General features: G+C 68.4%; 57 protein-coding genes. 26 read left to right on the top strand and 31 right to left on the bottom strand.

Features of this window, described 5'->3' with window-relative positions:
- The first annotated feature begins 26 nt into the window (after positions 1-26).
- Complete coding sequence (locus DMX10_RS21300; protein ID WP_111262941.1) at positions 27-554, top strand: fimbrial protein; 528 nt, start codon at positions 27-29, stop codon at positions 552-554.
- Positions 555-655: 101 nt separating this feature from the next.
- On the opposite strand, the gene DMX10_RS21295 is transcribed toward DMX10_RS21300, so the two are convergent.
- A complete protein-coding gene (locus DMX10_RS21295; RefSeq protein ID WP_111262940.1) occupies positions 656-967 on the bottom strand; it encodes a hypothetical protein in 312 nt (103 codons plus the stop codon).
- An 84-nt stretch (positions 968-1,051) separates the two neighbouring features.
- Between DMX10_RS21295 and soxR the strand changes: the two genes are divergently transcribed.
- The 3 genes from soxR to DMX10_RS21280 all read left to right on the top strand — a co-directional run bounded on the left by soxR (position 1,052) and on the right by DMX10_RS21280 (position 2,966).
- Complete coding sequence (soxR, locus tag DMX10_RS21290; protein ID WP_111262939.1) at positions 1,052-1,525, top strand: redox-sensitive transcriptional activator SoxR; 474 nt, start codon at positions 1,052-1,054, stop codon at positions 1,523-1,525.
- Between the two features lie 141 nt (positions 1,526-1,666).
- Complete coding sequence (aroQ, locus tag DMX10_RS21285) at positions 1,667-2,107, top strand: type II 3-dehydroquinate dehydratase (protein ID WP_111262948.1); 441 nt, start codon at positions 1,667-1,669, stop codon at positions 2,105-2,107.
- 4 nt (positions 2,108-2,111) lie between these two features.
- A complete protein-coding gene (locus DMX10_RS21280; RefSeq protein ID WP_111262938.1) occupies positions 2,112-2,966 on the top strand; it encodes a shikimate dehydrogenase in 855 nt (284 codons plus the stop codon).
- Here DMX10_RS21280 and DMX10_RS21275 read toward each other — a convergent pair whose 3' ends face one another.
- From DMX10_RS21275 to DMX10_RS21255, 5 genes are all read right to left on the bottom strand, one after another.
- Entirely contained in the window at positions 2,967-3,404 is a 438-nt protein-coding gene (locus DMX10_RS21275; protein WP_111262937.1) for a nuclear transport factor 2 family protein, read from the bottom strand.
- A gap of 68 nt (positions 3,405-3,472) precedes the next feature.
- Positions 3,473-4,705: an RNA polymerase sigma factor gene (locus tag DMX10_RS21270; RefSeq protein ID WP_111262936.1), complete on the bottom strand. Its 1,233-nt coding sequence runs from the start codon at positions 4,703-4,705 to the stop codon at positions 3,473-3,475.
- Positions 4,705-5,454, bottom strand: coding sequence for a thioredoxin family protein (locus DMX10_RS21265; protein ID WP_111262935.1), 750 nt, complete (start codon positions 5,452-5,454; stop codon positions 4,705-4,707). The genes DMX10_RS21270 and DMX10_RS21265 overlap by 1 nt, the downstream gene beginning before the upstream one ends.
- A gap of 17 nt (positions 5,455-5,471) precedes the next feature.
- The gene (locus DMX10_RS21260; protein WP_111262934.1) at positions 5,472-5,828 is read right to left on the bottom strand and encodes a YciI family protein; all 357 of its coding nucleotides are present in this window, start codon (positions 5,826-5,828) and stop codon (positions 5,472-5,474) included.
- 189 nt (positions 5,829-6,017) lie between these two features.
- Complete coding sequence (locus DMX10_RS21255; protein WP_111262933.1) at positions 6,018-7,028, bottom strand: AraC family transcriptional regulator; 1,011 nt, start codon at positions 7,026-7,028, stop codon at positions 6,018-6,020.
- 331 nt (positions 7,029-7,359) lie between these two features.
- Here DMX10_RS21255 and antA point away from each other — a divergent pair, with 331 nt between their 5' ends.
- Genes antA through antC form a run of 3 tightly spaced genes read left to right on the top strand, consistent with a single transcriptional unit; the run spans position 7,360 to position 10,277 of the window.
- A complete protein-coding gene (antA, locus tag DMX10_RS21250; RefSeq protein WP_111262932.1) occupies positions 7,360-8,751 on the top strand; it encodes an anthranilate 1,2-dioxygenase large subunit in 1,392 nt (463 codons plus the stop codon).
- The gene (gene antB / locus DMX10_RS21245) at positions 8,748-9,239 is read left to right on the top strand and encodes an anthranilate 1,2-dioxygenase small subunit (protein ID WP_111262931.1); all 492 of its coding nucleotides are present in this window, start codon (positions 8,748-8,750) and stop codon (positions 9,237-9,239) included. The genes antA and antB overlap by 4 nt, the downstream gene beginning before the upstream one ends.
- An 18-nt stretch (positions 9,240-9,257) precedes the next feature.
- Positions 9,258-10,277 carry an anthranilate 1,2-dioxygenase electron transfer component AntC gene (antC, locus tag DMX10_RS21240; RefSeq protein WP_111262930.1) on the top strand — a complete coding sequence of 340 codons (1,020 nt, stop codon included), beginning with the start codon at positions 9,258-9,260 and terminating at the stop codon, positions 10,275-10,277.
- A gap of 150 nt (positions 10,278-10,427) precedes the next feature.
- On the opposite strand, the gene DMX10_RS21235 is transcribed toward antC, so the two are convergent.
- From DMX10_RS21235 to DMX10_RS21225, 3 genes are all read right to left on the bottom strand, one after another.
- Positions 10,428-10,784, bottom strand: coding sequence for a hypothetical protein (locus tag DMX10_RS21235; RefSeq protein WP_111262929.1), 357 nt, complete (start codon positions 10,782-10,784; stop codon positions 10,428-10,430).
- A gap of 68 nt (positions 10,785-10,852) precedes the next feature.
- On the bottom strand, positions 10,853-11,227 hold the full coding sequence (locus DMX10_RS21230; protein WP_236206248.1) for a DUF2388 domain-containing protein: 375 nt from the start codon (positions 11,225-11,227) through the stop codon (positions 10,853-10,855).
- A gap of 84 nt (positions 11,228-11,311) precedes the next feature.
- Positions 11,312-11,890 (bottom strand): cupin domain-containing protein, encoded by a 579-nt coding sequence (locus DMX10_RS21225; protein ID WP_111262928.1) that lies wholly within the window; start codon positions 11,888-11,890, stop codon positions 11,312-11,314.
- Positions 11,891-12,258: 368 nt separating this feature from the next.
- On the opposite strand from DMX10_RS21225, the gene DMX10_RS21220 reads away from it, so the two are divergent.
- The 7 genes from DMX10_RS21220 to DMX10_RS21190 all read left to right on the top strand — a co-directional run bounded on the left by DMX10_RS21220 (position 12,259) and on the right by DMX10_RS21190 (position 18,333).
- Positions 12,259-13,095 (top strand): STAS domain-containing protein, encoded by an 837-nt coding sequence (locus DMX10_RS21220; protein ID WP_111262927.1) that lies wholly within the window; start codon positions 12,259-12,261, stop codon positions 13,093-13,095.
- A gap of 13 nt (positions 13,096-13,108) precedes the next feature.
- Positions 13,109-13,534, top strand: coding sequence for an STAS domain-containing protein (locus tag DMX10_RS21215; RefSeq protein ID WP_111262926.1), 426 nt, complete (start codon positions 13,109-13,111; stop codon positions 13,532-13,534).
- Positions 13,494-13,892 carry an anti-sigma regulatory factor gene (locus tag DMX10_RS21210; RefSeq protein WP_111262925.1) on the top strand — a complete coding sequence of 133 codons (399 nt, stop codon included), beginning with the start codon at positions 13,494-13,496 and terminating at the stop codon, positions 13,890-13,892. The genes DMX10_RS21215 and DMX10_RS21210 overlap by 41 nt, the downstream gene beginning before the upstream one ends.
- Positions 13,883-14,872, top strand: coding sequence for an ATP-binding protein (locus DMX10_RS21205; protein ID WP_236206247.1), 990 nt, complete (start codon positions 13,883-13,885; stop codon positions 14,870-14,872). The genes DMX10_RS21210 and DMX10_RS21205 overlap by 10 nt, the downstream gene beginning before the upstream one ends.
- The gene (locus tag DMX10_RS21200; protein WP_256604841.1) at positions 14,862-16,616 is read left to right on the top strand and encodes an ATP-binding protein; all 1,755 of its coding nucleotides are present in this window, start codon (positions 14,862-14,864) and stop codon (positions 16,614-16,616) included. Before DMX10_RS21205 ends, DMX10_RS21200 begins: the two co-directional genes overlap by 11 nt.
- Positions 16,606-17,721 (top strand): response regulator, encoded by a 1,116-nt coding sequence (locus tag DMX10_RS21195; RefSeq protein WP_111262923.1) that lies wholly within the window; start codon positions 16,606-16,608, stop codon positions 17,719-17,721. Before DMX10_RS21200 ends, DMX10_RS21195 begins: the two co-directional genes overlap by 11 nt.
- Positions 17,722-17,877: 156 nt before the next feature.
- Positions 17,878-18,333: a hypothetical protein gene (locus tag DMX10_RS21190; RefSeq protein ID WP_111262922.1), complete on the top strand. Its 456-nt coding sequence runs from the start codon at positions 17,878-17,880 to the stop codon at positions 18,331-18,333.
- A gap of 32 nt (positions 18,334-18,365) precedes the next feature.
- On the opposite strand, the gene DMX10_RS21185 is transcribed toward DMX10_RS21190, so the two are convergent.
- From DMX10_RS21185 to DMX10_RS21160, 6 genes are all read right to left on the bottom strand, one after another.
- Positions 18,366-19,493, bottom strand: coding sequence for an acyl-CoA dehydrogenase family protein (locus tag DMX10_RS21185; RefSeq protein ID WP_111262921.1), 1,128 nt, complete (start codon positions 19,491-19,493; stop codon positions 18,366-18,368).
- Between the two features lie 11 nt (positions 19,494-19,504).
- Positions 19,505-20,698: an acetyl-CoA C-acyltransferase gene (locus DMX10_RS21180; protein WP_111262920.1), complete on the bottom strand. Its 1,194-nt coding sequence runs from the start codon at positions 20,696-20,698 to the stop codon at positions 19,505-19,507.
- Between the two features lie 10 nt (positions 20,699-20,708).
- Entirely contained in the window at positions 20,709-21,476 is a 768-nt protein-coding gene (locus DMX10_RS21175; protein ID WP_111262919.1) for a 3-hydroxyacyl-CoA dehydrogenase, read from the bottom strand.
- A gap of 16 nt (positions 21,477-21,492) precedes the next feature.
- Positions 21,493-23,133 (bottom strand): AMP-binding protein, encoded by a 1,641-nt coding sequence (locus DMX10_RS21170; RefSeq protein ID WP_111262918.1) that lies wholly within the window; start codon positions 23,131-23,133, stop codon positions 21,493-21,495.
- Positions 23,134-23,251: 118 nt separating this feature from the next.
- The gene (locus tag DMX10_RS21165) at positions 23,252-24,286 is read right to left on the bottom strand and encodes an AraC family transcriptional regulator (RefSeq protein ID WP_111262917.1); all 1,035 of its coding nucleotides are present in this window, start codon (positions 24,284-24,286) and stop codon (positions 23,252-23,254) included.
- Between the two features lie 135 nt (positions 24,287-24,421).
- Entirely contained in the window at positions 24,422-24,778 is a 357-nt protein-coding gene (locus tag DMX10_RS21160; protein ID WP_111262916.1) for a VOC family protein, read from the bottom strand.
- Positions 24,779-24,972: 194 nt separating this feature from the next.
- On the opposite strand from DMX10_RS21160, the gene DMX10_RS21155 reads away from it, so the two are divergent.
- On the top strand, positions 24,973-26,778 hold the full coding sequence (locus DMX10_RS21155) for a monovalent cation:proton antiporter-2 (CPA2) family protein (protein ID WP_111262915.1): 1,806 nt from the start codon (positions 24,973-24,975) through the stop codon (positions 26,776-26,778).
- A gap of 12 nt (positions 26,779-26,790) precedes the next feature.
- Here DMX10_RS21155 and DMX10_RS21150 read toward each other — a convergent pair whose 3' ends face one another.
- Complete coding sequence (locus DMX10_RS21150; RefSeq protein WP_111262914.1) at positions 26,791-27,717, bottom strand: pyridoxal-phosphate dependent enzyme; 927 nt, start codon at positions 27,715-27,717, stop codon at positions 26,791-26,793.
- A 150-nt stretch (positions 27,718-27,867) separates the two neighbouring features.
- On the opposite strand from DMX10_RS21150, the gene DMX10_RS21145 reads away from it, so the two are divergent.
- Together DMX10_RS21145 and DMX10_RS21140 are read left to right on the top strand one after the other, a co-directional pair.
- Positions 27,868-28,185 carry a hypothetical protein gene (locus tag DMX10_RS21145; protein WP_111262913.1) on the top strand — a complete coding sequence of 106 codons (318 nt, stop codon included), beginning with the start codon at positions 27,868-27,870 and terminating at the stop codon, positions 28,183-28,185.
- A 116-nt stretch (positions 28,186-28,301) separates the two neighbouring features.
- Positions 28,302-30,488: a bifunctional diguanylate cyclase/phosphodiesterase gene (locus DMX10_RS21140; RefSeq protein ID WP_111262912.1), complete on the top strand. Its 2,187-nt coding sequence runs from the start codon at positions 28,302-28,304 to the stop codon at positions 30,486-30,488.
- 74 nt (positions 30,489-30,562) lie between these two features.
- Here DMX10_RS21140 and DMX10_RS21135 read toward each other — a convergent pair whose 3' ends face one another.
- The 4 genes from DMX10_RS21135 to DMX10_RS21120 all read right to left on the bottom strand — a co-directional run bounded on the left by DMX10_RS21135 (position 30,563) and on the right by DMX10_RS21120 (position 34,909).
- Positions 30,563-30,766, bottom strand: coding sequence for a hypothetical protein (locus DMX10_RS21135; protein ID WP_111262911.1), 204 nt, complete (start codon positions 30,764-30,766; stop codon positions 30,563-30,565).
- 880 nt (positions 30,767-31,646) lie between these two features.
- The gene (locus DMX10_RS21130; protein ID WP_111262910.1) at positions 31,647-32,855 is read right to left on the bottom strand and encodes an MFS transporter; all 1,209 of its coding nucleotides are present in this window, start codon (positions 32,853-32,855) and stop codon (positions 31,647-31,649) included.
- Positions 32,856-32,969: 114 nt separating this feature from the next.
- Positions 32,970-33,863: a LysR family transcriptional regulator gene (locus DMX10_RS21125; protein WP_111262909.1), complete on the bottom strand. Its 894-nt coding sequence runs from the start codon at positions 33,861-33,863 to the stop codon at positions 32,970-32,972.
- A gap of 179 nt (positions 33,864-34,042) precedes the next feature.
- A complete protein-coding gene (locus DMX10_RS21120; protein WP_111262908.1) occupies positions 34,043-34,909 on the bottom strand; it encodes a sterol desaturase family protein in 867 nt (288 codons plus the stop codon).
- 67 nt (positions 34,910-34,976) lie between these two features.
- Here DMX10_RS21120 and DMX10_RS21115 point away from each other — a divergent pair, with 67 nt between their 5' ends.
- A complete protein-coding gene (locus DMX10_RS21115; protein WP_111262907.1) occupies positions 34,977-35,939 on the top strand; it encodes an AraC family transcriptional regulator ligand-binding domain-containing protein in 963 nt (320 codons plus the stop codon).
- 46 nt (positions 35,940-35,985) lie between these two features.
- On the opposite strand, the gene DMX10_RS21110 is transcribed toward DMX10_RS21115, so the two are convergent.
- Positions 35,986-36,639, bottom strand: coding sequence for a metalloregulator ArsR/SmtB family transcription factor (locus DMX10_RS21110; RefSeq protein ID WP_111262906.1), 654 nt, complete (start codon positions 36,637-36,639; stop codon positions 35,986-35,988).
- Between the two features lie 234 nt (positions 36,640-36,873).
- On the opposite strand from DMX10_RS21110, the gene DMX10_RS21105 reads away from it, so the two are divergent.
- Together DMX10_RS21105 and DMX10_RS21100 are read left to right on the top strand one after the other, a co-directional pair.
- Positions 36,874-37,344, top strand: coding sequence for a hypothetical protein (locus DMX10_RS21105; RefSeq protein WP_111262905.1), 471 nt, complete (start codon positions 36,874-36,876; stop codon positions 37,342-37,344).
- A 110-nt stretch (positions 37,345-37,454) separates the two neighbouring features.
- Positions 37,455-38,084 carry a LysE family translocator gene (locus tag DMX10_RS21100; RefSeq protein ID WP_111262904.1) on the top strand — a complete coding sequence of 210 codons (630 nt, stop codon included), beginning with the start codon at positions 37,455-37,457 and terminating at the stop codon, positions 38,082-38,084.
- 258 nt (positions 38,085-38,342) lie between these two features.
- Here DMX10_RS21100 and DMX10_RS21095 read toward each other — a convergent pair whose 3' ends face one another.
- On the bottom strand, positions 38,343-39,545 hold the full coding sequence (locus DMX10_RS21095) for an NAD(P)/FAD-dependent oxidoreductase (RefSeq protein ID WP_111262903.1): 1,203 nt from the start codon (positions 39,543-39,545) through the stop codon (positions 38,343-38,345).
- A 359-nt stretch (positions 39,546-39,904) separates the two neighbouring features.
- Between DMX10_RS21095 and DMX10_RS21090 the strand changes: the two genes are divergently transcribed.
- Positions 39,905-40,453, top strand: a complete 549-nt coding sequence (locus tag DMX10_RS21090; protein ID WP_111262902.1) for an Rrf2 family transcriptional regulator — start codon at positions 39,905-39,907, stop codon at positions 40,451-40,453.
- Between the two features lie 11 nt (positions 40,454-40,464).
- On the opposite strand, the gene DMX10_RS21085 is transcribed toward DMX10_RS21090, so the two are convergent.
- From DMX10_RS21085 to DMX10_RS21070, 4 genes are all read right to left on the bottom strand, one after another.
- Entirely contained in the window at positions 40,465-42,828 is a 2,364-nt protein-coding gene (locus DMX10_RS21085; RefSeq protein ID WP_111262901.1) for a DNA polymerase II, read from the bottom strand.
- A 71-nt stretch (positions 42,829-42,899) separates the two neighbouring features.
- Positions 42,900-43,211, bottom strand: coding sequence for a DUF2845 domain-containing protein (locus tag DMX10_RS21080; protein ID WP_236206242.1), 312 nt, complete (start codon positions 43,209-43,211; stop codon positions 42,900-42,902).
- 84 nt (positions 43,212-43,295) lie between these two features.
- Positions 43,296-44,453, bottom strand: a complete 1,158-nt coding sequence (locus tag DMX10_RS21075; RefSeq protein ID WP_111262900.1) for a murein transglycosylase A — start codon at positions 44,451-44,453, stop codon at positions 43,296-43,298.
- A gap of 239 nt (positions 44,454-44,692) precedes the next feature.
- On the bottom strand, positions 44,693-46,225 hold the full coding sequence (locus DMX10_RS21070) for a nucleobase:cation symporter-2 family protein (protein WP_111262899.1): 1,533 nt from the start codon (positions 46,223-46,225) through the stop codon (positions 44,693-44,695).
- Positions 46,226-46,525: 300 nt separating this feature from the next.
- Between DMX10_RS21070 and DMX10_RS21065 the strand changes: the two genes are divergently transcribed.
- Entirely contained in the window at positions 46,526-46,792 is a 267-nt protein-coding gene (locus tag DMX10_RS21065; RefSeq protein ID WP_111262898.1) for a hypothetical protein, read from the top strand.
- A 247-nt stretch (positions 46,793-47,039) separates the two neighbouring features.
- The gene (locus DMX10_RS21060; protein WP_111262897.1) at positions 47,040-47,270 is read left to right on the top strand and encodes a hypothetical protein; all 231 of its coding nucleotides are present in this window, start codon (positions 47,040-47,042) and stop codon (positions 47,268-47,270) included.
- A gap of 10 nt (positions 47,271-47,280) precedes the next feature.
- Here the strand turns inward: DMX10_RS21060 and DMX10_RS21055 are convergent, their stop codons facing one another.
- The gene (locus DMX10_RS21055; RefSeq protein WP_111262896.1) at positions 47,281-47,703 is read right to left on the bottom strand and encodes a hypothetical protein; all 423 of its coding nucleotides are present in this window, start codon (positions 47,701-47,703) and stop codon (positions 47,281-47,283) included.
- Between the two features lie 230 nt (positions 47,704-47,933).
- Between DMX10_RS21055 and DMX10_RS21050 the strand changes: the two genes are divergently transcribed.
- Positions 47,934-48,206: a hypothetical protein gene (locus DMX10_RS21050; protein WP_111262895.1), complete on the top strand. Its 273-nt coding sequence runs from the start codon at positions 47,934-47,936 to the stop codon at positions 48,204-48,206.
- Between the two features lie 25 nt (positions 48,207-48,231).
- Here the strand turns inward: DMX10_RS21050 and metC are convergent, their stop codons facing one another.
- Entirely contained in the window at positions 48,232-49,413 is a 1,182-nt protein-coding gene (gene metC, locus DMX10_RS21045; protein ID WP_111262894.1) for a cystathionine beta-lyase, read from the bottom strand.
- Positions 49,414-50,008: 595 nt separating this feature from the next.
- On the opposite strand from metC, the gene DMX10_RS21040 reads away from it, so the two are divergent.
- Positions 50,009-50,200: a hypothetical protein gene (locus tag DMX10_RS21040; protein ID WP_111262893.1), complete on the top strand. Its 192-nt coding sequence runs from the start codon at positions 50,009-50,011 to the stop codon at positions 50,198-50,200.
- A 24-nt stretch (positions 50,201-50,224) separates the two neighbouring features.
- On the opposite strand, the gene DMX10_RS21035 is transcribed toward DMX10_RS21040, so the two are convergent.
- Complete coding sequence (locus DMX10_RS21035; RefSeq protein WP_111262892.1) at positions 50,225-51,169, bottom strand: p-hydroxyphenylacetate 3-hydroxylase reductase component; 945 nt, start codon at positions 51,167-51,169, stop codon at positions 50,225-50,227.
- Between the two features lie 67 nt (positions 51,170-51,236).
- On the bottom strand, positions 51,237-52,409 hold the full coding sequence (locus DMX10_RS21030; protein WP_111262891.1) for a p-hydroxyphenylacetate 3-hydroxylase oxygenase component: 1,173 nt from the start codon (positions 52,407-52,409) through the stop codon (positions 51,237-51,239).
- 279 nt (positions 52,410-52,688) lie between these two features.
- On the opposite strand from DMX10_RS21030, the gene DMX10_RS21025 reads away from it, so the two are divergent.
- A complete protein-coding gene (locus DMX10_RS21025) occupies positions 52,689-53,897 on the top strand; it encodes an MFS transporter (RefSeq protein WP_111262890.1) in 1,209 nt (402 codons plus the stop codon).
- Between the two features lie 9 nt (positions 53,898-53,906).
- On the opposite strand, the gene DMX10_RS32820 is transcribed toward DMX10_RS21025, so the two are convergent.
- A partial coding sequence (locus tag DMX10_RS32820; RefSeq protein ID WP_371921714.1) for an MFS transporter occupies positions 53,907-54,558 on the bottom strand: 652 nt, incomplete at its 5' end.

Below are 54,558 nucleotides of genomic sequence, written 5' to 3'. Positions count from 1 at the left end.
AGCCAGGCGCCATCAAGGAGAGATAAATGAAGAAGTTCCTCACCACCAGCGCGGCCCTGGTCGGTTTTGGCCTGAGCAATCTGGCGCTCGCATTCGACGGCACCATCACCATCAAGGGCGAGGTTTCCAGCAGGACCTGTGATATCTCCACCCCTTCCCTCAACCAGACCGTGCAACTGCCGATCGTCTCCCAGAGCTCCCTCTTGGCAGGCCAGAATGCCGGCCTCACCCCGTTCGTGATCGCACTCTCCAACTGCACCCAGGGTTCCAAGGTGAAGGCGCACTTCGAGATAGGCCCGAACGTCGACCCCGCCACCGGTACCCTGAAGAACGAGCTCAGCGGCGCTGACGCCTCCAACGTCGCGGTGCAGCTGTTCAACAAGGAACAGGAGCCCATCAACCTCGCCACCGGCCAGAACAACCTCGAAGAGCTCAGCGGCGCAGGCGGCAACGCCTTCATTGGCCTTTTCGCGGCATACCACGCGCCGCGCGGCGCAGATGCCCTGCCTGGCCAGGTCAGCACCAGCATCACCTACACCATGAGCTACGAGTAAGCCCCTCGGCTCGCCCGGGACTCCCGGGCGAGTCACTCAGGCGACACCCCGCCACGACCTTTCACGCCACTCCACCTTCCCCACACCTTGCGACCGAGCTCTTACGCTCCTTCCTGCGCTTCGAAGCGCACCGCCTTGGCGCCATAGCGCCAGATCGCCTCGCCCAGCAGACGTGCGCTGCAGGAGTCACCCTCCAATGCGGCCTGCGCCGCATCGGCTGAGACCCACCGGCTGCGCTGGATCAACCAGCGGCCATCGGCGCTGGTTTCCAGGCTGGTGGAAAGCAGCCCCACCTGGGACTTGAGACAGGCCGCCAGGCGCACGCCCAGGTTCTCCACCAGAGCTGGCAGGCAGGCCGGGTCGGCCGAGAAATGAATGGATGAAACGACGCCCTGCAATTGCTCGTTGGTCATGCCGAGACTCCTTCTACCGTTGTGCAATGCTGGCGGCGAGGGTAAAACCTCAACTTAACTTGAGGTCAATAGCGGAGGACGAGCATGCCAAAGGTGACGGCGAGCAACATCGGCAAGGCGCTGACAGTGGGCCAAGTGGCCGAGCGCAGCGGCGTGGCGGTGTCCACCCTGCACTTCTACGAAACCAAGGGGCTGATCACCAGCACCCGCAACGCCGGCAACCAGCGCCGCTACCCGCGCGAGGTGCTGCGCCGGGTGGCGGTGATCAAGGTAGCCCAGCGCCTGGGTATCCCGCTGGCCTCCATCCACGCCGCACTGATGACGCTGCCGGAAGGCCGCACGCCCACTGCCGCCGACTGGCATGCGCTGTCGGCGCGCTGGCAGGCCGAGCTGGACGAACGCATTCGCCGCCTCACCCAGTTGCGCGACCAGCTCGACGGCTGCATCGGTTGCGGCTGCCTGACCATGGAGGTCTGCCCCCTGCGCAACCCGGGTGACGAGCTCTCGGATCTCGGCAGCGGCCCGTTGCTGCTGGAGACCGATGACGCATCCGAGTGACCGATTATCGAACGGAATAACCGTTACCCGATTGCCCGCCCGATAGCCTCCGATTGATTAAAGTAACCAGTTAGTACATTTTTCCATTCCAGCCCCGCCCGCGTTCCCGGCTGGGCTCATGACAATGGAGAAATGCCCCTGATGTCCCCCACCCTGCTGGTCCTCAACGGCCCCAACCTGAACCTGCTCGGCACCCGCGAGCCCGCGACCTACGGTCACGAAACCCTCGCCGACATCGATCGGCTATGCCGCGAGACCGGTGCCGCGCTGGGCCTGGAAATCGAGTGCCGCCAGACCAACCACGAAGGCCAGCTGATCGACTGGATCCACCAGGCACGTGGCCGTTGCGCCGGTATCCTGATCAACCCCGGCGCCTGGACCCACACCTCCGTGGCCATCCGCGACGCCCTGGTCGCCAGCGAGCTGCCGGTGATCGAAGTGCACCTCTCCAACGTCCACAAGCGCGAAGCATTCCGCCAGCACTCTTTCGTCTCCGCCATCGCCGTCGGGGTGATCTGCGGCCTGGGCAGCGACGGCTACCGGGCCGGCGTGCAGCATTTCGGCAAGCTGTTGAAGGGTTGACGCCATGACCGCACACGCAAGCGTACTCGCCGGCCTGATCGGCTCCGGCATCCAGGCCTCGCGCACCCCCGCCCTGCACGAGCATGAAGGCGACGCCCAGGGCCTGCGCTACCTCTATCGGCTGATCGACCTCGACCCGCTCCGGCTCGACGTCAGCGCCCTGCCCCAGTTGCTGGAGGCCGCCGAGCGCACCGGCTTCACTGGGCTCAACATCACCTTTCCCTGCAAGCAGGCGGTCATCCCGCTGCTCGACGAGCTTTCCCCCGAGGCCGAGGGCATCGGGGCGGTGAACACCGTGGTGCTGCGCGACGGCCGTCGTGTCGGCCACAACACCGACTGCCTGGGTTTTGCCGAAGGCTTCCGCCGTGGGCTGGGCGATGTCGAACGCCGCCAGGTGGTGCAGATGGGGGCCGGGGGGGCCGGCGCTGCAGTGGCCCATGCCCTGCTCGCCGAGGGCGTCGGCCAGTTGCAGGTATTCGACGTCGACGCCGAGCGCGCCCAGGCCCTGGCGAGCAGCCTGGAGCGACGCTTCGGCGCCGGCCGCGCCCGCGCCGGTGACGACCTGCCCGGCGCGCTCGCGGATGCGGACGGCCTGGTCAACACCACGCCCATGGGCATGGCCAAGCTGCCGGGCACGCCGGTGCCCGCCGCACTGCTGCGCCCTGCGCTGTGGGTCGCCGAAATCGTCTACTTCCCGCTGGAGACCCAGCTGCTCAGGGACGCCCGGGCCCTCGGCTGTCGCACATTGGATGGCGGCACCATGGCGGTGTTCCAGGCTGTCAAGGCCTTCGAACTGTTCAGTGGCGCCAAGGCCGATGCCCAGCGCATGCTCGACCACTTCCGCAGCCTGGGTGCCTGATCAGGGTTCCAGGTCGAACAGCGCCTGGCCGCTTTCCATGTCGAAGGGCGCGGAAAAGTGGTCATGGACGATGCGCCACTGCCCGCCGATGCGCTGGTAGCCGCAGGTGACGCGCATCCAGCTGCGCTGTTCGACCCCGTCGGCGTTGGTGCCGCCACACAGGCAGAGGAAATGGGCGAAGCCGACATCACCGCCGGCGCGTATCGTCACGTGCTGCGGATCGAAGATCGAAGCGCCCTGGCACATCTCCATGCAATAGGCCCAATGCGCGCCATAGGCCTCACGGCCGACGAACTGCAGCCGCAGGATGGCGTCATAGGCCACCACCTCCTGGGCGTAGAAGCCGAGAATGCGCGCGACGTCCTTGCTGCGTACCGCCTCGGCCCAGTCGCCCAGCAGGGCATGCAGTTGCTCGACGGCCTGTTCGTTGCTGCTCATGGTGCTTCTCCTGTGCTCGTAGCCCGGGCCTCAGCCCCGGTTCCCGTGCCTGCCACGGGTGATTCCCGTCACGGCGCCAACTCCGCCAGGCGCCGTTCGATGAAGCGCCGCTCGGTGTCCTGGCGGGTCAGTCCCAGCGCCACCTGGTAGGCGGCCCGTGCCTCGGCGCGGCGCCCCAGGCGACGGTAGAGATCGGCGCGGGCCGAGTGCGCCAGCTGGTAATCACGCAGCTCCCCGCGTTCGAGAATGGCCTCGATCAGCGCCAGCCCGGCTTCCGGCCCCTGGTGCATGGCCACCGCCACCGCGCGGTTGAGTTCGATCACCGGTGAGCCGATGCCGCGCTGCAGCACGCCGTAGAGCGCGACGATCTGCGCCCAGTCGGTGGCCTCGGGCGTGGCGGCGCTGGCGTGCACGGCGGAAATGGCCGCCTGCAAGGTGTACATGCCGATACGCCGCGAGGCCAGGGCGCGCTCCACCAGGGCGCAACCCTCGTCGATCTGCTGGCGGTTCCACAGCGCACGGTCCTGGTCCTCCAGCAACACCAGCTCGCCATCGGCGCCGGTGCGGGCCTGGCGCCGCGAATCGTGCAGCAGCATCAGCGCCAGCAGCCCCATGACCTCCGAATCCGGCAGCAGCTCCAGCAGCAGGCGCCCCAGGCGGATGGCCTCGGCCGACAGGTCGGCGCGGGTCAGCGAATCCCCGGAGGTGGCCGAGTAACCCTCGTTGAACACCAGGTAGATGACTCGCAGCACGTTATCCAGCCGCTCCGGCAGCTCGGCCATGGCCGGCACCTGGTAGGGAATCCGCGCGTCGCGGATCTTCGCCTTGGCGCGGACGATGCGCTGGGCGATGGTCGAGGGCGTGGCGAGAAAGGCCCGGGCGATCTCCTCGGTCTTCAGGTCGCAGACCTCGCGCAGGGTCAGCGGCACCTGGGCGTCCGCCGGCAGCGCCGGGTGGCAGCAGGTGAAGATCAGGCGCAGGCGGTCGTCTTCCACGTCCTCGATCTCCCCGGGCTCGTCGCGCTCCAGCTCGATGATCAACTGCGCCTGGCGTGCATCGAAACGGGCACGCCGACGCAGCGCGTCGATGGCCTTGAAACGCCCGGCAGACACCAGCCAGGCGCGCGGGTTGGCCGGCACGCCGTCGACCGGCCACTGCTCCACGGCGGCGATGAAGGCGTCGTGCAACGCCTCCTCGGCCAGCTCGAAATCACCCAGCAGGCGGATCAACGTCGCCAGCACCCGGCGTGACTCCTCGCGGTAGACCGCCTCCACCCGCTGGCGGGCCTGCAACGCCGCCATCAGTCGCCCCCGGCCTTGGCTGAGCAGCAGTCATGCCGTGGCCCGGCGCCTTCATAGCGGTCATGGTGGCGCACCCAGTCCATGATCTCGTCCTCGTCACGGCCCTTAGGCAGCAAGTCGAGCACGTTGTAGGTGCCCACCAGCATGTCCAGCCCGCGCGCATAGGTGGAATAGGTGTGGAACACCTCCCCCGACGGCAGGCGGAAGAACACGCTGAGGCCGGGCATTTCCTCCCCGGGGTCGCGGCTGGTGTCGTAGTTGTAGCGCGCGGTGCCGGCGGCGATCGCCTCGGGCGTGGCGGCGACGCCGAAGTCGGCGTTGAAATCACAGCCGTGGGAAGACACCCACTTGAACTGCCAGCCCATGCGCCGCTTGAAGCCCTGGAACTCCTGCCAGGGCGCGCGGGAAACGGCCACCAGGCTGACGTCGTGATGGGCCAGGTGCAGGTTGGCGCCGTCGAAATGATCGGCGAGGAAGGAACAGCCATCGCACCCCTCCTTCCACCCCGGGCCGAACATGAAGTGGTAGACCACCAGGGTGCTGCGGCCGGCGAACAGTTGATCGAGCGTCTCCTGTCCCGTGGGGCCTTCGAAGCGGTAGGCGTCGCTCACCCGCTCCCAGGGCAGCTCGCGGCGCGCGGCGCTGAGCTCGTCACGCAGGCGGGTGAAGGCCTTCTCCTTGCGCAGCAGTTCCTTGCGGGCCACCAGCCACTGCTCGTGGTCGACGACGGGATGCGATTCGATCTTCATCGGGGGTTCCTCCTGGTTCAGAGCCTGGGCAGTTCCTTGATCGGGCGGATCTCGATGCAGCCCAGGCGGGCCGGCGGGATCTTCGCGGCGATCTGGATGGCCTCGTTGAGGTCCTTGGCATCGATCAGGTAGAAGCCGCCCAGTTGCTCGCGGGTCTCGGCGAAGGGGCCGTCGGTGATCGACAGCTTGTCGCCCTGCAGGCGCAACGTGGTGGCGGTCTGAGTGGACTGCAGCGCCTCGGCGGCGATGTACTGGCCGCTGCGTTGCAGGCGCTGCTCGTAGTCCATGCAGTGGCCGACGATGGATTCGAACTGCTCGGCGGGCATGGAATCGAGCACGGCCTCGTCGAAATAGATCAGGCACAGGTACTTCATCGTTCGCTCCTTGTTGATGGGCTTGCATCCCTAGTCGAACGGGGGACGACCGGATCGACAGGCCGGAAGAAAAAAGTCGTCCAAGCATAGACAGGGATGATCCACCCACCCTCGCCCGCGCCTTCGAACGATTGGTGCTAAGCCGCACACGCCCTATAACGCCCCGCCTGCGCGGGCCGGCCGGGCAGGCTATGCGAAGGGTTCGCGACGACGCGACTCGGCCCGCTGCAGCGTGGCGCTCGGCGTCTCGCCGAACAGCTTGCGGTACTCCACCGAGAACCGCCCGAGGTGGCCGAAGCCCCACCCCATGGCGATCACCGAGATGTTGCGGGCGGAGCGGTCTTCCAGGATCTCCTGGCGCACCGCGCCGAGGCGGTGCTTCTTCAGGTAGGCCATGGGCGATGCGCCGTAGTACTTGCGAAAGGCTTCGAACAGCTTGAAACGCGACACACCGGCGGCGCTTTCCACATCCTCCAGGCGCAACGCCTCGCGGGCGTGGCTGTGGATGTAATCGCGTGCTCGCACCAGGTAGTGCGGGACCTTGAGCCCCAGCACCTGGCGCAGCTCCTCGGAGTAGTTGCTCGGCTGGGCCAGGATCAGCCCCTTGAGCAACGCGCTCTCCAGGTCACGGCTGAACAGCGGCTGGCCGTAGAGCCCGCCATGCTCCATCTCGTCGAGGATATGCCGGGCCATGCGCCACCAGGAGGCGGCGGCACCCTCCACCGCATCCATCAGCGGCTCGAAACGCAACGGCTCCTCCACCGGCCGTTGCAGCATGCCCTCCAGCACTTCGCGCATCGCGGCACGGGTGATCACCACCTGCAGCTTGCGGCAGTCGCCGGTGATGCTCAGCTCCTGGCTGCGATTGGGCGCGACGATCACCGCCTGGTCGCGGTCCGAGCGCAGCAGCGCCCCGTCGCAGCGCAACTCCTGCTCACCGCACAGGGGCAGGCTCAGGCTGTAGCTGTTGAAGCCCTCGACATCGGCCACGGCCACCGTCACGTCGGTGCCGTATTCGATGATGCCGAGGGTGGTGGACATCGACCGCAGCACGTTGCCGCTGTGGTGGAAGCGGATCCGGTTGGGGCGGCTGGCATCGAGCTGGTGCGGCCCGCAGATGCCCGCCATCCAGGAGCGGGCACCAGCCAGGTCGAAACGATCGGCACGGAGATCACGGAAATGCGATTCGGGCGGGTTCATCACGGGCACTCTCAAGGCTGTTGTTCCGCGCGCTCTGCCGGCGCGTCGTCGTCCGGGGACGCAAGCACCATGCCACGCATGCCCGGCAAAGCCCACCCGCTCGCTATCCGGACAGCATTCGCCAACTTTGCGGACAGCCACCGGCACGCGCAGCTGCCCGCCACGCCCCGCGCGATCCGGAGGCCGCCCCACGCTGGGTAGCGACTACCCAACGGGTGTTACGCCACCCGGAATAAACGGATCGCCTTCCTCGACAAAGCGGATAGACCGGCCGGCGCGGCGCTCCGTTAAATGAGCCGACCGATTCGCCCGATGTGACAGGTACAGGTGCATGAACAACGACAAGAGCGTCACGCAGTGGAAAGACTTCATCAGCGGCTGCCTGGACTTCCGTCCGGCCGAGGGCGTGTTCCGCATCGCCCGGGAGATGTTCACCGAGCCGCAGCTCTTCGACCTGGAGATGGAACTGATCTTCGAGAAGAACTGGATCTACGCCTGCCACGAGAGCGAGATCGCCAACCCCAACGACTTCATCACCCTGCGCGCCGGCCGCCAGCCGATGATCGTCACCCGTGACGCCAGCGGCCAGTTGCATGCGCTGATCAACGCCTGCCAGCACCGGGGCGCCACCCTCACCCGCGTCGGCCGGGGCAACCAGTCCACCTTCACCTGCCCCTTCCATGCCTGGTGCTACAAGAACGACGGCCGCCTTGTGAAGGTGAAGGCGCCGGGCGAATACCCCGAGGATTTCGACAAGGCCACGCGCGGCCTGAAGAAGGCGCGCATCGCCAGCTACAAGGGTTTCGTCTTCATCAGCCTGGATGTCGGGGCCAGCGATTCCCTGGAGGACTTCCTCGGCGACGCCCGGGTGTTCCTCGACATGATGGTCGCGCAGTCCCCCACCGGGGAGCTGGAGGTGCTGCCGGGCCGTTCCACCTACAGCTACGACGGCAACTGGAAGCTGCAGAACGAGAACGGCCTGGACGGCTATCACGTCAGCACCGTGCACTACAACTACGTGGCCACGGTGCAGCACCGCCAGCAGGTCAACGCCGACCGCGGTGATACCGGCGGCACCCTCGACTACAGCAAGCTGGGCGCTGGCGACGCCGCCACCGACGATGGCTGGTTCTCCTTCGAGAACGGCCACAGCGTGCTGTTCAGCGACATGCCCAACCCGACGGTGCGCCCCGGCTACGCCACGGTGATGCCGCGCCTGGTGGCGGAGTACGGCCAGGCCCGCGCGGAGTGGATGATGCACCGCCTGCGCAACCTGAACCTCTACCCCAGCCTGTTCTTCATGGACCAGATCAGCTCGCAGCTGCGCATCGTGCGCCCGGTAGCCTGGAACCGCACCGAGGTCATCAGCCAGTGCATCGGCGTGAAGGGCGAGTCCGACGCCGACCGCGAAAGCCGCATCCGCCAGTTCGAGGACTTCTTCAACGTCTCGGGCATGGGCACGCCGGACGACCTGGTGGAATTCCGCGAGGCCCAGCGCGGCTTCGAGGCCCGCCTGGAGCGCTGGAGCGACATCTCCCGGGGCCATGATCGCTGGGTCCGCGGCGCCACACCGCACAGCGAGACCCTCGGCATCGCCCCGGTGCTCACCGGCACCGAATTCACCCATGAAGGCCTCTACGTCAACCAGCACGGCAACTGGCAGCGCTTCCTGCTCCAGGGGCTGGAGCGCAAGGCCCTGGCACTCAAGGAGGTGCAGGCATGAGCCCGCAGCTGCAGTACCGCATCGAGCAGTTCCTCTATCGCAAGTGCGAGCTGTGCGACGCCCAGGACTGGGACGCCTACCTCGACCTGTTCAGCGAGGACAGCGAATTCCACCTGCCGCAATGGGACAGCGAGCACAGCTACACCACCGATCCCCGCCGGGGCATGTCGCTGATCTACTACGCCAGCCGCGCGGGGCTGGAAGACCGGGTGTTCCGCATCCGCACCGGCAAGGCGGCCTCCACCATCCCCATGCCGCGCACCCTGCACGGCATCGGCAACCTGCGCATCGCCGAACGCGAGGACGGGCAGCTGGAAGTCAGGGCCAACTGGCACACGCTGTTCCACCGCCTGGGCCGGAGCGAGCAGTTCTTCGGCCACGCCACCTACCACCTGCGGGCCGAGGGCGACAGCTGGAAGATCACCCGCAAGCACGTGGTGCTGCTCAACGACACCATCAATTCGGTGCTGGATTTCTATCACCTCTGAGCCAACGGAAGCCGCAGCATGAACCACAAGGTCGCCATCAGCTTCGCCGACGGCAAAACCCATTTCTTCCCCATCAAGGGCGGCGAACTGCTCCTCGACGCCGCCCTGCGCAACGGCATCAACATCCCGCTGGACTGCCGCGAAGGCGTCTGCGGCACCTGCATGGGCCGCTGCGAATCCGGCCAATACAGCCTCGACTACGTCGACGAGGAAGCGCTCTCGCCCAGCGACCTGCAACAGCGCAAGGTGCTCGCCTGCCAGACCCGCGTGCGCTCCGACGCCGCCTTCTACTTCGATTTCGACTCCACGCTGTGCAGCGCCAGCGGCACCCGCGCGGTGCAGGCCTGGGTCAGCGAGGTGGAGTTGCTTTCCGCCAGCACCGCCCTGCTCCACCTGGAGGCTGGCGGCGACAGCCCGCTGGATTTCCTTCCCGGCCAGTACGCCCGGCTGCAGGTACCGGGCACCGAGGCGCATCGCGCCTATTCGTTCGCCAACCGGCCGAATGCGCAGAACCGCCTGCTGTTCCTCATCCGCCTGCTGCCCGGCGGTGTGATGAGCGACTACCTGAGGGAGCGCTGCCAGGCCGGGGATGAAATCCGCCTCGAGGCGCCGCTGGGCGCCTTCTACCTGCGCCAGGTCGAACGGCCCCTGGTGCTGGTGGCCGGCGGCACCGGGCTCTCCGCCTTCCTCGGCATGCTCGACGAGCTCGCCGAACGCGGCTGCGACCAGCCGGTGCGGCTCTATCACGGTGTGCGCCAGCCGGCCGACCTCTGCGAGCTGGCACGCATCAGGGGCTACGCCGAACGCATCCCGGGCTTCACCTTCATCCCGGTGGTCAGCGACGCCGCGCCGGGCTGGGACGGCAAGCGCGGCTACGTGAGCGAGCACCTGGACCCTGAACACCTGCGCGCGGCCCCGTTCGACATGTACCTGTGCGGCCCGCCGCCCATGATCGAGTCGATGAAGGCCTGGCTCCAGGAAAACGCCCTCGATGGCAACCCGCTGTACCTGGAGAAATTCACCGAAAGCGGCACCTGATTGATCCCGCCATCGGCGGCAGAGCCATCGAGTGGCCCCTCCTTCGCTGGGGGTGACGGTGCAAACGCGAACCTCCACCCCACCCCGTCATCCCCGCACGCGCGCGGGCCCACTAAAAATGAAGCCCCGCATCAGCGGGGCTTCCTTGCTCTACCAGCGGCGCGGGCCACCCCCGTGCCAGTGGCGCGGCGGGCCGTAATAGGGGCCGGGACCGTAGTAGACGGGCTGGGCGACCACCGGCGGGTAGTACACGGGCTGCGCCGGGTAGTAGTACACCGGCGGCGGAGGGGGCGGCGGTGCGTAGACCACCGGGGGTGGCGCCACGTACACGGGCGCGGGTTGTACATACACCGGGGCCGGGCGGGACGCGACGATGGCACCGCCGACGACGGCCCCGACCACCGCCCCGATCACTGCGGGGCCGGCATCATGCCCGTGGGCCGAAGCCTGGCCGGCCAGGGCGGCGGCTCCCAGCAGCAGGGCAACCTGGGGCAAACGACGAAACATGACTCCTCCTGCGCCCGGCTAGGGAATGGACCGGGACGCAAGATCAGACAACGGCGCGAAATCACGGATCACCGCCGCTGGGTAAAGGTTGTGTAAGGACGACGAATGGCAGGCTCAGGGCCCGCCGCAAGCGCCTGCGCCCACGCCATGTCGCCCGTGGCCGAGCCCTCGCGCAGCGACCCGAGCGCCTGCTCCAGGTGCGCCCCCCGGATCGCCCCGGCGGAGGCGACGAAGGCCAGGGCGTCCTCGCGGGCACGCCCCAGCTGCAACTGCTTCTCGTCGCTGCTGAGGTCGGTGGAGGCGATGACGCTGATCATCGGCGAGACCATCGTCATGGAGAACGCGGCCTCGAAGGCATTGGGCGGCTCCTTGCCGGTGGACGGCGGCTCGGCCGCGCAGACGGTCGAGACCAGCAACGCCGGCAGCAGGGTCCTGGGCGACATGGGCTTCCCTCCTCGGCCCCTCTGGCGGGGCGATGGCCGAGCCTGCACCGGCGGCCGCTGTCGCGTAAAGAGCCCGCGCGCCGCTCAGGCCGAGCGCCAGGCACGGGTCAGCGCGCCGTCGCGTCCGGTCAGCGGATCGGCCACCGGCGTCGGCACCTGGGCGATGCGCCGTACCGATGCCAGGTAGCGATCGGTGCCCGCTCGCTGGATGTCATAGGCCTCCTGCCCACGCGGATAGGCCCCCACCACCAGGAAGTCCTCGCTGGCCTCCAGGCAGCAGTGCCCGGTGCCTGCCGGCAACACCAGCACGTCACCGGCGCGCACCCTGACCTCCCGGCCGTTTTCGCCACCGAGCATCAGCCGCGCGCTGCCGGCGGCGACACCCAAGGCTTCATGGGCACTGGCGTGGTAGTGGTGGTAGTCGAACACCCCGTCGCGCCACAGAGGTGCCCAGCGATGGGCGGCGAAGCGCTTCTCGAAGGCTTCGGCACGGTCCACTTGCCCCGGCAGGGCGGCACGATAGAGCAGGACGGGGAAGCGGCTGTTGGGCGTGCGTCCATCGCCCTCGAAGAACAGCAGCTCGGGCTCGGCGTGTCCCACCCGGGCGGCGACGTAGGCGCGCCGTGCAGGCTCGGTGGCGAAGCGGGTCAGGCTGGCTGGCATCTCTCGGTCCTCCGACTCGGTGTATCTGAGCGTTGGAAAAACCGTCGGCGCCGGTGGTTCCCTCGAACCGACCGGGCGGTCACGCCCGAGGGGGGCGTCACGGCACGCGCGCGAGGGTGGCCCGCACCGGTGAGCCGTCCGCAATCGTGGGCTGCAGCACGCTTCATCCATCTTCTTGTCGCACCAAATGGCGCCGCTGCGTTCCTATTGCCGGAGCGGGTTTCCGCTGGCCGCGACGGATGCCCGAAACGCCAGTAGACTCCGCCGCTTCGTGCTCCGTTTACCCGTGCGCCTTGCTAGTGTTGGGCACTTTTTCGTGGTCGAAAACCGAACCGCTCGTCAACGAGCCATCCGACAGGGAGATACCAATGTCCACCGCCGTTCTAGCCGATCTGCTCAAGCAAAACGAAAAGACCATCCTCGACGACTGGATGGCTGCCCAACGCGCCGCCGGTATCCGCAGCGACCTGATCGACGACCGCACCGTGCAGGAGAACTCCCGTGAGCTGCTCCGCGCCCTGCTAGCGGGCATCACCGAAGGCGGCGAGGACTTCACGGCGCCGGCCTGGAAGAACGCCCGCACCCTGCTCGAGCGCCTGTCCGTGGCGCAGAGCCGCCAGGGCTTCACCCCGATCGAGACGGCCACCTTCGTGCTGTCCCTCAAGGAGCCGCTGTTCCAGCTGATCCAGCGTGGCAACGACAACGCCATCGAGCTGGTCTGGTCGGCCAGCCGCCTGATCGACAAACTCGGCCTCTACAGCATGCAGGCCTACGTGGCCGGCCGCGAGACGGTGATCCGCGAGCAGCAGGAAAGCATGCTGGAGCTGTCCACCCCGGTGGTGCAGCTGTGGAAGGGCGTGCTGGCCATCCCGCTGATCGGCTCGCTGGACAGCAACCGCACCCAGATCGTGATGGAGGCGCTGCTGCAGAAGATCGTCGAGACCGAGTCCGACATCGCCATCATCGACATCACCGGCGTCCCCACCGTGGACACCATGGTCGCCCAGCACCTGCTCAAGACCATCACCGCCGCCAAGCTGATGGGCGCCAAGTGCATCATCAGCGGCATCCGCCCGCAGATCGCCGCCACCATCGTGCACCTGGGCGTGGAGCTGGGCGACGTGCTGACCAAGGCATCCCTGGCCGACGCCTTCCAGCTCGCGCTCAAGGAGCTGAACGTCCGCCTGGTCAGCGGCGCACGCTGAGGAGATCGCACAGATGGTGGACAGAATCCCGATCCTGAAGATGGGCAAGTACCTGCTGCTGACCATCCAGGTGGACATGCACGACCAGCTCGCCCTGGACCTCCAGGAAGACCTCACCGAGCAGATCGTGCGGCACAAGGCCAAGGGCGTGCTGATCGACATCTCCTCCCTGGAGATCGTCGACTCCTTCATCGGCCGCATGCTTTCCCACATCGCCAACGTCTCCCGCATCCTCGACGCCAAGGTCATAGTCGTCGGCATGCAGCCTGCCGTGGCCATTACCCTGGTGGAACTGGGGCTCTCGCTGGAGGGCATCGCGACCGCCCTCAACGTCGAGAAAGGCATGCGCTGGCTGGAAAGCACAGTCGCCGACGATGACCTGACCCTGGAGCACGAGCGTGACGAAGACAGAGACGCTTCCGCTGAAGCAGGAGACTGACATCGTCGTCATTCGCCAGCGCGTGCGCAAAGCGGCCGAGGAAGCCAGGCTCGGCCTGGTCTCGCAGACCAAGGTGGTGACGGCGGCCAGCGAGATCGCCCGTAACGCCCTGATCTACGGCGGCGGCGGTGAATGCGTGATCGAGAGCTGCCTGCGCGATGGCCGCGCGGCGGTGCGCCTGTGCATCAGCGACCAGGGGCCCGGCATCGCCGACCTGGAACGCGCCATGGTGGACGGCTACACCTCGGGCGGCGGTCTCGGTCTGGGCCTCAGCGGCGCACGCCGCCTGGTCGACCAGTTCGCGATCGACAGCCAGCCAGGCCAGGGCACCCGGGTGGAGCTGTGGAAATGGAAGTGAACGTCGAACACTGCCACCTGGTGCTGCCCGTCACCGACCTGGCCCATGTGGACGCGGCCAGGCGCAGCATCATCCGCCATGCCAGCCAGCGCAGCGCGGACGAGAACCTGCTCGGCCGCCTCACGGTGGTGGTGCAGGAGATGGGCCGCAACCTGGTGATCCATGGCGGAGGCGGCGAGCTGCTGCTCAGTTGCGACGACCAGCGCCTGGACGTCATCGCGGTGGACCGTGGGCCGGGCATGGGCAACGTCGCCCAGTGCCTGAGCGACCACTACTCCACCACCGGCACCATGGGCGCCGGGCTCGGCGCCATCCAGCGCATGTCCGACGGCTTCGACCTGTTCTCCCAGCCCGGGCAGGGCAGCGTGGTACAGGCGCGCTTCCACCTCGCCCCGCCCCCGCCCGGCAACGGTATGGTGGCGGGCGCCGTGTGCACGCCCTACCCCGGCGAGCAGATCGGCGGGGACGCCTGGGCGATCCGCGGCAACCGCGTGCTGGTCTGCGACGGCCTCGGCCATGGCCACGCCGCCAACGTGGCCAGCCAGAAGGCCCGCCAGGTCTTCCTCGAACACAACCTGCAACTGCCCCTGCAGACGCTGATGGAGCAGCTGCACCGCGCCCTGATGTCGACGCGCGGCGGCGCGGCGGCCATCGCCGAAGTACAGCCGGAACAGCGCCAGGTGCAGTTCTGCGGCATCGGCAACGTCGCCGGCACCCTGCTGACCGACAAGGGCCGCAGCATGGTGTCGAGCAATGGAACGGTCGGATACCGCATCGGTCGTATCCATACATTCAGTTATCCCTGGGACGACAGTTCAATCATGATCCTGGCCTCGGACGGCATCAGCACGAAGATCGACTACAACGCCTATCCAGGACTGCGCGCACGCCACCCTGGCGTGATCGCCGCGCTCATCCACCGTGACCACCGGCGGCTCAACGACGATGCAACCGTGGTGGTGGTCAAGCGTGAGCACTAAGCGCCGCATCACCAGCATCAGCATCCTCGAGGAAGTCGACGTGGTCAGCTGCCGCCAGGGCGCCAAGCAGATCGCCGCCTGGCTCGGCCTCTCGCCACTGGAGCAGATCCGCCTGGCCACCTCGGTCTCGGAGCTCGCCCGCAACGTCTACCAGTACGCCGGCAGCGGCGTCTTCCACTTCGACCTGCGCTGCGACGCGCGCGGCCTGGTCACCGGCATCTGCTTCGATGCCGTTGACCAAGGCAGCGGCATCGCCGAGATCGCGCAGATCCTCGATGGCAGCTACATCTCGCCCACCGGCATGGGTGTCGGCCTGCGCGGCGCACAGCGGCTGATGGACGAGTTCGATATCGACACCGGCTCCCAGGGCACGCGCATCAGCGCCTGCAAGACGGTCTATCCGCCGCGCCCGCTGCCCAGCGAACAGTCGATCCAGCAGATCCGCCGCCAGCTGCAGAGCGAAGGGGCGGCCGACCCCTACGTGGAACTGCAGGTGCGTGGCTCCGAACTGCTGCTCACCAGCGCCGAGCTGCAGAGCAAGCAGAAGGAACTCGAAGCCACCAACCAGGAACTGGAGAACACCAACAAGGGCGTGGTGGCGCTCTACTCGGAGCTGGAGAAGGCGTCCTCCGAACTGAAGGACGCCAGCGAGGCGCGAAGCCGCTTCTTCTCCAACATGACCCACGAGTTCCGCACCCCGATCAACATCATCGAGAACATCTCCAAGCTGCTGCTCAGCGGCGTCGACGGGGCGCTCAACACCGAGCAGAACAAGCAGGTGCGCTTCATCGCCGATGCGGCGTCCGATCTCTCCGGGCTGGTCAACGAACTGCTCGACCTCGCGGAGGCCGAGTCCGGGCGCATGGAAGTGCTTGCCGAACGCTTCGAGCTCAGCGGGTTCCTCGAGCAGTTGCGCCAGTTCACCGGGGCCCTGGCCATGCGCTACCCGCAGCTGGGCTGGACGATCCACGAACCGGCCTTCGACCTGCCCCTGGAGACGGACCGCAACCGCCTGTTCCAGATCATGCGCAACCTGATCACCAACGCCTTCAAGTACACCCGCGAAGGCAGCGTCAGCGTGCGCTGCTTCCAGCCGGACGAGCACACCCTGGAGTTCGTCGTCGAGGACACCGGCGTCGGCATCTCCGTGGAGAACCAGGCGCGCATCTTCGAGGAGTTCGCCCGCATCCGCGCGCCCGGCCTGCAGGTCCACGGCAACGGCCTGGGCCTGCCGCTGGCGTTGCGCCTGGCCAACCTGCTCAAGGGCGATATCAGCCTCAGCAGCGAACCCGGGCGCGGCAGCCGCTTCCATGTCCAGGTGGCGCGCGAGTACAACCAGCGGCAACCGGCGCTGATCAGCCTCGCCGGCACCACCATCCTGGTGATCGACGACAGCGCGGCCGACCGCTACCTGATCAACCACCTGCTGCAACCCTTCGAGCCGGTGATCATCGAGGCGGACTGCGCCAGCGCCAGCATCGACAAGCTGCACGCGGTGCGCCCGGACATCATCATCCTCGACCTCGACCTGCCCGACATCTCCGGCGAGGACCTGCTGGAAAGCATGGACTGGAGCATGCATGCCCGGGTGCTGGTCAACACCGCCAAGCAGATGGCCGACGGAGAACGCGCGCGCCTCGGCAGCCGGTGCCAGGCGATCCTCGACAAGTCCCAACCCAACCATGCCGAAACCCTGCTGCATCACGTGCAGCGCCTGGCGGGGAGATACCACGATGCGAAATAGACGGATCCTGATCATCGACGACATGGATGCCAACCGTTACGTCTTGCGCAAGATCCTCGCCAGCGAACCCGGCTACGAAGTGCTGGAGGCCGCCAATGGCAGCGACGGCCTGACGAGCCTGGAAAGCGGCGTGGACCTGGTGATACTCGACATCAACCTGCCGGACATGAGCGGCTTCGAGCTGATCCAGAAGGCCGAGCAGCGGCTCGGCCACGACAAGCTGCCGGCGATCATCAACATCTCCGCCACCTTCATGAGCGGCAAGGACAAGGCGATGGGGCTGAACACCGGTGCCCGCGCCTACCTCACCCACCCGATCAACCCCGACGAGATGCTGGCGACCATCTCCAGCCTGATGAGATCGGACAGCAAGCTCGAAGACGTCGAGAAGCAGCGCGAGGTGGCCCAGGCGCAAAGCGAGAACCTGCGTGCCGAGAAGATCATGCTCGAACGCTTCATGCGCTCCTTCAGCCATGACCTGCGTTCGCCCCTGGCCGCCGCCGTCATGGTCGCGGGGCTGATGCAGAAGAACCCGGCACGACGCACCGAGGAGATGATCACCCTGCTGGAGGAAAACCTGCGACGCATCGACAAGATGGTCGCCAACATCCTCGACATCTCCCACGTCAGCATGGGCGGCGGCATCCGCCTGATCGGCGAGCAGATGCCCCTGGCCCCCTTGCTGGAGGAAGCCGTGGCCAACCTGCGCCTGCAGGTGGACAACCCGCTCGACCTCCAGGCAGAGGGCACGGACCAGATGGTGTTCTGGGACAAGCTGGCCTTCCTGCGCATCTTCGACAACCTGGTGCTCAATGCCGCCAAACACGGCGAGGCGGGCACCACCATCGAGGTGTCACAGCGCATGGAGAACGATAGGGTCATGTTCTGCGTCAGCAACCGCGGCGCCTTCCCCGAGGAGGTGCTGGTCAACCTCGCCACGCCCTACTTCATCTCCACCCGGAGCGACACCAAGAGCTGGGGCCTGGGCCTGCCCATCGTCAAGGCGCTCTGCGAAAGCTACGGCGGCAGCGTGGCGTTCACCAACCAGGAGGGACGCGCCGAAGTCCACCTGAGTCTGCCGGCCGCCCTGGTGGCCACGCCCTGACGCGCACAGGCCCGTGCCAGGTGGGCCTGCCAGCTTTCACACAGGTGATGGGGACCGCTCCTACTTCCCATCATTCTTGAGCCCTTACAAAACCGCTCGCTAGAGTCCAGACGGCATGCCCCGCCGGGGCAGCACAACCGCCGCGAGGACCTTGCCATGCCTGATGCCCGCCATTTCCCCCGACCGCACTTCGACGTGCTCATGCGCGATGCCCGCGCGCCAGAGCTGCCCGACAGCCACCTTCGGCGCCTGGACCAGGCGCGCCCCCAGGAGATCCCACCCATGGAAGATTCGCTGAAGTTCCCCACGCTCGAGGACTTCCCCGAGGAGATCCTCGACATCCGCCCCGACTCACCGGCGCAGGCCTGCCAAGCCCTGGGCGACTACCGCCTGGTACAGGCCACCCACCTGGTCCAGCGCATCCGCGAAACGCTCGACGAGCATGACCCCGACACCAGCGGCGAACGGGCGCAGTACCAGGAACAACTGCTGTCCGGCCTCGAAGCGCTGCTGCTGGATGCCTACCTGATGTTCAGCCGCGCCCGGCAGGGCGACGAGCCGCCGCGCAAGACGCCACTCGGCAGCGCCGAGACCCGCGCCACCTACCGCTGACCTCCGGGAGGCCGCACGGCCTCCCCCCTTCCCTACAGGCTCCGCGCGATGACCAGGCGCTGCACGTCGCTGGTGCCTTCGTAGATCTGGCACACGCGCACGTCGCGGTAGATGCGCTCCACCGGGAAGTCCTTCAGGTAGCCATAGCCGCCCAGCGCCTGGATCGCCGCCGAGCAGACCTTCTCCGCCATTTCCGAGGCGAACAGCTTGGCCATCGAGGCCTCGGTCAGGCAGGGCAGCCCCGCCTCCCGCAGGGCAGCGGCGTGATGCACCATCTGCCGCGCCACGGCGATCTGCGTCGCCATGTCCGCCAGGCGGAAGGCCACCGCCTGGTGCTCGATGATCGGCTTGCCGAAGGTCCTGCGCTCATGGCTGTAGTCCCGCGCCGCCTCGAAGGCCGCACGGGCCATGCCCACCGATTGCGCGGCAATGCCGATGCGCCCGCCTTCCAGGTTGGCCAGGGCGATGCGGTAGCCCTCGCCCTCCGCGCCCAGGCGCAGCCCGACGGGGATGCGCACCCCGTCGAGCTGGATCTGGCAGGTGTCGGAGGCGTGCTGGCCGAGCTTCTCCTCCACCCGCAGCACCTGGTAGCCCGGGGTGTCGGTGGGCACGATGAACGCGCTGATGCCCTTCTTGCCGGCGGCCGGGTCGGTCACCGCGAAGACGATCACCATCCCCGCGTGGCTGCCCGAGGTGATGAACTGCTTGGCACCGTCCAGCACGTAGTGGTCGCCCTCGCGGCGCGCGCGGGTGCGCAGGTCGCTGGCGTCCGAGCCGGCCTGCGGCTCGGTGAGGGCGAAGGCGCCGATCATCGAGCCTTCCGCCAGCGGCCGCAGGAAGCGGCGCTTCTGCTCCTCGTCGCCGAACTTGAGGATCGGCATGCAGCCCACCGAATTGTGCACGCTCATGATCGTGGAACAGGCACCATCGCCGGCGGCGATCTCCTCCAGGGCCATGGCGTAGGCGAGGTGCCCGGTGGCTGCGCCGCCCCACGCCTCCGGCACCAGCATGCCGAGAAAGCCCAGCTGGGCCATCTCGCGCAATGCCTCGGCCGGGAAGCGGTGCTCGCGGTCCCAGTCGGCGGCGAAGGGTTTCAGCCGCTCCTGGGCGAACTGGCGGGCGACATCGCGTATCTGCAGGTCTTGTTCGGACGGGATCATCGTTCTCTCCTTCAGTCCATGCGCTCGATGGCCACGGCCGTGGCTTCGCCGCCGCCGATGCACACCGAGGCGATGCCGCGCTTCAGGCCGTACTGGCCGAGGGCGCCGAGCAGGGTCACCAGCACCCGCGCACCGGACGCGCCGATGGGATGGCCGAGCGCGCAGGCGCCACCGTGCACATTGAGCCGTTCGTGGGCGATGCCCAGGTCGCGCATGGCCACCATCGGCACCACGGCGAAGGCTTCGTTGATCTCGAACAGATCCACCTGTTCCAGGTTCCAGCCGGTGCGAGCCAGCAGGCGCTGGATCGAGCCCACCGGCGCGGTGGTGAACAGCCCGGGCGCCTGGGCGAAGGAGGCGTGCCCGGCGATGCGCGCCAGGGGCGTCAGGCCGCGTTTCTCCGCCTCCGACAGGCGCATCAGCAGCAGTGCCGCGGCGCCATCGGAAATGGAGCTGGAGTTGGCGGCGGTGACGCTGCCGCCCTCGCGGAATGCCGGCTTCAAGGTGGGAATCTTGTCCAGCCGCGCCTTCGGCGGCTGCTCGTCGCCGACGACCTCGCGCACCTCGCGGCCCGAGCGGGCCTGCACCGCCACCGTCTCGACGCTAAAACGGCCTTCGGCCAGGGCCTTCTGCGCACGGGTCAGGGATTCGATGGCGAAGGCGTCCTGCTGCTCGCGGGTGAAGCCGTAGGCCTGGGCGCAATCCTCGGCGAAGGTGCCCATCAGGCGGCCCTTGTCGTAGGCATCCTCCAGGCCGTCGAGGAACATGTGGTCGAGCACCTTGCCATGGCCCATGCGGTAGCCGGTGCGTGCGCGCTCCAGCAGGTAGGGCGCGTTGGACATGCTCTCCATGCCGCCCGCGACTACCACAGCGGCACTGCCGGCCGCCAGCAGGTCGTGGCCGAGCATCGCCGCCTTCATGCCCGAGCCGCACATCTTGTTCACCGTCGAGCACACCACGCCCTGGGGCAGCCCGGCGCCGAGCGCCGCCTGGCGCGCCGGTGCCTGGCCCTGGCCGGCCTGCAGCACGCAGCCCATCAGCACCTCGTCCACGGCCTCGGCGGCCACGCCGGCACGCGCCAGGGTGGCGGCGATGGCGGCGGCGCCCAGTTCGGCGGCGGTCATCTCGCGCAGGTCGCCGAGGAAGCCGCCCATGGGGGTACGAGCGGCACCGACGATGACGATGGGGTCGATCTTCGCGTTCATGACGTTCTCCTCATTTCGCGGCCATGCGCAGCGCGCCATCCAGGCGGATGACCTCGCCGTTGAGCATGGTGTTGCCGATGATGTGGGCCACCAGCGCGGCGTATTCGCCCGGGCGCCCGAGGCGCGGCGGGAACGGTACGTCGGCGGCCAGGGAATCGCGCACCTCCTGGGGCATGCCGGCCATCATCGGCGTCTCGAAGATGCCGGGGGCGATGCACATCACGCGGATGCCCGAGCGCGCCAGGTCCCGCGCTAGCGGCAGGGTCATGGCGGCGACGCCGCCCTTGGAGGCGGCATAGGCGGCCTGGCCCATCTGCCCGTCGAAGGCCGCCACCGAGGCGGTATTGATCAGCACGCCGCGCTCGCCCTGCTCGTCCGGCTCGTTGCCGGCCATGGCCTCGGCCACCAGGCGCAGCATGTTGAAGCTGCCGATCAGGTTGACTTCCACCACCCGGCGGAAGCTGTCCAGGCCATGCACGCCCTTGCGCCCCAGCACCTTCTCGGCGGGGGCGATGCCGGCGCAGTTGATGAGCCCGTGCACCGCGCCGAAGGCCTCGACGGCAGCAGCGACGGCAGCACGGGCCTCGTCCTCGCGGGTGATGTCGGCGCGCAGGAAGCGGGCGTTGTCGCCCAGCTCGGCCGCGCGGGCGGCGCCGGCCTCGGCATTGATGTCCACCAGCACCACCCGGGCGCCTTGCGCCAGCAGGGCCTGGGCGGTGGCGAGGCCAAGGCCGGAGCCGCCGCCGGTGATCAGGAAGGTTCTGTTTTCTATGTGCACGTCGGTCGCTCCTGGGTCATGGGTGGGCGGCACGCGCCTGGGCGCTGGCGATCTCCTGGTTGCGCAGGAGAAAACGCTGGATCTTGCCGCTGGGTGTCTTGGGCAGTTCCGCGACGAATTCGATCTCGCGCGGGTAGGCATGGGCGGACAGCCGCTTGCGCACGTGTTGTTGCAGCGCATCGGCCAGGGAAGCGTCCCCGGCGTGGCCGGGCTTGAGCACCACGAAGGCCTTGACCAGCTCGGTGCGCTCCGGGCACGGCTTGCCGATCACCGCGGCCTCGACCACCGCCGGGTGCTCGATCAGCGCGCTTTCCACGTCGAAGGGGCCGACCCGGTAGCCGGAGGTGGTGATCACATCGTCCGAGCGGCCGACGAAGGCGATGCTGCCATCGGCGCTCAGCTCCACGGTGTCGCCACTCAGGTAGTAGTCGCCGACGAAGGCCCTGGTAGTACCGCCCAGGTAACCGGGGAACCAGAACAGCGGCGAGCGGGCGCGGTCGATGGCGAGGATGCCCGGCTGCCCCGCCGGCAGTTCGCGCTGGGCGTCGTCCAGCACCACCACGCGGTGCCCGGGCACGGCGAAGCCGGCGGCGCCGATGCGCACCGGGTGCGCCAGCTCGTGGTGATTGCACAGCACCATGCCCAGCTCGGTCTGGCCGTAATGGTCGTGGATGGGGGCGCCCAGGCCCTCGGCGAACCAGCGGATCACCTCCGGGGTCAGGGGCTCGCCGGCACTGCTCACCGCGCGCAGCCGGCCCTTGAGCTCCGGCTCCACCTCCTCCTTCGCCGCCAGCAGCAGGCGGAAGGCGGTGGGCGAGCCGGCCAGGTTGGTGATGCCCAGCTCGCGGATGATCCGGCAGGTGCTCTCGACGCTGAAGCCGCCCTCGAAGAAGGTGGTGGCGTGGCCCATGGCCAACGGCCCGGTCACGGCGTAGTAGAGGCCATAGGCCCAGCCGGGGTCGGCCAGGTTCCAGAAACGGTCGTCCTCGCGCAGGCCCACCGCGTCGCGCATGTAGCCGACGAAGGCGAGGATGGCCCGCAGCGGCACCTGCAGGGCCTTGGGCAGCCCGGTGGTGCCGGAGGTGCACATCAGCAGGAAGGGGTCTTCGGCGCGGCGCATGACCGGCTCGAAGTCAGTGTCCTGGCGTTCGAGGGCCTTCCAGAAGGCGCAACCGCCCTCCTCCACGGCACCGACGGTGAGGATCGCCGGCACCTGCGCCACTTCGTCCAGCTTGGCGCGGTTGGCGGTGTCCACCACCACCAGGCGCGACTGGCCGCATTGCAGGCGGTGCTCGATGGCCTTGGGCCCGAAGGCGGTGAACAGCGGCTGGTAGACGGCGCCGACGCGCCAGGTGCCGAGGATGGTGACCAGCAGCTCCGGGGTACGCGGCAGCAGGCCGGAGACGCAATCCCCCGGGCCGATGCCCCGTTCGCGCAGGTGGTGGGCGAAGCGGGCGCTGGCTTCCTTCAGGCGGGCGAAGGTCCAGTCCTCGCGACGGCCGTCACGGCCTTCCCAGACCAGTGCCACGCGCCCCGGTTCGGCGTGGCGGTCACAGCATTCGATACAGGCGTTGAGGGCCTCCGGCGTGCCCGCCAGGGTGGCGGCGAACGCCTCGGCCAGGTCGAACCGGCGTGCAGCCTCGTGGTAGTCGCGCATGGACGGTGACTCCGCTTCGTTCTTGTAGTGGGCGGAATCTTCGGACCGGCCTTGCCCGCCGGCAATGTCGAATGGCGCCAACCTGGGCGAGCGATTTTGACAACGGCCACTGGCCAGCTCAGGTCGGCGGCGGGCCCGGGTGCATCAGCTCGCGGTACTGCCCCGGCGTGGTGCCGGTCCATTTGCGGAAGGCCTTGTAGAAGGCGCTGGCGTCGGCGAAGCCCAGCTCGAAGGCCAGTTCGGCGAAGTTGCCCTCGCCGCTGTCCAGCCTGGCGATGGCCAGGTCACGGCGGACCTGGTCCTTGAGCGCCTGGTAGGACTGGTCCTCCAGCGCCAGCTTGCGGCGCAGGGTCGAAGGCGCCATGTAGAAGTGGCTGGACAGCGCCTCCAGGTCCGGCCAGCGCTCGGGGCGCAGGCTGCGCAGGTAGGCGCGGATGCGCGCCGCCAGGCTCTGCGGGTCGCGGTAGCGCACCAGGATGTTGGCCGGCGCGCCACCGAGGAAGCGCTTGAGCTCGCGCTCGCTGCGGCGCATAGGCAGCTCCAGGCAATCGGCATTGAACAGCAGGCGCGTGCGCGGCCGGGCGAAGCGCAGGTTGTCGCTGAACATCACCCGGTAGTCCTCGATGTACTCGGGCGCCGGGCAACGCAGGTCGATGGCGAGGATGGCAATGCGCCGCCCGGCCAGCCAGCAGGCCAGGCCGTGGACGATCATCCACAGGGTGAAGTAGGCGAAGGCGCGCTGGGCCTCGCCCGGCCCCTCCTCCAGCACGATCTCCGCCATCCCGCCCTGGCGCACCAGGCGCGGCGAGAGGCCGTCGAACACCAGGCCGAGGAAGCCGAGAATGCCTTCCAGCGCATCCCCCAGGCAGGCCTCCTTCAAGGCCGCGCGGGCCATGAAGGCGAAGCTGCCGGACTTCATGCGCCTCGGGTTCATGCCGAAGAATTCATCGTCCATGCATTCGGCCAGGCGCAGCCAGAGACGCGCGTACTGCTGCGTGGAGACCCGCCCATAAGGCCGCTCCAGCGCCTCGGCGGCGATCCCGGCGTGCAGCAGCAGCGGCTGCGCGTCGAGGCCACGGGCACGCAGCTCCTGCAAAGCCTCGCGGACCAGCTGGACGGAAATGGTGCCTTTCTCGACGACGGTGCCTGTCATGGTTGCCTGGCGCGTGCAGTGGGGGGCCGATTGTAGAGCGATCACGCCGGGACGCGCAGCCCGGATGTAGCACAGCTGCAGCCCGGGAGCACTGCCCCCACCCGAGCCCCCGCATCCGTGCAAACGCGGTTCCCGCTACAGGTGCTCCAGCACATTCAGCACCCGCCCCGCCGGGTCGCGCACGAAGAAGCGTCGCACGCCCCAGGGCTCGTCGGTCAGCGGGTGGACGATCTCAGCCGCCAACGCCAGGGCACGTCGATGAGCCTCTGCCACGTCGTCCACCTCGACGGACAGGTCCGGCACCGGCGTACCCGAGCCGCCTTCGCTGGCCAGGCTCAATTGCGGGCGCATGCGCACCGCCTCCGGGGACGCCAGGGTGAGGATCCAGCCATGGTCCATCACCAGGTCGAGGCCCAGCAGGCGGCGATAGAAGTCCGCCAGCGCGGCGGGATCGGGGGTGGCGAAGTTGGCCACCAGGCGTAGCACGTTCATGGCAGTGGGCTCCTTGTCCGGGACCGCAGCAGGATAGCCGCCCGCCGGGCGGGGGCCAGGATTTTCGCGCCCCGCGCAGGCACCGCGCCAACCGGACACAGGGCCGCTCCGTGACAGCGGCGGCCCGCACCCCCTATCCTTGCGCCCTCTGCCGCTCCGTCGGATCTTTCGCAAGTCAGCCCAAGGAAACTCCCATGCCCCATGAAGGCAGCTCGTTGCAGGTCGCCGTGGTCTTCCTGCTCGCCGCCGTCCTTGCCGTGCCTCTGGCCAAGCGCCTGCAACTGGGTGCCGTGCTCGGCTACCTGCTGGCCGGCGTGCTGATCGGCCCCTCCGTCCTGCGCCTGGTCAGCGACCCGCAGAGCGTCAGCCACCTGTCCGAGCTGGGCGTGGTGCTGCTGCTGTTCATCATCGGCCTGGAGCTCTCGCCCCGGCGCCTCTGGGTCATGCGCCGCTCGGTGTTCGGCGTCGGCCTGGCCCAGGTGCTGCTCACCGGCGCGCTGATCGCCGGCATCGCCTACCTGGCCGTCGCCAGCACCTGGCAGAGCGCCGTGGTGCTCGGCCTGGGCCTGGCGCTGTCCTCCACCGCCTTCGGCCTGCAGATCCTCGCCGAACGCAAGGAGCTGACCAGCCCCCACGGCCGCCTGGCCTTCGCCATCCTGCTGTTCCAGGACATCGCGGCCATCCCGCTGATCGCCCTGATCCCGCTGCTCAGCGGTGCCACTGCCGCCCGCGACGACGACGGCCAGCTGGCCCACCTCGCCGAAGTGGTCGGCAGCATCGGCCTGGTGGTCATCGGTGGCCGCTTCCTGCTGCGCCCGGTGTTCCGCGTGGTGGCGCGCACCGGCTTGCAGGAGGTGTCCACCGCCACTGCGCTGCTGGTGGTGATCGGCACCGCCTGGCTGATGGAGCTGGCCGGCGTATCCATGGCCCTCGGTGCCTTCCTCGCCGGCCTGCTGCTGGCGGACTCGGAATACCGCCACGAGCTGGAAGCCCAGATCGAGCCGTTCAAGGGCCTGCTGCTGGGGCTGTTCTTCATCAGCGTGGGCATGAGTGCCGACCTCAGCCTGCTGCTGGGCCAGCCGCTGCTGGTGCTGGGCCTCACGGCGCTGCTGATCGCCCTCAAGTTCCCGGTGCTCTACCTGCTCGGCCGCAGCGCCGGCGGGCTCACCCGGCATAGCGCGCTGCGCCTGGGTGTGGTCCTGGCCGCCGGGGGTGAATTCGCCTTCGTGGTGTTCAAGATGGCCCGCGACCAGGGCCTGTTCGAGGCCCGCCTGCACGGTTTCCTGGTGCTGGCCATCACCCTGTCCATGGCGCTGACGCCGCTGCTGATCCTGGCCATCAACCGCCTGGCCAGGGCCCGGCCAGCGCCGGTGAACGTACCGCCGGAGTACGAGCGGATCGACAGCGACTCGCCTCGGGTGGTGATCGCCGGCACCGGCCGCATGGGCCAGATCGTCGCCCGTGTGCTGCGCGCCCAGCGCGTGCCGTTCCTGGCCCTGGACACCTCGGTGGAGACCATCGAGCTGTCCCGCAGCCTGGGCCGCATGCCGATCTTCTATGGCGATCCGCTGCGCCCGGAGATCCTCCGCGCGGCCAAGGTCGACAAGGCCGAGTTCTTCATCATCGCCACCGACGACCCGGTGACCAACCTGAAGACCACCGAGCTGGTGCGCCGCCTCTATCCGCACCTCAAGGTCATCTCCCGCGCCCGTGACCGCCAGCACGTGCACCAGTTGCTCGACCTCGGCGCCCAGCCGGTGCGCGAAACCTTCCACTCCAGCCTGGAGATGAGCCGCCAGGTGCTGCTCGGCATGGGCCTGGACGAGGAACAGGCCAACGCGCGCATCCGCCGCTTCCAGCGCCACGACGAGGAGGTGCTGGCCGCCCAGCACAAGGTGCATGGCGATGCCGCCGCCATGATGCAGACCGCCCGCGAGGCACGCGCCGAGCTGGAAACCCTGTTCGACACCGACCGCATCGAGGACCAGGGCGTCAAGTGAGCGCCCGGCCGCTCAGTCTTCCGGCTGGGCGGCCTTCCAGGCGCTGATCTGCTCCAGGCTGGCGGTCACCCCGCCGCACACCACCACCATCACCCGCTCGAAGCCCCGCAACGCCTCGTCCCCCGCATAGGCCAGGGCCAGCGCCGCGCCACAGGCCGGCTCGACGAGAAGGCGCTGGTCCTCGAGGAAGCGCTCGCAGGCCTGCAGCGCTGCGCGGTCGCTGACCACCCGGGCCCGCACCGGGTGGCTGCGCCCCAGTTCGAAGGCACGCTCGCACACCTGCCTGGCGCCGAGGGAAGTGGCCACGCTGTCGATGCGCTCCAGCTCGATACGCCGGCCGGCCTCCAGCGCCCCGGCGAAGGACGCCGCGCCCGCGGTTTCGGCGGTGATCACCGGCACCGTGCCCCAGCCGTTGCGCTGCAAGCCTTCCACCACGCCGCTGAACAGCCCGCCGCCGCCCACCGAGAGCAGCACCGCGTCGGGGCGCCAGCCGCTGGCGGCCACCTCGTCCACCAGGGTCGCGTGGCCTTGCCACAGCAGCGGGTCATCGAAGGGGTGGATGAAGGCGTCCGCCTCGCCCAGCATCGATTGCGCCAGGGCATTGGCCTCGTGCCAGGCCTTGCCGTGGACGATCACCTCGGCGCCCTCCTGGCGGATCAGCGCCCTGGCCCGTCCGGTGGTGGTTTCCGGCACCACCACCGTCACCGGGATCGACAGGCAACGGCCGGCGAACGCCACGGCGATGCCCGCGTTGCCGCCGGAGGACGAGATGAAGCGCCGCGTGCCCCGACGCGCATGGAACTCGCAGGCGGCGCCGATGCCACGCAGCTTGAACGAGCCCGCCGGCTGCAGGGCCTCCAGCTTCAGCCACACCTCGGTGCCGGCGGCCAGGCTCAGGGGGCGGGAATGGATCAGCGGGGTCTGGATATGCAGGGGCATGGGAGGCTCGCGCGGCGTGTGTGGGGGCGACAGCCTCGCCCGCCGGCGACCGGGGCGTCTTGTACGTTCTTGCAGCGCGCCGGCACGTCAAATTCCTTGAGCAACCCATCCGCGTAACGGTCTACCTTCCTGACCCCCTAAGGAAGCGCCATGCAGAAGACGCCCGATCACACCCACCTCGCCGGCCTGAAGATGGCCAGAGCCCTCATCGACACGGCTGCGCCGCAAGACCTCGCCCAGCGGCTCGACGAGGCCATCGCCCGGGCCCGCGAGGCCGGTCCGGGCGAAGGCGACGGCATCTTCGAACTGGAGCGCATCGCACGGCAACTGGAAGCCGGCGGTGCCATCGACCCGCCGCCGATGTTCTCCGGCCGCCTGGACGCACCGCTGCGCCAGGGCACTTCCCTCGCGCTGATGCTGATCCATCGGCGCCTGGCCAAGCTGCGCGAACCCCCGCCCGGGGCCTGAAGCCGGCGGCGCTCGCAGCCGTCCGTCCGCTCGCGGCCACCCGGGGCTGGCGCAAGGCACCGCCCATCTATCCTTAGGGCGTTGCGACAGGGAGTGATCATCGACAGGAGGTTGCCATGCGCTGTCCCTCGCAGTTGCCGAACGAAGCCGAACGCCTGCGTGCCCTCGCCGACTACGGCCTCGACGACGAACGCGTGGTCTCCAGCCTCGACCCGGTGGTGCGTATCGCCGCACGGATGTTCGACATGCCGCTGGCCGCGGTGAACATGATCGGCAGCGACCACGTGTTCTTCGCCGCCAGCACCGGTGTCGGCAAGGTCGACATGCGCCGCGACGTGTCCTTCTGCGCCCACGCCATCACCCAGGACCAGGTGATGGTGGTGCCCGACGCCAGCCACGACGAGCGCTTCCACGACAACCCGCTGGTGGTCGGCCCCACCCACCTGCGTTTCTACGCCGGGGTGCCGCTGCTCTCCGCCGAGGGCCTGCCGCTGGGCGCGCTGTGCGTCATCGACGACCAGCCCCACCCGGACTTCTCGGACGACGACCGCGAGCGTCTGCGAGAGCTCGCGCGCATGGCCACCGACCGCCTGGAGCTGCACCGCATCGAGGTGAGTGCCGGTCGCAAGCGCCCGGCCTTCGACACCTACGCGGGGCAATCGCAGACCCCGGTGCTCTGGTTCGACCACCGCGGCCACGTCCTCGCCTGGAACCCCGCCGCCGCCAGCCTGCTGGGCTACGCCGTCGAGGAAGGCGTCGGGTTGCCGGTGGAAGCCCTGCTGGCGGTGGCCGAGCGCCCGCCCTTCCTGGCGCTGATCCGCCGCGCCGTGACCGCCGGCTACCTGGCCGACCCGAACACGCCGACCACGCTCAAGGGCCTGCACAAGGACGGCAGCGAATTCGACCTGGGCATGTCGTTGTCCTCCTGGAGCGAGAAAGGCTATCCGCGCTTCGAGGCGGTGCTCACCGACGACAGCCAGCGCCAGCAGGAAGAGGCCGAGCTGCGGCGCCTGGCCACCTTCGACGCCCTCACCGGGCTGGCCAATCGCGGCTGCTTCTACCGCCGCGCGGAACAGGCGCTGCTGGCGGCACGACCGGTGACGGTACTGATGATCGACCTGGACGGCTTCAAGGACGTGAACGACACCCTGGGCCACCTGATCGGCGATGGCATCCTGCGGGAGGTCGCGCTCCGCCTGGCCGCCCTGGCGGGCCCCGACGACCTGGTGGCGCGCATCGGCGGCGACGAGTTCGCCCTGCTGCTCACCGGCATCACCGAGCCCGAGACCGCGCTGCGGGCGGCCCAGGAGGCCATCGGCACCATCGCCCGCCCGATCCAGGTGGACGGCCACGAAGTGCGCGTGGCCGCCAGTTGCGGCCTGGCCCTGGCACCGCTGCACGCCCTGGAAGCCCTGGAGCTGGTGGGCGACGCCGACCTCGCGCTGTTCAAGGCCAAGGGCAACGGCCGCAGCCAGGTCGCCGCCTTCACCCCCGAACTGCGCCTGGAGGCGGTGAGCCGCCACCTGCACGCCATGGAGCTGCACAGGGCGGTGGAGAACGGCGAGTTCGTGCTGTTCTACCAGCCCCAGGTGCGGCTCGGCGATGGCTCCCTGCGGGGTGCCGAGGCACTGATCCGCTGGCAGCACCCCGAGCGCGGGCTGCTGGCGCCCGAGGACTTTCTCCCGGCCCTGGAGCGCGGCACCCTGGCCGCCCGGGTGGGCAACTGGGTCCTGGACGAGGCCTGCGCGCAGCTGGCCTTCTGGCGCAACAACGGCGCCGAGGACATGCGCATGGGGGTGAACCTGTTCAGCGCCCAGTTCCGCGTCGGCGACCTGGTGACCGAGGTGCTGGAGACCCTGGCCCGCTATGGCCTGCCACCCGAGGCGCTGGAGCTGGAGGTCACCGAGAACATCGTGCTGGACAACGACGACATCGTGCTGGAGACCCTGCAGCGCCTGCGTGCCCATGGCGTGGGCATCGCCTTCGACGACTTCGGCACGGGCTACGCCTCGCTGATCCTGCTCAAGACCTACCCGCTGAGCCGGATCAAGATCGATCGTTCCTTCGTCCAGGGCATGCTGGAGTCCCGCCGCGACGCCTCGGTGGTCCGCGCCATCCTCGACATGGCCCGCAGCTTCGATCTGGAAACCATCGCCGAGGGCATCGAAACCGATGCCCAGCGGGCCCGGCTCAAGCTGGAACGCTGCGGCGAGGGCCAGGGCTTCCTGTTCTCCCGCCCCATCTCCGCCCAGGCCTTCACCGAGGCGTACCACATCCGCCCGGCGGTGCGCACCGCCAGCTGAAGCCGGCAGCGAACCGCGGAAACGACAAAGGGCGCCTCAGGGCGCCCTTTCACATCGGTGCGAACCGGCCGGGGTCAGTGCCACCAGCGCGGCAGGCCCTTGCGTTGCTCTTCGCTGCTGTTGCCACGGTCGACCTGGGCTTGGGCGGCGGAGGCACGGTCGCTGGCGGCATCCTTGAAGGCGCGCTCGATCGCGCCGTGGTGGTCGGCGGCGCTGACGCTGAAAGCGCTGCTGGCAACGACGGCGGCAAGCAGGGTGGCGGTGAAGTAGCGGCTCATGATGGGTTCTCCTGGGGGATGGGTGAGTGATTCGACGGGGCCAGTTTCGCGTCGCCGCCGCGCCCCGGGAAACGCAATCGGTCACTAGTGGATATCAGCGAAATCGATTGCACCCACTCCCGGCCCGGTGCCGGCGGCGGGCCTTTCGCGGCTGAAGCCGCTCCTGCAAGGGCGCTATCCGCAACCACGTAGCCGACCGGTGCGTAGGGTGGATGGCGCTTTTCTCATCCACCAGGCGGCGCTACCGGGGGCACCGAGCCATGGCAGCCCTGCGGCCTGCCGGGCGAATGAATCGGCTCTGTCTGCGTTAGCTGTTGTGGTTTAAGGCGAGCTCTCAAGCACAGTGCGTTCCGGGCGCCCAGGGGTTTCTGCCACCTCCACCGCATGGGTTTCGCTTCGCTCTACGCCATCCTACGAAAGCCGCCGCTAGCTGCTCGCTGGGTTGGTGCGCATATCGATGTGAGGATCCGAGTGGGGAAAGTCGGGGCAGCCGCCAACGCCCCTTCCCAGGAGGCCGAGCGAATCGTCGTTTCAGGGGTTGAGCGACATGGATGTCGCGAGAGCCGCGATGGGCCAGGGATGGCCCTTCGCGGCGGGCCCCTGGACGCCGCTTGCGGTGAACGCACTTCAGTGCGGCCCGAAGGGCGAGCGTAGCGAGTAACGACGATGGAGCGAGGGAGGTCTGGCTTTAGCCAGACCAGTATGGAGGGGCGAGTTTTCTGGTTCCTTTTCACCGGGCTGGCGTTCCAGCGATTGGAAAAGGGGCTCGCCCGGGTGGGCGAAACGAAAAGCCTCAACAAAGCTCGGCAATCAGCTGGGGTCAAGTCCTCTAACAACACTTAACGCAGACAGAGCCAATAGAATTCGCCCCTACACCCCGTTACCCCACCTGGGCTTCACCCCGTGCGCCCTGGCGGGCATGCAGGCCGAAGGCGACCAGGGCCAGCAGCGGCAGCGCGGCGCCCACCAGGGCGACGGCCTGCCAGCCAGCCTGCTCGAACAGCAGGCTGGCGATGGAGGAGCCGACGGCGCCGCCGATGAAGATGCTGGTCATGTACAGCGCGTTGAGGCGGCCACGGCTGGCGGCATCCAGGGCGTAGACCTCGCGCTGGCCGAGGACCATGTTCATCTGCACCGCGAAGTCCAGCAGCACGCCGGTCAGTGCCAGCCCCACCACGCCCCACGGCAGGCCGAACAGCGCGGGCAGGAAGCTGAGGATGGCCAGCAGCATGGCGAGACGCGACATGCTGCGGGTATGGCCCGCATCCGCCAGGCGCCCGGCGATGGGCGCGGCGATGGCCCCGATGGCGCCGACCAGGGCGAACAGCGCGATCTGCGACTGGGACAGCCCGTGGTTGCGTGACAGCTCCAGCGGCACCGCGGTCCAGAACAGGCTGAAGGTGCCGAACATCAGCGCCTGGTACAGCGAACGCTGGCGCAGCACCGGCTCGCGACGGAACAGGTGCCAGAGCGAGGCCAGCAGTTGCCCGTAGCTGGCGCGGTGATCGGGTTGCCGGCTGGGCAGCGCCACGGCCACCACCCCGGCGATCACCAGCATCAGCCCGGCGGCGCCGAAGAATACCGCACGCCAGCCGAAGTGGTCGGCCACGACGCTCGACAGCGGCCGTGCCAGGAGGATGCCCAGCAGCAGCCCGCCCATGATCCCGCCGACCACTCGGCCCCGGGACTCCTCCGGCGCCAGGTGCGCGGCCAGGGGGATCAGCATCTGCACCGAGACCGAGCTGAAGCCGATCAGCGCCGACACCAGCAGCAGCGGGCCGGGGGCATGGGTCAGCGCCATGCCCACGAGGCTGGCGAAGGTGACGCCGATGGTGGCGATCATCAGCCGGCGGTTCTCCAAAAGGTCCGCCAGGGGCACCAGGAAGAACAGGCCGAGGGCGTAGCCGACCTGGGTCAGGGAGACGATCAGGCTGGCGCCGTGGGTGGAGATGCCGACATCGGGCGCGATCAGCTCGATGATCGGCTGGGCGTAGTAGATGTTCGCGACGATGGCGCCGCAGCAGATGGCGAAGAGCAGCACCAGGCCACGGCTGATCGCCTGGGGCGCGGAATGGCTGGAAGGGGTCATCGGAGGGTCCTCGGGGTGGAACGGTTCGTGGCGCCTATCCTGGGCAACAGCACCGCCCGGGGGAATCCGTTCGCTGCGCAAAGCGGCTTTGCCTTTTGCGCAATGCCAGGTGCCTCAGAGCAGGCCGCCGACGAACGCAATGAAGGCCGCGACCCGCCGCGAGGCACGGTGGCTCGGCAGGTAGAGCGCGGTGATCAGCGAGCGGGTGTCGTCCGCGTTGATCCGCTGCCCCGGGAACAGCGACAGCAGGCGGCCCGCGGCGATGTCGTCGTCCACCAGCCAGTCCGGCAGCAGTGCCACCGCCGACCCGGCCAGCGCCACCTCGCGCAGCACCTCGATGTTGTTGCTGCGCAGCCGCCCACGCACCGGCACGCGGACTTCGCCCTCGGGCCCCTGGAAGGTCCAGACCTGACGCGCGGCGCCGTAGTTGAAGCGCAGGCAGTCGTGCTCGGCCAGTTCCAGCGGCTGCGCCGGGGTGCCCCGCTCTGCGAGGTAGGCGGGGCTTGCCACCACATGGCGACGGAACTCGCCGAGGGTCCTGGCCACCACGCCGTCCATGGGCGCGGCCGCCCCGAGGCGGATCGACAGGTCGACCCGTTCGCCAAGCAGATCGACGATTTCGTCGGTGAGGGTGATGTCCAGCTCCAGGCGCGGGTGACGCGCCAGGAGCCCGCCGATGTGCGGCGAGATCATGCGCCGGCCGAAGGCGGTGGGCACAGAGACCCGCAGCGGCCCGCTGGGCTCCTCGCCGCCGTCCATCACCGAGGCGTCGGCCTCGGCCAGGTATTCCAGCACCTGGCGCGCGCTCTGGTAGTAGGCGGCGCCGGCCTCGGTGACCGTCACCTGGCGGGTCGAGCGATTCAGCAGCACCGTGCCCAGCTCCTGCTCCAGTGCATCGACCATGCGTGTCACCGAGGAGGTGGCCAGCCCGAGGCCTCGCGCGGCCGCCGAGAAGCCCTTGGCGTCCACGGCGGCGACGAACATCTTCAGGGCCAGCAGCTTGTCCATGTGGGCTCCGGGGCATTGGCAGAACCGGCAGGGGGCCGGGCTCGGGATCGGCGGATGATACGCGGGGCAGGCCCGCGAAGCATCCGCTCGCATGCGCCTGGCACCCCGCCGACATCTACCTGGTGAGCTGAAGCTCCGGCGGGAGCTCGCGCTGTCCTGGGCGACGCCCCGCAGGGCAGTCAACCGGCGACCTTGTCCGCGTCCTCGACGGTTTCCCGCACTTGCGGCACCGGCGCCCGTTCGCGCACCAGCGGCCAGAACAGCTCGTGCTGCCAGCTGACAGGTCGCAGGTGCTCGATGCCATAGCGCTCCGGACGGCGACGGGTGATCTTCGCGGTGCCGAACAGCACGTCCCAGAAGAACAGCAGGTTGCCGTAGTTGCCCTTGTAGTGGGTCACGCCGTCTTCGGCGCTCAGGCCGTGATGGGCCGAATGGGTGGACGGCGTGGAAACGGTGCGTTCCAGCAGCCACATCAGCGGGCGCAACGTGCGGATGCGGTACAGCCGGTCGTCCCAGGGCACGCTGCTATGGGCCCCGAAGATCACGCACATCTTGAGGATCAGGTAGAGGTAGTAGACCTGCGCCAGCCCCATGTGGATCAGCATGCCGCTCAACCACAGGCCCGGCATCAGCAGGTAGTAGAAGCTGTTGTTGCGGTAGACGATGCGGATGCTCATGTAGGGCGCCGAATGATGCGCACGGTGCAGCGCGTAGAGCAGCGGTACGCGGTGTGCCAGGCGGTGCCACGCGTACTGGGTGAGATCGTCGAACACCAGGAACAGCGCGAACCCGGCGAGCCAGGGCAGGCCGGCGAGGCTGCCCTTCGCCTCCGGCGCGACCTGGTCCAGCAGCCAGGCGCTGGCGGTCATCACCAGGGGGAAGGTGAAGCCCAGCAGCAGGCTGGAGCCGATGATCTCGATCAAGGCGTCACGGCGCCGGCCCTGGGGTTGGCGGAAGCAGGCACAGGCCACCTCCAGCAGGATGAATCCGAGGAAGATGGCAGCGACGATCAGCGTGGGGTTGTTGGCGAGCGTTGTTGTATTCATGGCAATCTCGTTCCGGCCCGACAGGGGCATTGCACCGCCATCAGAAACCAGGACACGACCGCGCCCTATGCGAGAAGAGGACAGAAATACCCGAATCGGGGCCAAGTCGCCGGTCCGCCGCTTCCATCGCGGAGCCATGGGCCAGGTGCTGGAGCGCTACCTCGATGCGAGGACCCCTGGTGCCCGACGTGACTATCAGCTCGCGGAGCTGGAACAGCTATGGGCGGCGGCGGCCCGCCATGATCCGGCCATCGGCCTGCACCTGTTCGCCCAGTTCACGCCCCGTGACCTGCATGTGCTCACCCAGCTGTGCCTGTACTGCGTGGATGTCGCCCAGGCCGTGTCCTGCTGGGCGCGCTACGCGCCCCTGGCCTCGGACATGGAGAGCCTGGCGCTGGTGGAGGACAGCGAGGGCCTGGCGGTGGAGCTGCGCATCGACGCGCCCGAGCGCCTGGCCCGCCATGTGATCGAACATTACGACGTGATGGCCCTGACCCAGCTGCGCCGGGGCACCGGCATCGAAGTGCGGCCGGCCCGTGCCTGCTTCAGCTTCCCGCGGCCCGCCTACCATGCCCAGTACCGCACCTGGTTCGGCGACGACATCCGCTTCGGCTGCGAGCACAACCGCCTGTATCTCGACCCGCCCACCCTGGCCTTGCCCATGCTCGGGCACAACCCGGGCATGTTCGACCTGCTCACCAGCGAACTGGACCGCCGGCTGGCCCGCCAGCGCCAGTTCAGCGGCTGGGCCGCCAAGGTCGCCGATGGCGTGCGCCACTGCCTGGCGCGGGGCCAGACGCCGAGCCTGGAGAACCAGGCCGAGGCCCTGCACCAGAGCCCGCGCACCCTGCGCCGGCGCCTGGAGGAACAAGGGCTGACCTTCCGCCAATTGCTCGATCTGGTGCGTGCCGAGCTGGAGCAGCACCTGGAGTTGCAGGGCCTGGGCCGTGGGGAAATCGCCGAACGGCTCGGCTATGCCGACCTGGCCGCCTACCAGTACGCGCGCAAACGCTGGCGCACCGTGGACTGAGCCCGCAAGGCGGGGCCCGGTGCGCACATGCCGATCCGGGTGGTGATCAGCGCGGGCTGATGCGGTACACGCAGCGCGATGCATTGGCCAGCAGGTGCTGCTCGCGGACCACCCGGGCCTCGTCGCCGATGATTTCCTGGAACAGCTGCAGCTCGGAGCGGCAGAAGCCCTGGCAGGCCTGTGCCGCCACGCAGATCGGGCAGTGGTCCTCGATCAGCAGCCAGTCGTCGCCATCGCGCTCGACCCGCGCCATGTAGCCCTCGGCCGAGCGCACCTCGGCCAGTCGTTCCAGGCGTTGCGGCAGGTCGCGGTCGCCACAGGCCTGGCGATAGACCGCACGCGATTCGGCCTCGCGCTGGCAGATCAGCCGGTCGAGCCCCTCCTCGCCGAACAGCTGGCGCACCGAAGCGATCAGCTGCACCGTGAGCTGCGCATGGGTATCGGGGAAACGGGCATAGCCGGCGTCGGTGAGCACCCAGGCCTGCCGTGGCCGCCCCGCACCGGAAACCGGCTCCTGGCGCCCGGCCAGCAGCCCGGCCGCCACCAGCTTCTGCACCTGCTGGCGCGCTGCCTCGGGCGTCATTTCCAGCACCTGGGCCAGGGTGGCGGTGGACAGCGGGCCGCGGGTCTTCACCAGCAGCAGGATTCGGTCGGCCGTCGAGGCGGTGGAACCGGCGGCGGGGTCGTGGGCAGGGGTCAAGGCGAGGTCCGGATATCCAAGCGAATGGTTGCATATTAGAGAGGTGACCGGGGCGCGTCGAGCGGCCATGCAGGGTGCACGCTGGGTAGCTTCTTCCCACGGCGCCGCTGCTGCCTTTTCCACGCCATCCTTTGGCTGGCTGGGGCGGGCGAGCCATGGCGTCTAGCCTGCCCCTACCGCCCCGCGCCAAGGACAGCCACCGGGCGACCGCACTCCGAAGCAAGGAACGACACGATGAATCCCTACGGAACCGCCCTGAAGATACTGGCCCTGCTCGGCCTGGGCATCTGGTCCCTGGCCTCCTCCGCCTTCACCCCCTGGGGGCTCTTCACCGCCACCGGGCCGCTGACCGTCAAGTACAACCCGGCGCTGCCCGCCGCGACCTGCACCCTCACGGTCCATGGCCTGGCCAACGGCGGTGTGGCGCAGCTGAACGCCGCCACCATCGGCGGCGCCAACCCGATCTGCTCGACCGTCGCCGTGCAGGGCCTGCCCTGGGGCTGGCAGCCGACCAGCGCAACGGCCGTGAACTTCTCCGGCATGAGCATCAGGATCGGCACCATCACCTGTGGCACCGGTGCCACGGTGCTGGCCACGAGCTGGAGCAACGCCGGCAACAGCCTCTCGGCATCCAGCCAGCCCTTGGGCGGCTGTACGCTGCAGAGCCTGACGCTGACCACCTCGCCGGCGCTCACCCTCCCCTGAGGCCGTGTGTTCCACGAAAAAACAGTGCAGCTGTAGCGGGTGACGAGGGCGACGGCCGGGTAGTGTTCCGCTACCGACCGCGCCCTGCGGCATCGCCCTGGACCGCTGCCATGCCCGACCTCGACACCTTCGTGCTCTTCACCTGCGCCGTCGCGCTGCTGCTGGTTTCGCCAGGGCCGAACATGGCGTTCGTCATCAGCCACGGGGTTTCACATGGGTGGCGTGGTGGTGTCGCCGCGGCGCTGGGGATCAGCCTGGCGGATGCGATCCTGACCCTGCTCACCGCCGCCGGCATCACCGGCCTGGTGGCGGCCTGGCCGCCCTCCTTCGACATCATCCGCTTCGCCGGTGCGCTCTACCTCGCCTGGATGGCCTGGAAGATCCTGTGCAGCAGCGCTGCTGCCGGTGGCTCCGCCGTGGAGTGGGTGGCACTGCGGACGGTGCTGGTACGCGCCACCCTCAACAGCCTGCTCAACCCCAAGGCGCTGCTGTTCTTCATCGTCTTCCTGCCGCAGTTCGTGGTGCCGGAGCGCGGCCCGATCAGCGCCCAGCTCCTGCTGCTGGGCGCCCTGCTCACCCTGCTGGCCTTCCTCTTCCACGTGGGCCTCGGGCTGTTCGGCGGCTCCCTGGGTCGGCGCCTCGGCGGGCGCGGGCGCTTCGCCAACCTGCAGAAGTGGGGTCTGGCCAGCCTGTTCGGCGCCCTCGCCCTGCGCCTGGTGGTGATGCAGCGGCCGGCCTGATGCGGGGCGCATCGCCAGTAGAGCCCGCTCCTCGGGCAGTGCCTGGGGGTGGCCCTGCCGTGGGCGCGGATTCATCCGCGAAGCGTCGCCTGTTTGCACGGTGCGGGCATGCAACCGCATGGGGTTCGCTTCGCTCTACCCATCCTGCGGGTGTGCATACGGATGGGTCGGGCGGTGTTTCGTGAGCCTCGCGCAACCCACCCATGCAAAAAACCCCGCCGGTCCTGCGACCGGCGGGGCCTGGGGTGACGTCCCGGTTTACGCGACGACCGGGATCAGCGGGTCCGCAGCGGCCAGCGCTTCGACACGGTCGGCCGCCGGCGGGTAGATCCACACGCTGTTGATCTGGGTCTTGAGCTGCTTGCCTTCCTCGCGCTCCAGCTTGACCTGGCGATCCCAGCCTTCGGTGTACACGGCGCCCCAGGCACCGAGGTCCAGGCAGGTGACGTACTTGGGCTGGCTGTAGGGAATGGGCTCGACGCCGAGCAGGTCGGCAGCGACGTTGTTGCCGGCCGAGCGCCCCAGGGCAATGGCGTGCTGGCAGGACATCAGGGCGAAGTGGCCCAGGTCATCGCAGGCGGCGTAGGCAACGTCGCCCGTGGCGTAGACCGCGTCCTGGCCGATCACCTTGAGGCTGCGGTCCACGTGCAGGCGCCCCTGCGCATCGCGCTCGGCGGGGATCTGTTCGGTCAGCGAGCTGGCGCGCACGCCCACGGTCCAGACCACGGTGTCGGCGTCGATGCGGCGGCCATCGGCGAGGGTCACGCCGCCGGCATCCACCGAGGCGACGCTGGCATCCAGGCACCATTGGATGCCCAGCGCTTCCGAGGCTTCGATGATCTGCGCACGCGGCCCATCGCCCAGGGCAGCGCCGATCCGGCTGCCACGGTCGACCACGATGACCTGCACCTCGGCGTCGTCGCCCAGGGCCTCGCGCAGGCGGGCCGGCATTTCGGTGGCGGTCTCGATGCCGGTGAAGCCGCCGCCGGCGACCACCACGGTGTTCCGGGCCCGGGTGGCCGGACGCGAGCCGAGCGCGCGGATGTGTTCTTCCAGACGCATGGCTTCTTCGATCTGGTCGACATCGAAGGCGTGCTCGACACCGGCCATCTTCGGCCGGACCACGCTGCTGCCGGTGGCCAGGACCAGGCGGTCGTAGGCCAGCTCGGAGGCCTCCCCCTGCTCGTCGCGGTAGGCCACGCGCTTGCCTGCCACATCGATGCGCTCCACCAGCCCCTTGACGAAGCGCACGCCGACGGCTGCGAACAGCTCGCCCAGGGGCGCCTTCATGCGGTGCACGCCGGCTTCGTAGAAGCGCGGGCGGACACGCAGCTCGGCCTGGGGCGCGAGGACGGCGACCTCGACATCGGTGCGGCCATGGATGTCCAGCAGGCGGGTGGCGCTGAGTGCGCTCCACAGGCCACCGAAGCCTGCACCGACGATCAGGATGCGCTGTTTCATGCTCGTTTCTCCAACAGGTAAGGGTCGTGTTCGGTTCGAATGGGGTCGGGCTCTCGACGGCGCCAGTTGCATGCCGGGTACGGCTGCGCTAGATGGCGACATCGACCGTCGATATCTACGACTATATTGATCGTAGTTTTTGGCGGCAAGCATTTTTTCTTTGCCCTCACCGGCCCGCGCTCGCCATGCTGCTGTCTGCACCGCTCAAGGACGCGCCCCGATCCCACCCTCGCCGCCTTGTGCCACGGGCGTGGCCGGCGACGGACGGCATTCCCATTCATCGCCGGACAGGGCGCCTCCCTTGAGGCAAATGAATGCAGCTCGCACTATATATGCGACTATAAAAGTCGGAGTTATGAATGTCTCTCTACAGCGCAGGGGTCGAGTACGGCATCCACTGCCTGCTCTTTCTCGTGGACGAGCGCGGCGACAGCCGTGAAGCCAGCGTGCGTGACATGGCCGAGCTCCAGGGCGTGCCCCAGGAGTACCTGGCCAAGGTCTTCACCAAGCTGGCCAAGGCCGGGCTGGTGGCGGCCACCGAAGGCGTGCGCGGCGGCTTCCGCCTGGCCCGCCCTTCGGACGAGATCACGGTGCTGGACATCGTCCGTGCCATCGATGGCAACAAGTCGATCTTCGAATGCCGCGACATCCGTGGGCGTTGCGCGCTGTTCGAGGGATCGCCGCCGGACTGGGCGCTGGAAGGCACCTGTTCGGTCCACGCGGTGATGCTGACGGCGCAGAAGCGCATGGAAGAAGCGCTGGCCCAGCAGACCATCCTCGACATCGCCCGCCGCGTGGGCCGCAAGGTGCCTGCCGAGTTCGGCGCACGGGTCGCCGAGTGGATGGAGGAACGCCAGCAGAACCGCACGGGCGGTGATTCGATCCCCCTGGTCAATCTCCCCGACTGACCGGGCGAGGCTCAGAACAGGTCGAGCTGGCCGTCGATCAGGCGGCTGAAGTCGCCCTGGACGAAGGGCAGGATGGCGTCCGCCACCGGCTGCAGCTGGCGCGTGACGTAATGGTCGTAGTCGATGGCGGCACGACGGTTCTCCAGCGGCTCGGGCCCGGCCACGGTGATCAGGTAGCTGATCCAGCCGCCGTTCTGGTACTGCCGGGGTCGACCCTGGCTGTCGTTGTACTCATCGGCCAGGCGCGCAGCGCGCACATGGGGCGGGACGTTGCGCTCGTAGTCGTCCAGGCGACGGCGCAGGCGCTTGCGGTAGACCAGCAGCTCGTCCAGCTCGCCGGCCAGGGTGCGGCGCACGTACTCGCGCACGTAGTCCTGGTAGGGCTCGCGGTTGAAGATGCGCAGGTACAGCTCCTGCTGGAAGCGCTGGGCCAGCGGCGACCAGTCCGTGCGCACCGTCTCCAGCCCCTTGAAGACCATTTCCTCGCTGCCGTCCGCGCGCATCACCAGCCCGGCGTAGCGCTTCTTGCTGCCCTCCTCCGCGCCCCTCACCGTGGGCATCAGGAAGCGCCTGTAGTGGGTCTCGTACTGCAGCTCCAGCGCGCTCTCCAGGCCGTACTCGGCCAGCAGGTGCTCGCGCCACCACAGGTTGACCCGCTGCACCAGCGCACGCCCGATGGCCGCGGCCTCCTCTTCGCCATGGGCAGCGCCCAGCCAGACGAAGGTGGAGTCGGTATCGCCATAGATCACCTGGTGCCCCTGCGCCTCGATCAGCGCGCGGGTGCGGCGCATGATCTCGTGGCCGCGCAGGGTGATGGACGAGGCCAGGCGCGGATCGAAGAAGCGGCAGCCGCTGGAGCCGAGCACCCCGTAGAAGGCGTTCATGATGATCTTCAGCGCCTGGGACAGCGGCTGGTTGCGCTCGCGCTTGGCCGTCTCCCGCCCCTGCCAGACCCGCTCGACGATCGACGGCAGGCAATGCCGCGTGCGCGAGAAGCGTGCCTCGCGGAACCCCGGCACCGAGTGCGCGTCATCGGGCTGGCGCAGGCCCTCCACCAGCCCCACCGGATCGATGAGGAAGGTGCGGATGATCGAGGGGTACAGGCTCTTGTAGTCCAGGACCAGCACCGACTCGTACAGCCCGGGGCGCGAATCCATGACGAAGCCGCCCGGGCTGGCCTCGGGCATGCGCTCGCCCTGGTTGGGCGCGACGAAGCCCTGGCGGTGCATCAGCGGCATGTACAGATGGCAGAAGGCGGCGACCGAGCCACCGCTGCGATCGGCAGGCAGGCCGGTGACCGTGGCGCGTTCGAGAAGGAAGGTGAGCAGTTCGGTCTTCTCGAAGATGCGCGTCACCAGCTCGCAGTCCTTGAGGTTGTAGCGCGCCAGGGCGGGCTTGTCCTCGGCGAACATGCGGTTGATCTCGTCCATGCGCTGGTAGGGGGTGTCGATGGCCTTGCCTTCGCCGAGCAGGGTCTGGGCGACGTTCTCCAGACTGAACGAGGGGAAGCTCCAGGTGGCCGAGCGCAGCGCCTCGATGCCGTCGATGATCAGCCGCCCCGGCGCCTCGGCGAAGTAGTGGTTGTTGCGGCTGCCGTGCTCGCGCCAGCCCATGGCCTCGCCGCCGCGCCCCAGGCGCAGCGGCACCTTGAGGCGCCTGGCGTGCTCGTTGAGCACGCGCAGGTCGAACTGCACCAGGTTCCAGCCGATGATGGCGTCCGGGTCGTGCTCCACCAGCCACTGGTTGAGGCGTTCGAGCAGTTGCGCGCGGTCGTCGCAGTACTCCAGGGCGAAGTCCACCTCGCCGGCATCGCCGTTGGCCGGGCCGAGCATGTAGACCTGGCGCTGGCCGCAGCCTTCCAGGGCGATGGAATAGAGCTCGCCGTGGAGGGTGGTCTCGATGTCCAGGGACACCAGGCGCAGACGCGGGCGGTAGCCGGGGGCGGGCTTCATCTGCCCGTCCACCAGCGCGCCCTCGGCATCGGGCGTGCCGCCGAACAGCACCGGCGCGGTGATGAAGCGCTCCATCAGGTAGCGCTCCGGCGGGCGGATATCGGCTTCGAATACGTCGACGCCGGCCTGGCGCAGGGCCTTGTCCAGGCCGATCAGCTGGCGGTGCTGCTGGCAGTACAGGCCGAGCACCGGGCGATGGCGGAAGTCGCAGAGCCCCAGCGGCCGCAGCTCGACGCCGCGTTCGTCACGCAGCAGTGCTTCGGCACGTTCGCGCTGCTGGGCGGGGATGAAGGCGACGGACGTCTGCGGCGCCAGGCGCAGGTAGCGGGGGCCATCGTCGGTGGCCAGCCAGAACGCCACTTCCGTGCCCGCGGGCGTATCGCGCCAGTGCCGGGTCAGGACGAAGCCCTGCTGTAGTTCCACCTTGCGACCTCGAAGAAAGATTCAGGGGCGCGATTCTACGTGGCGCGGCCGGCTCGCGCCTGCCCGATCGCCTAGTCGCGCGAACTCCTGACTTCCTTCAGCTTGCCTTCGATGAAGTGCAACTCGCGGGTCATGCCGTTGCGCGGGCCGTAGGTCCAGATGTCCACGGTCACCGCGTTGAGCTTGGGCACCCCGTTGTTGCGCAGGGCCGGCAGCGTGCGCACGCGCTTGTCCGGCTCACCGCACTTGCGCAGCACGTCCTCCAGGCTGTCCTCCTGCAGCACCAGGCCCTTGCTGCAACGCAGGGTCAGGGCCTGGGCCGGGGCGATCCACGCGGCTGCAAGCACCAGGGCCAGCAGGGCATGGGGAATGATGCGGTTCACGGAGTTCCTCCTTCGCGGTCAGCGCTTGGTCGCCTGCTACCTATAGACCAAAGGGAGGCGCCGGAGTGCTTCGCATGCAAGGGCTCAGGGCGTCTCCGGCAGCGGCATGCCCTTGGGCCAGAGCATCCAGATACGCCCTTCCTGCTTCATGTTGCCGGCCAGTTCGCCGGCCTCCTTTCCGGTGCCCCAGAACAGGTCCGCTCGCACTTCGCCGACGATGGCGCCACCGGTGTCCTGGGCGGCGACCGGGCGCACCACGGGGGCGCCGTCCGGGCGGGTGGTGGAAAGCCAGAGCAGGCTGCCGAGCGGAATCACCTTGCGGTCGATGGCCACGCTGTAGCCGGCGGTGAGCGGCACGTTGAGGGAGCCGCGCGGGCCTTCGTTGCTGTCCGGGCGGGCACTGAAGAACACGTAGCTGGGGTTGCTGGCCAGCAGCTCGTCGACCCGGCCGGGGTTGGCGACGGCCCAGTCGCGGATGCGGCCCATGCTCACCTCCTCCTTCTGCAGCAGCCCCTGTTCCACCAGCCAGCGACCGACGGGACGATAGGGGTGGCCGTTCTGGTCGGCGTAACCGATACGCAACTGGCGGCCGTCGTCGAGCTGGATGCGCCCGGAACCCTGGATCTGCAGGAACTGCAGGTCCATCGGGTCATTGAGCCAGGCCAGCACCGGCGCCTTCACGCCCTGGCCACGGATGGTGGCGGCATCGTCGTAGGGCTTGAGCACGCGGCCTTCGAGGCGGCCTCGCAGGCGCTTGCCCTTGAGTTCGGGGTAGATCTCGTCCAGGGCGACGACGATGAGGTCGTCCGGCACGCCGTAGACCGGCACCTGGCCCTGCTCGGTGCGCTGCAGGTGGCCGGGGTAGACGGGCTCGTAGTAGCCGGTGATCAGGCCGTGCTCGCCCTTCTCCGCCGAGCGCAGGCTGTAGGGCTGGAGGTTGGCGCCGATGAACGCGCGGACGGCGCCAGCCTCCATCGGCACCGGCGCGGCGGCGGCGCACGTGGCGGACCAGACCGGGTCCTTGGCCAGCCGCGTGCAGGCCGAACGCCAGGCGGCGAAGCCATTGAGCAGTTCCTCATCGGCCGTGGCCGGCACCTGGCTCCAGTCGACGGCGAGGTAGGTGGTGGCCTTGGCCGGCGGCGTCGGCTTCTCGGGTTCGCCCTGGTCGCAGCCGGCCAGCAGCGCAGCGAGGGGAAGGAGGCAGCAGAGGGTTCGGCGCCAGTGGCGCAAAGCTTGGGTCACGCGGGCAATCCTGGGCGGTTGGGACGAAGCGCGTAGCTTGGTGAAGGTGCCGGCCCAGGTCAAACGCAATGGCCCGGGCAGCGGTTACAAGGCGTTATCAGAGATTGCAGGAAGGCCCCCGGGGTTCCCTGCGCCCTTCTTCCGTCGCCCATTCGCAGGGCCACACGCAGGGGCGTGGCCAGTGGGCCCCGAACGAAAGACCCGGCCACTGGGGCCGGGTCTTTCGTTCGGGAGGCGCGTCAGTGCACCGCGTCGGCCTGGCTGCGCGTCGGCCTTGGCGCGTGGCTTCCATGATCGTCGTCATCGGCCAGCGGGACTTCGTTGCCGGCGGCGTCGTACAGCTTGCCGTTCTGGAAGTAGTCACCGTCGTTCAGCGCGGCGATGTCGGTGTAGCGCAGGCTGCGTTCGTGGCCGGCGGAAATCACCGAAGGCTGGTCGGGGTTGCCGGCGGTGAAGCGGTTGAACACCAGGTTCAGCAGGATGGCCATGATCGCCGCCGAGCTGATGCCGGAGTGGAAGATGGTCTCGAACCAGGCCGGGAAGTGCTCGTAGAAGCTCGGCGCGGCGATCGGGATCATGCCGAAGCCGAGGGAGGTGGAGACGATGATCAGGTTCATGTTGTTGCGGTAGTCGACCTTGGCCAGGGTGCGGATGCCACTGGCGGCAACGGTGCCGAAGAGCACGATGCCGGCACCACCGAGCACCGAGGTCGGCACGGCGGCGACCACCCGGCCCATGACCGGCAGCAGGCCCAGGGTGACCAGGATCAGGCCGCCGGTGGCGACCACGTAGCGGCTCTTCACCCCAGTGACGGCGACCAGGCCGACGTTCTGGGCGAAGGCGCTCTGGGTGAAGGAGCCGAACAGGGGCGCCAGGACGCTGGACAACATGTCGGCGCGCAGGCCGTTGCCGAGGCGCTTGGAGTCCACCTTGGTGCCGATGATCTCGCCGACGGCGAGGATGTCGGCCGAGGTTTCCACCAGGGTCACCAGGATCACGATGCACATCGACAGGATCGCGGCGAAATGGAAGGTCGGCATGCCGAAGTGCAGCAGCGACGGCAGGGCGAAGATCGGCCCCTCGCCGACCTTGGAGAAGTCGGTCAGGCCCAGCGCCATGGCGATCAGGGTGCCGATCACCATCGCCAGCAGGATCGACAGGCGCGAGATGGTGGAGCTGCCGATCTTGCTCAGCAGCAGCACGATGGCCAGGGTCATGCCGGCCAGGCCGATGTTGGTCATGCTGCCGAACTCGGGCGACTGGCTGTTGCCGCCCATGGCCCAGCGCGCGGCGACAGGCATGAGCGTCAGGCCGATGGTGGTGATCACCACCCCCGTGACCAGCGGCGGGAAGAACTTGGTGACGCGGGAGAAGACGGGCGTGATCAGCAGGCCGATCAGCGATGCGGCCATCACCGCCCCGAGGACGGACTGGATGCCGCCCTCGCCGTTGTTGCTGCCGAGGATGGCGATCATGGTGGCGACGCCAGCGAAGGAAACGCCCTGGACAAGGGGCAGCTGGCAACCGAAGAACGGCAGGCCGAGGGTCTGGAGCAGGGTCGCGAGGCCGCCGGCGAACAGCGAGGCGGCGATCAGCAGGCCGATTTCGGAGGGGCTGAGCCCTGCCGCCTGGCCGAGGATCAGGGGGACGGCAACGATACCGCCGTACATGGTGAGAACGTGCTGCAATCCATAAGCGAGGTTGGCGCCGATGCCAAGGTTCTCGTCTTCCGGACGTGGTGCGACGGACGTAGCTTGGGAGAGCTTGTTCATGAGGAGGTGCACTCACTTCTTGTCGTTGTTGTGGGCGCAATGTAAACAAAAGTGTCCCCATATGGCTAGCGCGTTGTATACAAAAAATGCGCATATGAAAAAGACGATTCCTGACCGATTGGTCATAACCCCGTATCCGCGCGGGCTGCGGCCTGCACGGGGAAATTGGCCGAGCGGGCGAATACCCTTTTCAACGACGTGACCCGGCTCACGCTGACGGCATTTACAGCTGCGGGATTTGGCCTACGCTGAGCCGTGACCCGATGGTCAGCTTGCATCCACTTCAAGGAGGAATCGGATATGACGCTGGGTATGGCCGATATCGGCAAGCTCTTCACCCTCTACATGCCCGCCTACATGTGCGAGGCGACCCGCCTCGACAGCGGCACCCTCTCCCTGCAGTTCACCGGCCGCGCCGACCTGGACGTCATCACCCTCCACGGCATGACCCTGGCCGAACTCTCCTCCCCGCTGGCCATCAGGCAACTGAGCAAGGTGCTCAACGAGGAGTTCGCCATCGCCATCGCCAACCGGCGCAGCTTCCGCCCCCGCACCTGCGGTGCCTGAACCGCAGCAGGCCGGAACCGACGACCACCCTCGGCAGCCCTCATGCGTGCCGCCCTGCACGGAGCCGGAACCTGGAGGGCCACTCGCCGCTCCAACCCCTTGGTCGCAGGCGAGCCTGCCTGCATCCCCGCGTGCGGGCACGACCCGAGGCGACGAAAAATACCGGTTCGGACTGGCGCAGCCCTCGGTTCTCGCGGCACTATCGCTGCGTGAGTGAAAGCCGGGTTCGCCAACAAGGAAGGCTGCAATGCATTACTTCGACATCCAGTACAAGCTCAGGGGCGTGCCGAGGAGTCTGCGCGTACGTCATACCGAGAAGGAAATGGGGCTGGAGCTGGCCCTGGCGCACATCATCGCCGAGCACCGTGGGCAGCTCGAGGTCGACCGCAACCTGGGCGGCTCGTCCTTCGAGAACAAGGTGCTCGCCTCCCAGGAGATCGGCGTGTCAGGGGTCACCACGCACCTGGTCGAGAACTGACCCGAGGCCCTCAGGCCGCAATCAGCGGCCAGCGATCCTGGATGAATTCGCAGCCCGGTGGCGGCTGCCCGATCACCACATAGACCCGGCGCTCCCGCTCCGCTTCCAGCAACACCCCCTGCAGGCACTGGCTGGCCACGAGGTCGAACCAGTGCGGCTGCTGTGCCCTGTCCCTTTCCATATAGCGCTGCACGGCGATCTTCACCGCCTGGGGCCGATAGCGCTCCCAGGCCTCCAGCGTCATGCAGTTCTCCCGCGCCCAGCCGCTGGCGGGCAAGGCGCCGGGCTGCCGTGGCCGGCGCCCCCAGGGAATCCATTGGATGGAACCGTCGGGCTGCACCACGGGCAGCTCCGCCCCGGGGCTCTGGAAATAGATCCGCCTGGCCCTGCCGTTCCCGGTGAAGCGACCCGCCACCTCGACGCCTCCGCACATGACAACCCCCTGAAGGTGGATACCGACAGGTGATTGACCGCAAAAAGGCCCATCCGCTGCATGCCGCCACGCGCCCTTCGTCGCCGTGTCGCGAGGATGCTCAAGCCCGGGGGTTGCAGCAGATGGCTAGCATTGCCTGACTCGCTGGTTCTGCTAGTTTTGCGCTCTTGATATCAAGGGGTCATCGGCGTGCCGGTGCAGGACGGAATGGGGCGGGGCCGCAGGCGCTTATGGAATGGTTGATCAGCTACAGCTTCAAGGGCGAAGCCCGCCACATGAAGATGAACACGCGGGACATACCCAACATCAAGGCCATCGGCTTTTCCATCTACACGCTCGAATTCCCCGGCAAGGCCCGTCCCTCGCGCTCCAGCGAAGCCATCCAGGACTGGCTGACCGACTGCGGGATCGAGGTCACCGACGTGCGCCTGCTACGCCGCTCCGCTGGCCCCGGCCCGGAAGCCCCCTATAGCCAGTTGCTGCCAGGGCGCAACGGCACCTGAGCCGCCCACCCCGTCCTGATCCAGGTCAGCCAGCCGTGCGCAGACGCTCGAAGCCGCGCGCCAGGTCGTCCTTCAGGTCGTCCATGTCCTCCAGGCCGACCTGCAGCCGCAAGGCGAAACCTTCCGCCTGCCAGTGCGTCGCGGTGCGGTAGGTGCGGCAATCGAAGGGGATCACCAGGCTCTCGTAGCCCCCCCAGGAGAAGCCCATGCTGAAGATCGACAGGTTGTCGAGCATCGCCGCCAGCCCGTCGCGGCTGTAGCCGGGCGCCAGCACGATGGAGAACAGCCCGGACGAGCCCTTGAAATCGCGCTTCCAGTGGGCGTGCCCCGGGCAGCTCTCGAAGGCCGGGTGCAGCACGCGGGAGACCTCGGGGCGCTCGCTCAGCCAGCGGGCCAGCTCCAGGCCACGGCGTTCCGCTTCCTTGAGCCGCAGGAACAGCGTGCGCATGCCACGCAGCGCCTGCACGCAGTCCTCAGCACCGGGCAGCATCGACATGGAGTCGTAGGTGGCGCGCAACGCCGGCCAGCAGGCCTGGTTGGCCGTCACCAGGCCGAGCAGGATGTCGGAATGGCCACCCAGGTACTTGGTGCCGGCCTCCACGGTCAGGTCGATGCCGTGGTCGTGGCCACGGAAGAAGATCGGCGTGGCCCAGGTGTTGTCGAGGATGGTCTTCACCCCGTGACGGCGGGCGATCGCGACCATCGCCGGGATGTCCTGCACCTCGAAGGTCTGGGAACCCGGCGCCTCGAGGAACAGGGTGCTGGTGTTCGGCCCGATCAGGCGTTCGATATCGGCGCCGATCATCGGGTCGTAGTAGGTGGTGGTCACGCCGTAGCGGGCCAGCATCTGGTTGCAGAAATTGCGCGTGGGCCGGTAGACGCTGTCGGGCACCAGGATGTGATCGCCCGCCTTGGTGGTGCTGAACAGCGCCAGGGCCACGGCCCCCAGGCCCGAGGACGACAGCACGGTGCCCTCGGCGCCGGTCAGCTGGGTCCAGGCATCCTCCAGGTGGGCGATGGTCGGCGACCCGGCCGTGCCGTAGGAGAAGCGGCTGCGCCGGGCCTCGATGTCGTCCAGCGTCTTGTAGATGATGGTCGAGCCCTTGTAGAGCGGCGCGTTGACGAAGCCGAACTGCTCCGCCGGGTCGCGGCCGAGCATGGTGAGCTGGGTGCTGATGTCGAATTTCGAAATATCGTCTTTGTTCATTGCGAAGCGGGCCAGGGTCGTCGAAGCCGCCGATGCTACCTGAAGCCTGCCCGTGGTTCACGAAGGCGTCCCATCACCGACGGGCTTTACCCTCAGGACCGATACCACGTTAGAGCGTGGCTTTGCTTTTGCTCCCCTGGCGGAGGGCGCAATCAGACCTCGGAGCATGCAGCCGCCGCTCACTTCGCGCGTAGGGTGTGCTGCGCGCACCTGGAACTCGCCGGAAGCACCGTGCGGCGGTGCGCACGGCACACCCTACGATCCTGTCGGGTCCTCCGCTTTAATCCTCACAGGCAGAGCCGATGACTCATGACCACGTCCTGAGGACATGGCTTCCCACGCTCGAATGAAAACGTCACACGCGTGACATGAAACTGTCATCCAATCCCACGATCATGGCCCTGCATCCAACGGCAGATGGATGCATGCAGAATGCTTCTGATTGGCAGGCCCATATGGGCAATACCGACCTCTTGCAGGTCGGTTTTTTTTGCGCCGGAGAATCTGTTGCAGGCCCTTGCCAGGCCGGCTCGCTGCAACTTCACGGCAACATTCCTCCGCTAGGCTGCGCACAGTTTTCCCCGAGGCCCTACCCGTGACACGCGCCACACGAGACTTTCGCAAGAACCTGGAAAGAGTCGCCATCCACAACGAGGACGCCGCCGTCGCCGTGATGCGCGCCGCCGACCGAATCGGCGACGAGTCCCTGCGCCAGCAACTGTTCAACGTCATCCAGCGCATGAACCAGGACGCCCTGGACCTGCGCGCCATGCGCGACGCCGTCTGACGCGCGCCTGGCCGCCCCGCCTGCTCAGCCCTCGCCGAGGCAGGCGATGGCCCGCAGCACGTCCCTGAAAGCCTCGATCTGCTGCTCGCTGAAGCGCGAGAACACCCGGTCCTGCTGCTGCTCGGCGATCTCCCAGAGGGTTTCCGCCTGGTCCATGCCCACCGGGGTCAGGCTGCAGCCGCTGGCATCGCCGCAGAGCATGCCCTTGCGGGTCAGCGTATCCACCGCCGCCTCGATCTCCCGCGTGGGCATCGCCACCAGTTGCTGCAGCGCGGCCATGTCCAGGCTGGCGTCCTTTTCCAGCACCATCAGCATGCGTGCCTCGCTGGTGCGCAGGCCGGTGGCGAGCTGCCGCGGCTGGTAGTCCTCCTGGTAGCTGCGCACCGCCTGGGTCATCAGGTAGTAGAGGTTGTGGCTGAGGCGCCCCTGGAAGGCGGTACGGGTGGCCGCCTCGTTCTTCTTCAGCAGACGCGGATGGGGCAGCACCGCCGAATAGGCACCCTGGTGATAGAGCAGCGGCGCGCGGCCGAAATCGTCGAAGGCGACGACCTTGCCGATCAGGATCCAGTGATCACCGCCGTCCAGCTCCTGGTACTTCTCGCACTCAAAGCGCGCGGCACACTCCTCCAGCAGCGGAGCCCCCCCGGCGCCCTCCTCCACCCGCAGCCCGGCGAAGCGGTCCTCGCTGGGGCGGGCGAACTGGTTGGAGATGTCGATCTGGTCGGCGGCCAGCACGTTCACCGCGAAGTGCCCGGCACGGGAAAACACCTCGTGGCTGGTGGCGCGCTTGTCGATGCTCCAAAGCACCAGCGGCGGGTCCAGCGACACCGAGTTGAAGCTGTTGGCGGTCATGCCCACGCGGCGCCCGTCGGCGGCAGCGGTCATGACGGTCACTCCGGTGGCGAAATTGCCCAGGGCACGGCGGAAGGCACGCGGGTCGAAGCCCGCTTCATTGTTCTGTTGGGTCATGGCGAATCCTCGCAACCGGGCTCGCGCCCGGCTGGCAGGTGGACGATCGGGGTGGAGGCGGAGCCGGTCAGACCATGCTCGGGTCGGGTTCGAGGCCCATCAGTTCGCGTCCGAGGATCTGCGCGCAGACGTCGTAGTCGGTGTAGGCGTGGGCGCCGGTCATGTGCGCGTCGCGGAACAGGCGCTGCATCTCGTTGGACTCGAACCAGGCGGTGCCGCCGGCGGCCCCGAACAGGCGATCCACCGCCTGGATGCACATCTTCACCGCATAGGCCTGGTTGGTGCGCCAGAAGGCCAGGGTCTGGCGGTCCGGGTACTGATGGCGCTCACCGTGCTCGGCGTGCTCCTGCCAGGTCTTCTCCAGGAAGGCGCGGGCAGCGGCGACCTGGTGGGTGGACTCGGCCAGGCGCATCAGCGCCGGGGTCGCGGTACCGACGCTGACGCCGGTGTAGGCGCGCACGCGGTTCTTCGTCTTCTCGGCGAAGGCCACCAGCATGCGCTCGGCGACGCCCAGGCTGATGGCCGCGAAGCCGCTGGCGAAGTACGGGCGATAGGGGGCGTAGAAGATCTTGCTGTCCGGGTACAGGTCGAAGCCGGCGGAGCGGCCTTCCATCATGTCCTTGGCCGCTTCGATACGGTGGTCGGGGATGAACACGTCCTTGAGGATCAGCGTCTTGGTGCCACTGCTGCGCATGCCGGCGACGAACCAGTCGTCACGGATCTCGTAGTCGGCGCGGGGCACCACGCCGAAGCAGTAGACCGGCGGCTCGCCCTCGCCCACCGGCCGGCGGAAGCCGACGATGGCCCACTCGGCATGGTCGCAACCGCTGCTCCAGCCCAGCTCGCCGTTGAGGATGATGCCGCCCTCGACGTTCTCGGCCTTGCCGAACGGCGCGATGCTGCTGCTCGCGGTGGCGTCCGGGTTCTCGCCCCAGATCTCGTCCTGCAGGCGCTTGGAGAACATCGCCAGCTGGTGGCTGTGGGTGCACAGCAGGCTGAAGGCCCAGGCAGTGCCCCCGCAGGCGCCGGCCAGGGCGACCACGCAGTCGGCGAATTCCGGCAGGGAGATCTCCAGGCCGCCATAGGCCTTGGGCTGGAGGGCACGGTGCATGCCGATGCCCTTGAGCAGGGCGATGTTCTCGGCGGGCACCATGCGCTCCTGCTCCGCGCGGGCGGCGTTGGCAGCGATGGCGGGCAGGATGGCACGGAGGTCGGCGAGCAGAGGATTTGGCTTTTTCATGCGGGATACCCAGTCTATTTATTGTTAGTCGCCACCGTTCGGGAGAAGCCCTGGCGCCCCTTGGCGAAAGGGCCCATGGCGGTGGCCTGGGGGTCATTATGAAGAGCTGGGGCCGGGCAAAAAATGCACGTTCCGGATACTCGATTGCACTTTCCATGGCGAATCACCGGTATCCGGCAAAAGCACCGCCGACGAACACTTAATGTATTAACGATCCATCTTTTGCTTTAGCATTCACCGGCGAGAACCCAGCCCCCAAGCCCAGCCCGAACGCCCTCGATGATCCAGCTGCCCAACGCCCTGCGTGCCCTGCGCCATCGCAACTTCCGCCTCTACTTCACCGGCCATTGCATTTCCACCCTCGGCACCTGGATCCAGCAGGTGGCGCTGGCCTGGCTGGTCTATCGCCTCACCGGCTCCGCCGCGCTGCTCGGCGTCACCACCTGCGCCGCCCTGCTGCCGCAATTGCTGGTCGGCCCCTTCGCCGGCGCCTGGATCGACCGCCACGACAAGCGCCGCCTGCTGATCGTCGTCGAAGGCCTGCTCGGCCTGCAGGCCCTGGGCCTGGCGGCGCTCACCGCGAGCGGGACGATCGGCCCGACCCTGCTGGTGGCCATGGCCGCCCTGCTCGGCGTGCTCAACGCGGTGGACACGCCGCTGCGCCAGTCGCTGCTCAGCCAGTTCGTCGACGACCGAGCGGACCTGCCCAACGCCCTGGCACTGAACGCCATGCTCTTCACCCTCTCGCGCTTCATCGGCCCGCCGCTGGCCGGGCTGTTGCTCGGCTTCGTCAGCGAGGCGGTGTGCTTCGCCCTCAACGCGGTGTCCTACCTGGCCTTGATGACCGGGCTGCTGTGGGTGCGCATGGCGCCGACGCCAAGGGCGGCGGGCTCGTTCCGCAACGTCTTCGGCGAGGGGCTGGACTACGCGCGGGGTGACCCGAAGATCCGCCTGATGATCCTCAGCGTGCTGGCCCTGAACCTCACCGCATCGAGCTACGTGGTGCTGCTGCCGGTGTTCGCCAAGGACATCTTCGGCGGCGATGCCACCACCCTCGGCTGGCTCTGGGGCGCGGCCGGGGCCGGCTCGCTGCTGTCGAGCATCGTGCTCGCCAGCCACGTCGGCGGCAGCGCCCTGTCGCGGCTGATCCTGCTCTCCTCCACCGCCTGCGGCCTGGCCATGCTGGTCTTCGCCTGGAACAGCCACCTGCCGCTGTCGCTGGCGGCCATGGCGGTGCTCGGCTTCGGCATCTCCTGCAGCAACGTCGGCACCAACATCATCCTGCAGAGCAGCGCCCCGGAAGCCTTGCGCGGCCGCGTCGTGGCGCTCTACACCTCCACCCGCTTCGGCTTCGACGCCCTGGGCGGCCTCGCGGCCGGCCTGCTCGCCTCGCACCTCGGCGCCCCGCCGGTGCTGGCCCTGGGGGGCACGCTGCTGCTCGGCTACTGCCTGTGGCTGGCACGCCACCCGAGCAGGAGCCCGACCTAGCCGGCGGGCTCAGCGACGGGCGAACGTGGCCGCCACCAGGCAACCGGCTCCGCAGCCGCCCATCACCAGCGCCATCGGCAGCGGCGTACCGTCGTAGAAGCTGCCCACCAGCGCGCTGGCCGCCGTGCCCAGGCCGAACTGGGTCGCCACCGCCAGTCCCGCCGCCGCGCCAGCCCGCTGGGGGAACTCGGCGAGCAGCGAGGCCAGGCAGTTGGCGCCGAGCATTCCGGTGACGCTGACGTAGAGCACCACGCAAACGACGATCGCCGGCAGCCCGCCCAGGCCGAGCGTGACCAGCAACGCCAGCGCGCTCCCCGCCGTCGCCGCCACCAGCGCACCGAGGAACAGCAACCGGCGCGGCCCCAGCCGCCCCACCAGGCGCGCATTGGCGGCGGTGGCGACGATGATCCCGGCGATGTTCAGGCCGAACAGCCAGCCATACCCCTGGGGCGAGACGCCGAAGTGGCCGATGTAGACGAAGGGCGAGGCCGTGATGAAGGCGAACATCCCGGCGAAGCACGACCCCATGCAGAGGATGTAGCCCAGCGCCCGTGGCCGCAGCGCCAGGTGCCCATAGGCGATGAAGGCCGCCGCGAGGGAATGGCTGCGCGCCTGGGGCGGGTGGGTCTCGGGAATCTTCAGCGCCACCGCCGCCAGGCAC

Origin of the sequence: Pseudomonas sp. 57B-090624, assembly GCF_003234055.1 — a bacterium.
GTDB classification, from domain to species: domain Bacteria; phylum Pseudomonadota; class Gammaproteobacteria; order Pseudomonadales; family Pseudomonadaceae; genus Metapseudomonas; species Metapseudomonas tohonis.
The sequence above is the reverse complement of the archived record's forward strand: the minus strand, read 5'-3'. Positions and strand labels throughout refer to the sequence as shown.

What these genes read in the sequence shown, in the direction of transcription:
- DMX10_RS21170 (WP_111262918.1), bottom strand. Translation starts at nt 23,133, where the DNA reads ATGCGCGACTACCACGAGGCTGCACGCCGGTTCGACCTGGCCGAGGCG.
- DMX10_RS21180 (WP_111262920.1), bottom strand. Translation starts at nt 20,698, where the DNA reads ATGAACGCGAAGATCGACCCCATCGTCATCGTCGGTGCCGCTCGTACC.
- DMX10_RS21280 (WP_111262938.1), top strand. Translation starts at nt 2,112, where the DNA reads ATGACCGCACACGCAAGCGTACTCGCCGGCCTGATCGGCTCCGGCATC.
- DMX10_RS21105 (WP_111262905.1), top strand. Translation starts at nt 36,874, where the DNA reads ATGAATCCCTACGGAACCGCCCTGAAGATACTGGCCCTGCTCGGCCTG.
- DMX10_RS21215 (WP_111262926.1), top strand. Translation starts at nt 13,109, where the DNA reads ATGGTGGACAGAATCCCGATCCTGAAGATGGGCAAGTACCTGCTGCTG.
- DMX10_RS21220 (WP_111262927.1), top strand. Translation starts at nt 12,259, where the DNA reads ATGTCCACCGCCGTTCTAGCCGATCTGCTCAAGCAAAACGAAAAGACC.
- antA (WP_111262932.1), top strand. Translation starts at nt 7,360, where the DNA reads ATGAACAACGACAAGAGCGTCACGCAGTGGAAAGACTTCATCAGCGGC.
- DMX10_RS21270 (WP_111262936.1), bottom strand. Translation starts at nt 4,705, where the DNA reads ATGGCGGCGTTGCAGGCCCGCCAGCGGGTGGAGGCGGTCTACCGCGAG.
- DMX10_RS21230 (WP_236206248.1), bottom strand. Translation starts at nt 11,227, where the DNA reads ATGTCGCCCAGGACCCTGCTGCCGGCGTTGCTGGTCTCGACCGTCTGC.
- DMX10_RS21160 (WP_111262916.1), bottom strand. Translation starts at nt 24,778, where the DNA reads ATGAACGTGCTACGCCTGGTGGCCAACTTCGCCACCCCCGATCCCGCC.
- DMX10_RS21065 (WP_111262898.1), top strand. Translation starts at nt 46,526, where the DNA reads ATGACGCTGGGTATGGCCGATATCGGCAAGCTCTTCACCCTCTACATG.
- DMX10_RS21115 (WP_111262907.1), top strand. Translation starts at nt 34,977, where the DNA reads ATGCGAGAAGAGGACAGAAATACCCGAATCGGGGCCAAGTCGCCGGTC.
- DMX10_RS21165 (WP_111262917.1), bottom strand. Translation starts at nt 24,286, where the DNA reads ATGACAGGCACCGTCGTCGAGAAAGGCACCATTTCCGTCCAGCTGGTC.
- DMX10_RS21300 (WP_111262941.1), top strand. Translation starts at nt 27, where the DNA reads ATGAAGAAGTTCCTCACCACCAGCGCGGCCCTGGTCGGTTTTGGCCTG.
- DMX10_RS21185 (WP_111262921.1), bottom strand. Translation starts at nt 19,493, where the DNA reads ATGATCCCGTCCGAACAAGACCTGCAGATACGCGATGTCGCCCGCCAG.
- DMX10_RS21225 (WP_111262928.1), bottom strand. Translation starts at nt 11,890, where the DNA reads ATGCCAGCCAGCCTGACCCGCTTCGCCACCGAGCCTGCACGGCGCGCC.
- DMX10_RS21025 (WP_111262890.1), top strand. Translation starts at nt 52,689, where the DNA reads ATGATCCAGCTGCCCAACGCCCTGCGTGCCCTGCGCCATCGCAACTTC.
- DMX10_RS21260 (WP_111262934.1), bottom strand. Translation starts at nt 5,828, where the DNA reads ATGAAGTACCTGTGCCTGATCTATTTCGACGAGGCCGTGCTCGATTCC.
- DMX10_RS21055 (WP_111262896.1), bottom strand. Translation starts at nt 47,703, where the DNA reads ATGTGCGGAGGCGTCGAGGTGGCGGGTCGCTTCACCGGGAACGGCAGG.
- DMX10_RS21130 (WP_111262910.1), bottom strand. Translation starts at nt 32,855, where the DNA reads ATGACCCCTTCCAGCCATTCCGCGCCCCAGGCGATCAGCCGTGGCCTG.
- antB (WP_111262931.1), top strand. Translation starts at nt 8,748, where the DNA reads ATGAGCCCGCAGCTGCAGTACCGCATCGAGCAGTTCCTCTATCGCAAG.
- DMX10_RS21060 (WP_111262897.1), top strand. Translation starts at nt 47,040, where the DNA reads ATGCATTACTTCGACATCCAGTACAAGCTCAGGGGCGTGCCGAGGAGT.
- DMX10_RS21275 (WP_111262937.1), bottom strand. Translation starts at nt 3,404, where the DNA reads ATGAGCAGCAACGAACAGGCCGTCGAGCAACTGCATGCCCTGCTGGGC.
- aroQ (WP_111262948.1), top strand. Translation starts at nt 1,667, where the DNA reads ATGTCCCCCACCCTGCTGGTCCTCAACGGCCCCAACCTGAACCTGCTC.
- DMX10_RS21135 (WP_111262911.1), bottom strand. Translation starts at nt 30,766, where the DNA reads ATGAGCCGCTACTTCACCGCCACCCTGCTTGCCGCCGTCGTTGCCAGC.
- DMX10_RS21125 (WP_111262909.1), bottom strand. Translation starts at nt 33,863, where the DNA reads ATGGACAAGCTGCTGGCCCTGAAGATGTTCGTCGCCGCCGTGGACGCC.
- DMX10_RS21255 (WP_111262933.1), bottom strand. Translation starts at nt 7,028, where the DNA reads ATGAACCCGCCCGAATCGCATTTCCGTGATCTCCGTGCCGATCGTTTC.
- DMX10_RS21050 (WP_111262895.1), top strand. Translation starts at nt 47,934, where the DNA reads ATGGAATGGTTGATCAGCTACAGCTTCAAGGGCGAAGCCCGCCACATG.
- DMX10_RS21295 (WP_111262940.1), bottom strand. Translation starts at nt 967, where the DNA reads ATGACCAACGAGCAATTGCAGGGCGTCGTTTCATCCATTCATTTCTCG.
- DMX10_RS21145 (WP_111262913.1), top strand. Translation starts at nt 27,868, where the DNA reads ATGCAGAAGACGCCCGATCACACCCACCTCGCCGGCCTGAAGATGGCC.
- soxR (WP_111262939.1), top strand. Translation starts at nt 1,052, where the DNA reads ATGCCAAAGGTGACGGCGAGCAACATCGGCAAGGCGCTGACAGTGGGC.
- DMX10_RS21070 (WP_111262899.1), bottom strand. Translation starts at nt 46,225, where the DNA reads ATGAACAAGCTCTCCCAAGCTACGTCCGTCGCACCACGTCCGGAAGAC.
- DMX10_RS21205 (WP_236206247.1), top strand. Translation starts at nt 13,883, where the DNA reads ATGGAAGTGAACGTCGAACACTGCCACCTGGTGCTGCCCGTCACCGAC.
- DMX10_RS21090 (WP_111262902.1), top strand. Translation starts at nt 39,905, where the DNA reads ATGTCTCTCTACAGCGCAGGGGTCGAGTACGGCATCCACTGCCTGCTC.
- DMX10_RS21195 (WP_111262923.1), top strand. Translation starts at nt 16,606, where the DNA reads ATGCGAAATAGACGGATCCTGATCATCGACGACATGGATGCCAACCGT.
- DMX10_RS21035 (WP_111262892.1), bottom strand. Translation starts at nt 51,169, where the DNA reads ATGACCCAACAGAACAATGAAGCGGGCTTCGACCCGCGTGCCTTCCGC.
- DMX10_RS21100 (WP_111262904.1), top strand. Translation starts at nt 37,455, where the DNA reads ATGCCCGACCTCGACACCTTCGTGCTCTTCACCTGCGCCGTCGCGCTG.
- DMX10_RS21190 (WP_111262922.1), top strand. Translation starts at nt 17,878, where the DNA reads ATGCCTGATGCCCGCCATTTCCCCCGACCGCACTTCGACGTGCTCATG.
- DMX10_RS21095 (WP_111262903.1), bottom strand. Translation starts at nt 39,545, where the DNA reads ATGAAACAGCGCATCCTGATCGTCGGTGCAGGCTTCGGTGGCCTGTGG.
- antC (WP_111262930.1), top strand. Translation starts at nt 9,258, where the DNA reads ATGAACCACAAGGTCGCCATCAGCTTCGCCGACGGCAAAACCCATTTC.
- DMX10_RS21155 (WP_111262915.1), top strand. Translation starts at nt 24,973, where the DNA reads ATGCCCCATGAAGGCAGCTCGTTGCAGGTCGCCGTGGTCTTCCTGCTC.
- metC (WP_111262894.1), bottom strand. Translation starts at nt 49,413, where the DNA reads ATGAACAAAGACGATATTTCGAAATTCGACATCAGCACCCAGCTCACC.
- DMX10_RS21265 (WP_111262935.1), bottom strand. Translation starts at nt 5,454, where the DNA reads ATGAAGATCGAATCGCATCCCGTCGTCGACCACGAGCAGTGGCTGGTG.
- DMX10_RS21030 (WP_111262891.1), bottom strand. Translation starts at nt 52,409, where the DNA reads ATGAAAAAGCCAAATCCTCTGCTCGCCGACCTCCGTGCCATCCTGCCC.
- DMX10_RS21150 (WP_111262914.1), bottom strand. Translation starts at nt 27,717, where the DNA reads ATGCCCCTGCATATCCAGACCCCGCTGATCCATTCCCGCCCCCTGAGC.
- DMX10_RS21140 (WP_111262912.1), top strand. Translation starts at nt 28,302, where the DNA reads ATGCGCTGTCCCTCGCAGTTGCCGAACGAAGCCGAACGCCTGCGTGCC.
- DMX10_RS21235 (WP_111262929.1), bottom strand. Translation starts at nt 10,784, where the DNA reads ATGTTTCGTCGTTTGCCCCAGGTTGCCCTGCTGCTGGGAGCCGCCGCC.
- DMX10_RS21120 (WP_111262908.1), bottom strand. Translation starts at nt 34,909, where the DNA reads ATGAATACAACAACGCTCGCCAACAACCCCACGCTGATCGTCGCTGCC.